This window comes from Parcubacteria group bacterium, assembly GCA_041657845.1.
GTDB lineage: Bacteria > Patescibacteriota > Minisyncoccia > Moranbacterales > JAKLHP01 > JAKLHP01.
In genome coordinates, this window is sequence record JBBABD010000004.1 from 1 (window position 1) to 52,498 (window position 52,498).

Consider the following 52,498-nt stretch of genomic DNA (forward strand, 5'->3'; position numbering starts at 1 on the left):
CTCCTCCGGAACTGGCGGCGGATGTGATTGATAAAGGAATGGTTCTTTCCGGCGGCGGGGCGCTCCTTCGAAATTTGGATCAACTTATCACAAAAACAATTGGCGTCCCATGTTATGTGGCTGACGATGCGCTATTTTGCGTGATAAAAGGAATCGGAATCGCTCTTGATAATCTGGAAGTGTACAAGAGGACAATAATGATGACTAAGTAACGCTAATTGTCGCGAATGTTAAACTAATGTATTCGAATTCATTCGTTTATAATTTGCGGATATTCGCGATATGACGAAAGTCATAGGCATTGATGCTTCGCGGGCTTTTCAAAAAAACCGCACCGGTATCGAAGAATATTCTTATCAAACAATCAAAAACCTGATGAATAAACTGGAAGGGCATCGGGTTGTTTTATATATCCGCAAGAATCAGCAAATAGATTTCAAGCTTCCTGAAGATTGGAGGACAAAAGTTATTAGATGGCCGTATTTATGGACGCAAATCGGATTATCGCTGGAATTGTTATTTCATCCGGCAGATGTTTTATTTATTCCGGCGCATACGATTCCGTTCATACATCCCGATAATACCGTGGTTACAATACACGGTTTGGAATATGAGTTTTGTCCCAAGGCCTATTCTTTTTGGGAAAGGATTTATATGCGATGCGTGATTAAAAATTCCTGCCGGTGGGCAAAGACTATCATAGCAGTGTCTAATAACACTAGGAATGATTTGATAAAGTTGTATAAAGTTTTGCCGGAAAAGATAAAAGTTATCTATGAGGGATATGATAGCAATTTTCAATTTTCAATTTTCAATTTTCAATCAAATTCCAATGATCAAATTTTCAATGACAAAAAAAATACAAGATATCTATTATTTATCGGACGTCTTGAAGAGCGAAAAAATGTTGTCGGTATTGTTGAAGCTTTTGAGATTTTAAAGGAAAAATATCATATTTCGCATAAGCTGATTTTGGCAGGAGGAAAGGGTTATGGCTTTAAAAAAATAAAATCTGAAATTCAAGATACAAAATACAAAAGTGATATTATTTTAAAGGGATTTGTGCGCAACGAGGAAAAATATGAATTAATTAGAAATGCAGATGTGTTTCTGTTCCCCAGTTTTTATGAAGGATTCGGTTTGCCAATTTTGGAGGCGCAAAGCGTAGGAACTCCGGTCGTGACTTCTAATATTTCCTCGATGCCAGAGATTGTTTGTCATTCTGAGCGCCTCGCGAAGAATCCCAGAGTTAGCAATAAAAGTTTTTTTTGCAATCATTCGGGATCCTTCGCCGAGGCGGCTCAGGATGACAAATGCTCAGCGATTTTAGTGGATCCTAACAGTCCGCAAGAAATTGCGGAAGCAACATACGAGCTAATTTCGGAGGAAAAATTGAAAAATGATATAATAAATAAAGGACTGGAAAATGTGAAGAGGTTCAGTTGGGAAAAATGCGGGGAGGAAATTGCTGATTTAATTTTATGTTAAAGAAAGATTTAAAAGTAGCCATTGTCCATGACTTTCTGATCCAGTATGGCGGGGCGGAGAGGGTTTTGGAAGTGATAGCGGAGATTTTTCCGGAAGCGCCGATCTATACTTTGCTTTATGACCAGGAGAAAATGGGTGATAAGTTTGCCAAGAAAGAAATCAGGACTTCATATCTTCAAAAGTTTCCCAAGTTTTTGCGAAAAAGATACCAGTGGCTTTTGCCATCCTTCGTGGTTGTTCCGGAAACATTTGATCTGCGGGATTTTGATCTGGTTATTTCTTCAACCGGAGCTTGGAGCAAGGGAATTATAACTAGACTCAATACAGTTCATATTTCATATCTCCATTCTCCGATGAGATTTGTCTGGGAACTTTCGCACGGATATATCAGAGGATTTTTTTCCAGATTATTGCTTAGCTATGTTCGGATGTGGGATAAATTAGCCTCAGAAAGGCCGGATTATTTGATTGCCAATTCTCGCTATACGCAAGAGAGAATTAAAAAATATTATCGAAGAGAAAGTTTGGTGATTTATCCTCCGGCTTACAATTCTGTCATTCTGAACGAAATGAAGAATCCCAGTGTTAGCAATACAGGCTTTAATTTAAATTGTTCGGGATCCTTCGTCGCGGCGACTCAGGATGACAAGTTTTTTCTAATTGTTTCTCGTTTATCGCCATACAAGAAAGTCGATTTGGCGGTTGAAGCTTTTAATAAATTAGGGCTTCCACTGGTGATAATCGGCGAAGGAAAACAAAAAAAATATTTGGAAAAAATAGCCAAAAATAATATAAAGATATTGGGCTGGGCTTCCGATAAAAAATTATCTGAATATTATTCAAATGCCAGGGCTTTTATTTTTCCGTCGGATGATGATTTTGGAATGACGATGGTTGAAGCGATGAGCTATGACGTGCCGGTAATCGCTTATCGAAAAGGCGGGGCACTGGAAATCGTCGAGGAAGGGAAAACCGGAGAATTTTTCGATGCGCAGACTCCCGAAGTTTTGGCGGATGGAGTGAGAAGATTCATTGAAAAAGAAAATAGCTATGATAAAGCGGATATTATTAATAGGGCTAAAGAGTTTTCGAAAGAGAGATTTAAGAGAAAATTAGGTGAGTTTATAAATAAAGTTTTGTAATTTTCAATTTTCAATTTGCAATCAATTTTCAATGACTAAATTTTCAAGTTTTGAAAATTGATAATTGTAAATTTAATGAAAATTGATCATTGATCATTGAAAATTTATAATGAATTTTATCGGCAATGCTAAAGCAGTAAAATTATCAAATAAAGCCATAGAGAATAGAAAAATCTCTCAGGCTTATCTTTTTTCCGGTCCAGAGGGAGTGGGAAAATTTACTTTGGCAAAAATTTTTGCCAATTCTGTAATTTCTGAGAGAAACATATTTAAAAATGATGTATTATCACTTGCGGGAAAAGAAGAAGATGAGCTTGATTTGGCAACTATTGAACCGGAAATTGAAGAAAAAAAGGGAGTAAAAAAAGAAAAAGATATCAAAATAGAAAAAATTAGGGAAGCGCAAAAAGATTTAGCCCTGTATCCATATAGCGGAAAAAAGAAAGTCTTGATCATTAATAATGCCCATCGGATGACTGTTTCTGCTCAAAACGCTTTGCTAAAATCGCTGGAAGAGCCTAATGAAACTTCAATTATTATCCTGGTAACGCACAATGATTCGAAAATTATCTCTACAATAAAATCAAGGTGCCAGAAAATAAATTTTTCTTTAGCAGATTTGAAAGAAATTAAGAAAATGTTTGATGGCGACATAGATTCCAACGATTTAGTAACTTTTTCAATGGGTCGTCCGGGGCTGGCGCTAAAAATGAAAGAAAATAAGGAAGAATTTGATGCCAGAAAGAAAGAGTTGGAACATATCAAAAGATTTCCCGATATTGGGGTAAATGAAAGGTTCAAGCTGGCGGAAAAAATGTCTTCTGATACGATGAACGCTATAAAAAAATTTGAATTTTGGATGTGGATTATCAGACTGGAAGCTCTTAGAAGCAACAATGCTAAAGGATTTTTTAGCTTTGGAACAATAGAAAGAATAGAAAAAAGTTTAGAAATAATAAAAAGTACCAACGCTAATGCCAGATTGGTTTTGGAAAATTTATTTTTGGAAATATGATTGTTGTTGCAATCCGAGAAAATCAAATTTTAAAGATGCAAGCGCATAAGTCCTAAGAAAATAAACGAAAATGTTTTGGAGAAAAAAGAAAAACAAGAGATTGAATCTCGAACTCAGGGCTTCCAAAAAAAGAAAGAGTTTTTTTGAGAGAAAAGAAGATGTTTTGTCGAACGATGCTTTTTCAAAGATTATTTTTCGTTTTATTTTTCTTTTGTTTGCCGTATCACTGGCGTATATTCTTTTTCTCTCACCATTTCTGGAAATAAGAAAAGTTTATTTGGAAGGAACTATCGAATTAAATCGCGAAGACGTTAACAATAAGATTAATGAAGTGTTGGCGAAAAAAACTTTGAATCTTATTTCTAGGAATAATTTTATTCTTTTCCCATATAGCAAGATTAAATCAGAACTTCTCGGAGGTTTCAAGAAAATAAGCAATGTAAAAATAGAAAAGATTTTTCCTGATTCAATAAAAGTGAAAATTACCGAAAGAAAATCGCTTCTGATATGGTGCAGCGCCGGCCCATGCTTCATAATTGATGAAAATGGCTATGCTTATACTGGAGCCGATTTTGAATCGGAAGAGATAAAACAAAATAATCTTTTAAGCATCATTGACAATAGCGGTAAACCTGTAATAATGGGCGAAAAGATATTAAATGATAATTATATTAAATTCGCTATATCATTAAAAGACGAGCTTGATAGAGAAACTGGAATAAAAGTAAATAGCGAATATCATACAGGGTCAAAAATGGCAGATGAAGTTAAAGTCAAAACAGAAGAAGGATGGGAAATATATTTTTCTGCTGTTTTGCCAATAGAGGATAGTGTCAGGACGCTTAAGACATTTTTAGATAAAGAAATTGACCAGGGAGAAAGGAGCAAATTGGAATATGTTGATCTTCGGGCAGAGAATAGAGCATATTATAAATTTAAAGATGAAGAATCGCAGAATAGTACGGAAGCACAGCAACCGGCGCAACAAGATGGCGAAAATGAGGATAATAAAAAGAAGGAATAAACCGGAAATTTACAATTTTCAAATCTTGTAAATTAATCATTGATAATCGAAAATTATGAAAGTTGGCATCGTTGGATTGCCCAATGTTGGAAAGTCTACGCTTTTTAAGGCTTTGACGCGCAATCCCGTGGATATTAATAATTATCCCTTTTGCACGATTGAGCCGAATGTGGGAATCGTGAAAGTTCCTGATTTTCGTTTGGAAAAACTGGCGGAAATGTCGAAGAGCAAAAAAATTGTTCCGGCGATTGTTGAATTTGTCGATATTGCCGGTTTGGTAAAAGGCGCTTCAGTTGGAGAGGGACTGGGAAATAAATTTTTGTCGCATATTCGGGAAGTAGATGCGATTGTTCAAGTTGTTCGGATATTCGAAAGCTTTAACATAGCTCACGTTTATGATCGCGTTAATCCGATTGAAGACGTTGAGATAATTAACACAGAATTAATTTTGGCCGATCTGGAAACGGTTGAGAAAGGAGAGTTGAGATTTGAGAAAGAGAAAAAAGGAAATATTAAAGATTCAGGCAAAAAGCTAGAAATTATTGCAAAAATCAAGAAAGCTTTGGAAGACGGAAAATTGGCCATTGAATCAGAAATAGACTCGAAGGATGAAATAGCCAAAATAGTCGTTAGAGAACTCTCACTTTTAACAATGAAGCCATTCCTATATGTTTATAATGCTTGCCCCGTTAAATCCGACGAAGTCGGAGCGAAGCTATTTAACGGGGTTTCCTACAAAATTCCAGAAGAGCTAACTAAGAGGGAAAATTTTATTGTTTTGGATATCAAAATCGAAGAAGAGCTGAATAAAATGTCAAAAGAAGAAATTGAAGAGATGGAGCTAAAAAGTAACATTAACGAACTTATTTTAGAATCATATAAACTTTTAGGTCTCATTACCTTTCTGACGACCGGAGAAGATGAAAGCCGGGCTTGGACAATTAAAAATAGTTCGACGGCCCCGGAAGCCGGAGTGGCGATTCATAATGATTTCAAAGACAGATTTATTCGGGCAGATGTGATTTTTTGGGACAAGCTTTTGGAGGCTGGCTCCTGGAGCAAAGCTCGGGAACTAGGCTGGCTCCGGACGGAAGGAAAGGAATATATTGTAAAAGATGGGGATGTGATTGAGTTTAAAATATAGCCGGGTTGACACGAAACAAAATATTTTCTAGAATGTATTAGCAGTCAAGCGTTTTGATTGCTAATTTGTAATTATATAAATCCCTAAAACTATGGCGAAACAGATAGAATACAGCGCGGAAGCGCGAAAAAAGATTAAAATCGGCTTTGATAAAGTCGCCGACACGGTGAAAACCACACTTGGGCCAAAAGGCCGTAATGTTATTCTAGACAAAGGTTTCGGCTCTCCCGCTATTACCAATGACGGAGTGACCATTGCCAAAGAAATTGAATTGGAGGACAAGTTTGAAAATATCGGAGCTTCACTTATCAAAGAAGTAGCGGACAAAACCAATGAAGCTGCCGGAGACGGAACCACCACTTCCACTGTTATTGCCCAAGCCTTGCTTCGAGAGGGGCTAAAATTTGTGGAAATAGGAATAAGCCCGATTGGAATAAGGCAATCAATGGAAAAAGCCAAAGATGAAATTATAGAGATGCTTAAAAAAAATTCTAAGAAGATAACTTCCAAAGAAGAAATTGCTCAGGTGGCAACTATTTCTGCTGAGTCGGAAGAAATGGGGAAAATGATTGCCGGCGTGATGCAGGAAGTAGGAAATGATGGAGTAATCACTGTTGAAGAAAGCCAGACTTTCGGATTTTCCAAAGAAGTGGTTGAAGGAATGAATTTCGACAAGGGATACGTTTCTCCGTATATGATTACTAACATTGAAGACCAAACAGCGGAAATAAAAGAGCCATATATTTTGGTGACTGACAAAAAAATATCCGCTATTGCCGATATTTTGCCTATTTTGGAAAAAGTTGCCAAGCAAGGGAAGAAAGAGATGGTTATTGTCGCCGAGGAAGTTGAAGGAGAGGCACTGGCAACTTTGGTCGTGAATAAACTCAGAGGAGTGCTTAATGTTTTGGCTATCAAAGCTCCTGAGTTCGGAGATAATCGAAAACAAATGTTGGAAGATATTGCGATTTTGACTGGAGCACAGGTTATTTCTGAGGACAAAGGAATGAAATTGGATAAAATCGAGCTTAATATGCTGGGAAAAGCGCAAAAAATAATTTCCACTAAAGATGACACCACTATCATTGGAGGAAAAGGAAAGAAAAATGATATCGATGCCAGGGTTGAGCAAATTGAGAATCAAATTAAAAAATCCGATGGTGATTATGAAAAAGGAAAACTCAAAAAGAGAATGGCAAAACTTTCCGGAGGTGTAGCGGTAATAAAGGTAGGAGCAGCTAGTGAAACAGAGCTTAATTATATCAAAGCAAAAATGGAGGACGCCTTGTCAGCTACAAAAGCTGCTGTAGAAGAAGGAATAGTAGCAGGAGGAGGTGTGGCTCTAGCTAAAGCAGCTTGGCAATTGAGCGAAAAGATAAAAAAAACAGAACCGAAGACAGTTGAATTTAATGCCGGATACGGCGCTTTGATAGCAGCTTTGGCAGATCCGTTGAAACAAATATCAGAAAATACCGGGAAAAAAGAGTCGGCAGTTATAATTAATGAGATATTAAAGCAAAAAAGTGTAAATTATGGCTATAATGCCAAAGAAGATAGATATGAAGCTGATATGATTAAAGCTGGAATTATCGATCCGCTAAAAGTTACCAGAACAGCTCTTGAAAATGCAGTTTCGGTGGTAGCGATGCTGTTAACTACCGAAGCGGTAGTAACTGATATGGCGGAAAAGAAATGTGATTGCGGAAGCGGCGGTTCAGGAATGCCGGGGATGGGCGGAATGATGTGAAATAGCGAATTAAAACGAGTTAGAAAGGAATATTAACAAATCACAAATATATTTTTTTCAAAAAACAGAAAGCGCTTGAGTGTTTTCTGTTTTTTTATTTTGTGTTATAATTTAGTAGTAAAAAATCAATAAACCCAATGAAATTAAAAGATTTTGTAATTGAATTTAACATTAAAAAAGAAGCAAAAGATTTGGGTGTCTCTGTTTGGCAAGCTCCGAGTTTCTTATTCATGCTAATGGGAATATTTATAGTAATAGTAATGGCAGTTGTTTATTATATTTCTCGTTTTTATAATTCTCCTGAAGTTTTGGTTTTTAGTGAAAGTGCCGTAGTAATTGTTATTTTTTCAATAGGAAACATCATAATTAAAAGCGTTGAGCAGATAGCCAGAGCAAATAAAATAAAGTCAGAATTTGTTACCATAGCTTCGCATCAATTAAAAACCCCGCTCTCCCAAATGAACTGGGAGCTAGAGCTTCTTATTTCCAAACATAGAAATGGATTAAATGCCAAGCAGTTAAGCTTAATTAACAACATAGAGCAATCTCATGAAACAATGGCGAGGCTTGTTAATGATCTTTTAGATGTAGCCAGAATTGATCAAGGAAAACTTATTCTAAACAAGGAAAAGATAAATATAATTAATATAATAGCTGAAATTATTAAAAATAATAATATCTTGGCTAAAGCTAGCAATGTCGAAATTAATTTCATAAAACCGGATGAAATTCCTGAAATTATTGGCGATAAAAAAAGAATGGGAGTGGTTATTGATAATCTTATTTCCAATGCGGTAAAATATATTGAAAAAAAAGGATTTGTTGAGATAAAAGTTGAAGCGGATAATAAAAACATAAATGTTTATGTAAAAGATAACGGGGTTGGGATACCTGATAATCAACAGGATAAAGTGTTTCAAAAATTTTTTCGGAGCAATAACGCAGTTCGTTATCAAACCGAAGGAACTGGATTGGGCTTGTATATAAGCAAGAACATAGTTGAACAATCGGGAGGAAAAATATGGTTTAAATCTATTGAAGGGATTGGATCTGATTTTTGGTTTTCGTTGCCGATAAATAATTTAACAAAATAAAAATTATATGGAAAAGAAAAAAATATTAATTGTTGAAGATGACTGTATTCTTCAAAAAGCTCTTCAAGAATTCCTGGTCGAGGAAGGATTTGAAATTTTTTGTGCTTTAGATGGAGAAGAAGGCGTTAAGATGGGAAAAGAAAAAACCCCCGATCTGATATTGCTCGATATTATTCTTCCCAGGAAAGATGGATTTGAAGTCCTTAAGGAGTTGAAATCTTATGAAAAAACAAAAAAAATTCCAGTAGTTCTTTTGACTAACCTAGGAAGCTTAAATGATATAGAAAAAGCTATCGCATTGGGAGCAACTACATATTTGATAAAAGCTGATTATAAACTTGAAGAAGTTTCCAGGAAAATAAAAGAAATACTCGGAATTCATTGAATAAAAAATATTTTAAAATAAACACAAAAAATGAGAATTGGGAATGAGCGTCTGAAGGATTTCATTCTAGACGCAAATATTGTTGACAAAAATAAACTCAGTGAGGCCTACGAAGAGGCAGCTAGAGAAGGAAAGCAATTAGGTAATTTTCTGTTAGAAAAGAATCTTGTTAGTGATATGGAGCTCCGAAAGTTGTATGCCTATATCTTGGGGATCCCCTATGTTGATCTAAAGAAGAATATTATTTCTCCAGATATTCTTCAAGTCGTCCCTGAATTAATCGCGAAAAAATATAACATTGTCGCTTTTGAGAAAACCGGCAAGGATTTGAAAGTAGCAATGCTTAATCCGGAAGATCTTCAAACGATAGATTTTATAAAAAAGAAAACTGGTCTCAAAATAACGCCATGCCTTGCTACTCTTGAGAGTATCCAATCAGTGATAAGGCAATACGAAAAAAGCCTTAAAGCCGAGTTTGGAGATATCATAGAGAAAAGCTCTGAAGAAATAGCGGGAAAGCAAGATAAAGAAAAGGATGAGGATTTGGAAGAAATAGCCCAAGGGCTTCCTGTAATAAGAATCATAGATACGCTTCTTAAGCACGCCATTCTTCAATCGGCTAGCGATATTCACATTGAACCGGAAGAAAAAGATGTAGTAGTTCGTTATAGAATAGACGGAGTTCTTCACGATGCGATGACTCTTCCTCGAGAGGTTCTTTCTGGTCTAGTAGCTAGAATAAAAGTTTTGTCTAATTTGAAGCTTGATGAACATCGCTTGCCTCAAGACGGAAGGTTTAAAATTGAAAATGAAAGTTACAAATTTTCTTTGCGTGTGAGCATATTGCCGGTCTTTGATGGGGAAAAGATAGTGATGCGCCTTTTGGACGAGACATCCAAGGGGTTGACTCTCGAAAAAATGGGGCTTTCCGGACTTTCTCTTGAAATAGTTCACAGAGAAATAAAGAAACCTAACGGAATGGTTTTAGTAACGGGTCCGACGGGTAGCGGGAAAACGACAACTCTTTATACGGTTATGGATATTATTAACACAGCTGAAGTTAACATCAGCACCGTCGAAGATCCTGTTGAATATAGAATGCCCAGAATAAATCAAACGCAAGTTAACACGAAAATAGGAATGACATTTGCTTCGGCGCTTCGGTCTTTGCTTCGCCAAGATCCAGATATAATAATGGTCGGAGAAATCAGAGACAAAGAAACTCTAGAGATAGCCATACAGGCGGCTATGACCGGGCATCTAGTTCTTTCTACGCTTCATACCAATAGCGCATCCGGAGCGCTTCCAAGAATGATAGATATGGGAGCAGAACCGTTTTTAATCGCATCTACTGTTAATGTTATCATTGCCCAGAGACTTGTTAGAAAACTTTGCCCTGAATGCAGAAGCGAGTATATCTTGACGGATAAAGAGATAAAAACATTAAAAAATGGCATTGATATGGATGGGATCTTAAAATATTTAAAAAACAGCAAGGAATTTGATAAAATAATAAAAGCTGATGACGATTGGTCAAATATAAAATTCTATAAATCGAAAGGTTGCGAACAGTGTGGAAATGAAGGATATCGCGGAAGAGTCGGAATTTTTGAAGTTCTTGGCATCAATGAAGAAATAGAAAAATTAATTGTCGAATCAGCTTCAACTGAGACAATAGAGAAAAAAGCGAAAGAAAAGGGAATGGCAACCATGATAGAAGACGGGTTCGCTAAAGCGGTTCAAGGAACAACTTCAATAGAAGAAGTTATCAGAGTAACAAAGGAGTAATTTTATTTTATGCCTAAATACAGCTACACAGCCAAAAATTTTGAAGGTGCCATTAAAAATGGAAAAGCAGAGACAAAAGACGAAAAGGCTTTAGCTCAGAGTCTTCGCAGTGAAGGTTTCTTGGTAACTTCCATAAAACTTATTGAAAAAGAAGAGAAAGGATCTAGGATTAGTTTTTTTGATCGTTTTGGAGGCGTTCCTTTGAAGGAGAAGATGGTTTTTGCCAGGAATCTTAGTGTTATGGTATCTTCCGGGCTTCCTATCTCTAAAGCGGTTAAAAATCTATCGATACAAACTAAAAGCAAAAAATTTAAAAAAATTCTTTTGGATATACACGAAGAGTTAGAGAGGGGGGAAACATTAAGCGAGAGTCTTAGGAAATACCCATTAGTTTTCAGTGATTTATTTGTAAATATGGTCAAAGTTGGAGAAGCCGGAGGAACACTGGAGGAATCTTTAAATATCGTCGCCACTCAGTTGGAAAAGGATCATGACTTAATTGGAAAGATAAGAGGCGCCATGATGTATCCAGCAGTTATTTTAATAGCTATGTTCGGAATAGGAATTATAATGATGACATTTATTTTGCCAAAACTGACCAGTGTTTTTAAGGATATGGATGTAGAGCTTCCTTCAACAACAAAAGCACTAATCGCAACGAGCGATTTTATGAGAAATCATAGCATTATAGTCGTTATTCTTTTTATTTCTTTTGCTGTATTTTTAAAATTATTTTGGAGTTCAAAGTTAGGAAAAAAGTTTTTTGGATTTTTGTCGATAAAAATGCCAGTTATTAAAAATCTCGTTATAAAAATAAATTGCGCTCGTTTTGCCAGAATTTACAGTTCACTTTTAAAAAGCGGAGTCTCGGTGGTAGAAGCGCTGAAAATTTCATCCGACACGTTGGAAAATTATTTCTATAAAGAGGCTATCAATGATGGAATAGAGAAAATACAGAAAGGCGTCAGTCTTAGCGCCATTATTTCTTCCTATCCAAAAATTTTCCCCTCCCTAGTTCCTCAAATGATTGAAGTGGGAGAGGAAACAGGAAAAATAGAGTCGGTTTTGCTAAAGCTAGCTGAGTTTTATGAGGAAGAAGTAAATCAAATTACCAAGAATATGTCTTCCATTATCGAGCCTGTGCTGATGTTGCTCATTGGGTCGGCGGTAGGTGTTTTTGCGGTTTCTATGCTTCAGCCGATGTATAGTATGATGGATAGCATAAAATAAAATATTGAAAAACAAAATCCAAAAAACAAAAAGTAATGGGTTCGCTCTAATTGAGGCCTTAGTCTTGCTTTTTATTTTTGTACTGGTAACATTATCTTTTTATTCCGTAATATCTGTTGGTACCAGATACATACAAGATGCTAAAAATCGCTTAGGCGCGATTGCTTTAGCCAATGAGAAGATGGAAACTGTAAGGAATTTAAAATATGATGATATTGGAACAACTGGAGGAGAAATAGAAGGAAACATTTCCCAAGATGAAAACGTTATTGAGAATACCAAGCAATATGCCGTCCATACATTAGTTGAATATGTGGATGATTCGCTCGATGGAATAGCTGAAAATGATTCTGTCTGGTGGGCTGATTATAAAAAAGTTACTATCACTGCCTCCTGGAGTAATAGCGGCTTGTCAAGTGGGAGCGTGATTCTTTCTTCTTTATTTCCTCCTCCTGGACGGGAAGTTGAACATCCCGGAGACGGCATACTTTCAGTAGATGTTTATAGCGACCAAGGAGAAGAAACGGGGGTTCCTGACTCTTATGTTCAGGTGCAGAATTCAGAGACTGGGCTGAATACCGCAAAAGATACAAACAATTCCGGTTACGCGGTTTTTATGGGAAGCAATATTAATGATTCAATTCAAAAATATGAAATTATAGTAAGCAAGCCAGGGTATGAGACGGTTAGCACGATGCCTCCGTATCCAATAACTTCATATATTCCTGATTTTCCTTATGCCTCTGTCGTTACTGGGGACGGAAAGGTTAATGTAGCTTATATTATTCAAAATAAATTGGCAGAAAATCTGACTGTTTCTACTGAAAATTATTTGGGAGAATCTTTGTCTAATATAGACTTTCATCTGATCGGAGGGAAAAAAATAGGAAAATATCCGGAAGATCCTTTTAACGTTGTTTATAATCTTGATTCTGATGAAAAAACTAACGAGGATGGAGAAAAAGATTTTGGCGCAACAAGTCCGGGAGACTATATTTTTTCTCTTGTTGGATCCGCACTCGCAAACTATGAAATAATATCAGTCGATCCTTCTTTGCAATTTAGCCTTTCCCCTGATCAATCGCTTAATTTTAAAGTCAAGCTGGCCAGTAGGAGCGATACCTCTATTTTGGTCAAAGTGATAGATATCAACGGTTCTCCGATTTCCGGAGCACAGGTAAAATTAAGTAATGCCAGCGGATATGACGCTACGCAATCATCGACAAGTGAAGGAAAGGCATTTTTCCCGACTGCAAGCGATTTATTTGCCAGCGGAACTTATGATCTTGAAATAACAGCTGATGGGTTTCAAAATAATAATTTCCAAGCAACAGTTAGCACAAGTCAGTTAAAAATAGAAACAGTAACTTTGTCAGCTTCATAGAAATGATTTTTGAAAAGAAAGCACAATTCAAAAAAGGACTTACTCTGGTCGAAATGTTGGTGGCCATAGCAATTTTTGGTATTGGAATGGAAGGATTTACTCTTCTTTTTTCCCGGGTTTGGAGAACTAACTCGTATGCATTGGAAATGGGGCAGTCATCTATGGCAGTTTCTCAGGGTCTAAGCAGAACAATGAATTATATTCGCGGGGCCAGACAAGCTGACAATGGTTCTTATCCAATAAAATCAGCCGATGACAACGATCTCGTCATTTATTCTGATTATGACAAAGATGGAATAACAGAAAGGGTGCATCTCTATAAAAGTAATCAAAATATTTTAATGGGAATAAGAGATCCTACTGGCACAATACCCAAAACATATCCTGCTGGAGATCAGACAACAGCCATTATCGCTAATTCTATTGTAAACGATGAGGATACGCCGATTTTTTATTATTACAATAAAGATTATCCTGGAGATTCTGAAGATAACCCAATGAGCACCCCGGCGGAAATTTCAAATGTCCGGCTAATGAAAATATATTTGGAAATAAACATAAACCCCGACAGGGCTCCGGATAATATTAAAATGCAGTCTTTTGTAGAAATTAGAAATCTTAATGATTATGACAAAATCGGAAATTAAAGAAAATAAAAGAGGTTCGGCTCTGGCTTATGCCTTGGTTATCATAACTGTTGTTATGATTATTTTGGTATCTATGCTGGGATACGTTGTTTCTCAATTGAAGTTTAGTTTTAACCGGGCAGAAAAAGAAGAAGCTTTTCAAATAGCTGAAGCCGGAGCTTACTACTACCGCTGGTATTTAGCCTATGAAACTTCCGGAAAGACGCCCTTGGACCTTGAAAATTTTTGGCAAGGAGGAACGGCTCTGGGAACTTCGGAACCTTATCCAGAAATAGATTATGAAGGAATAGGAAAATACAAGCTTGAAGTTACTGCTCCGGAGCCAGGATCAACTATTGTAACCGTTAAATCGGTTGGATGGACGTATAAAGAACCGAATATGAAAAGAATAGTCCAGGTGAGATTTCGAAGGCCTTCTTGGAGTGAATATGCAATGCTAAGCGAGAGTTTTATCAATGTAGGAGATCAAGCCGAGATTTATGGGAAAACGCATTCAAATACCGGGATACGTTTTGATGGCAAAGCCTATAATATCGTAAGTGCGCTTCCATGTTCTTTTGACGATCCTTCCCATGGGGGTCACAGCAAAGAGTTTGGCGTTCATACTCACAAAGTTCCGGCTGATCCCGATGCTCCCAGCGGATGCAATTGGCCAGAAGGAACTGTTCCGGATCGCAGCGATGTTTTTGTGGCCGGAAGGGAATTTCCGCTTTCAGGAATAACTTTTAGCGGCGTCTCCTCCAGTTTTACGACTATGGAAGAAGCTACTTCCAAGGGAAATGGAAAATATTTTGATTCAACTGGAGCTGGAAGAAGGATTATTTTAAAGACCAATGGCACCTATGACATTTGCACAGTTAACTTTTATTGGGAAAATTCCGGTTCAATTAACAATTATTTGAAAAACAGCGGGGAAGGAACATGCTCAACTTGTAGCGGAGAATGCCTGAGTAATTATGCTATTCCTGATAACGGAGTAATCTATGTGAATGATAATGTTTGGGTAGAAGGTACTATAAACAACAAAAGAGTCACTATAGCGGCAGGAGGAAGCCAATCCGATATTTACATCGGGATGAGCAATATCCGTTATACGAATTACGATGGAAGCGAGATAATAGGATTGGTGGCTAGGCGCAATATCACTGTTATCAAAGATTGTCCCGATAATTTTATTGCTGATGCAGCTTTAATTGCTACATCCGGACAGGTGGGAATATGCCAGAATTTTACCAGTAAAAATTCAATTACTTTTAATGGAGCCATGGCATCATATCTCCAGCCTTTTATGGTTCACGGAAGTAGCGGATTTGGAGAAAGGATATACAACTTTGATAATAATCTTCTCTATTTTCCTCCCCCGTATTTTCCAACGGGCACGGAATATTCCATAGATTTGTGGGAAGAGCTATGAATCAGTTTTTAGATTATAGTTTATATTTTTATATTTTTTTAATTTGTTGTTTAGTGGTAAAATGCTTGTATGAGTATTTGGGACAAAAAAATTTTTAATTTTTCTTATGGAGCATTCGGATTGGATTTAAGCGATCTTTCGGTTAAAGTTGTCCAAATGAAAGAAAGCGGAGGAAAAAAAGAAGTAATAAGTTTTGGGTCCGAAGATATATCGCAAGGAAGTATTGTTGATGGAGAGATCATAAAACAGGACAATGTCGTAAACGCTATCAAAAAAGCAGTGAATGGAGCGTGCCCTCATAAAATAAAAACCAAAAAAGTTATTTGTTCTTTGCCTGAAACCAAGGCATTTCTCAGAATAATCAATCTTCCTCAAATAAAAACTGAAGAAGTCCAGGAGGCTATAAAATGGGAAATAGAAGCCAATATCCCAATGTCAGTAGATCAGGTTTATTATGATTGGCAGGTTCTAGATAGAAATTTTATTTCTGAAAAAGGCAAGATGAGTGTTTTGGTAGTGGCATTTTCTAAAAAAGTTATTGATCAATTTTTGGAAACTATTGAACTAGCTGGTCTGGAGGTAGTAGGGATGGAAATAGAATCGATTGCTCAAGCCAGGAGCTTGCTCAGAGAAGACGACGAGAGAGCTTCCTTGGTTGTTGATTTAGGCGACAGAAGAACTAGCCTCTTGATTATCATTGCCAACATTCCGTGTTTTACTTCCAGCATCCCTATTTCTGGAAGCGGGATGACTGATGCGATTGCAAAAATGCTGAGTGTAAATTTTGAAGAAGCGGAGAAAACAAAAATAGCCTATGGAATAGGATCGATTTCCCAACAAGATGTAATCTTTAGATCAGTAAAATCGATCCTGGATGGTTTATCGTCAGAGATGGAAAAGACGATCGATTTTTATCTCAGCAGCTTAAATTACTCAACTTCTGTAGAAAGAATAATAATGTGCGGAGGCGGTTCTAATATGCAGGGAATTATTCCATATCTTTCAAAAAAACTTAATAGGGAAATAGAAATAGGCAATCCTTGGGTCAACTTTTTATATTCAGAAAAGATTCCCATAATAGACAAAAATAAATCGGTTCAATATTCAACGGCTATCGGGTTGGCATTAAAGGGGTTATATTTATGAGAATTTATCTCAATCTCCTTCCTGAATATAAGAAGGAAGAAATCAAAAAAAAGGTAGCTTTTTTAAAAATCATAAGAAATGAAGTTCTTTTCGCCGTTCCCATATTAGCATTTTTTGTAATTCTTGCGACAGTTAATTTTTCTTTAAAATTAAGGATGCAGGAGATAGGAGATAGCTTTAGGATAGATGATTCTCCGAAAGAATACGAAGAATTGGAAAAATATGAGGAAAAATTCAAAGATATTAATTCCAAAGCGATGTATAAATATAAAATACAGAAAAATAATTTAAATTGGTCGGGGATATTTTACAAAATCAATGATATCATTGCCGATGATGTGTATCTTAGTGATTTGGTTACTGCGGACTACGGCATGTCTTTAGCTGGAAAGGCGAAAACAAGAGATGATTTTCTTAAGTTTCAAGAAAATATTAAGGCAGAAGAATGCTTTTCCGATGTAGAAACGCCTCTTTCGAGCTTGGTGTCGAAAGAGAATGTCGGATTTCAAATTAATTTTAAGATAAAAGAAGATTGTTTAAAAAAATAACATAGTTGAGTTTATTTTTAAATCAAGGAGTTTTGGCGGATTCATTTAACAGAGAAAAAATGAAAGAGATTTTAAAAAAATACAAAATTTTTTTATCGGTAGCTATCTATTTTATCGCTTTCGGAGCAGCCTATTTTCTTATTGCTCGGCCGATGATAGGAAAAATAGAAGATGAAAACAATAAAATTCAAGAGAAGCTAACCGATCAAGAAATTAGAAAAGATAAACTCTCCGAGCTTCCTTCTATTCGAGAGCAGTTTGATATGATTAATGATCAGAAGATTTCGGATGTCATTTCTATTTCTCTTAATAATGAAAATATAGTAAATCTCATAGAAGAACTCGAAAAAATATCAGACGAAACTGGCAATAAGATAAAAATAAATTTGCCAGAAGATAAAAATGATAATAAAACTCAAGATAAAAAAGGAAAAGGCGAAAATTCCAAAACTATGCTTGAAAGCCTTGCGTCTGATAACTATATAAAAGTTAGTATAGATTTATCAGGAAGTTATTCCAGCTTTCTTGAATTTATAAAAAAGATAGAAAATATGAAATACTATTCCGATGCGGTTTATTTTAAGATTTCTAACATTGAGAAAGGCTCTGCGAATTTTGCCAGTAATCCATTTGCAAATAATTCCATACTCAATGAAATTGCTATCGATGAAAATAAAGATAAAATTTATTCAACAATTGAATGCGTGTTTTATTTAGAAGAAAAATAACGTGAATTTTCAAAAATTCAAAAAAGAATATCTAAATTTTAAGAAGATTTTTTCTAATTTTTCCGTCTTTTTAGATTCTTATTTAAAACTTTTGTTTGTGGTTTTTTCCTCCGGCATTATTTTTTTTGGAATATATTTTTGGTATGGCATTCTTTATAAATCCGAATGGGGAGACGAAGAAAAAAATCAATACAAAAATATCCAAGATAAAAGAATTCAATTAAAAGAAAAAGAACTAAAAAGTGTTATGGAAGAGAGCGAAAGAAGGAAAAGCAAGTACGAAGAGCCTATTCGGATAACGAGAAATATTTTTGTTCCATATGCAGACGAGGGGAAAAACTCCCTGAATGATACGGAAAATTCAAGCGGGCTCAGTTCAAACTCTGATGCTTCCTCTGAAAGTGGCGCTACTTCAACATTCCCCTGGTAGGCAAGTAGTCTTTTCAATTGATAAAATCCTCAATGCGAGGCTTTTATTTTTGTGCACCCTGAGGGACTCGAACCCCCAACCTTCTGGTCCGAAGCCAGACGCTCTATCCATTGAGCCAAGGGTGCATTTTTTATAAAATTTTAAAAGGGGGTGGGTAGAGAGAATCGGACTCTCGTCCCAGGTGCCACAAACCCGTGTTCTACCATTGAACTATACCCACCATCTTGTACGCCCAGGGGGAATCGAACCCTCATATCCAGCTTAGAAGGCTGGTGTTCTATCCGTTGAACTATGGGCGCATGACTTTGTGATGCTATCAATATTTATTTTTGGTGCGCTGTGAGGGATTCGAACCCACGACCGTTTGCTTAAGAGGCAACTGCTCTACCAACTGAGCTAACAGCGCATTTTGCAAACAACAGAAGAAATGATAACAAAGTAAAAGGCGTTAGTCAATAAACTTTAAGTTTATATGTCGTTAGTTTGCTTATATTTCTTCCATTCCTTGCTTGACCAGCCACTAGGCTTGGTAGTAAGTTTTTCTTCTCCCGGATGAGGATATTTACTTGGAGAATCATAGCTGCTGTTAAAAACATCATCAATTATTGAGTTTCCGTCTTTATCGTATACTTTTTGAGTGAAGGTAGTTTTCATTGATCCGTCAGGATTTCTTTCTAAAATTTTTGGTCCGATAATTTCCACTTTTCTCTCATCGCTGGTGCCAAAAAACTGGAATTTTAAAACAGTGCCTTCAATTTTGGTTTGAATTAAAATATTATTAGGAGTGTTGTTGATAAATCTTAAATCAGGCCAAGGGATATAAACAGTAGCGTCCATTCCTTGAGGATTGTAGTAGGCGACAGGGTAAGCATGATTTCTTCGAAGAGTTATTTTCAGTCCGCTATTGATGGCAGCCCTGAAGGCTGTTGTGGAAACTTGGCAGATTCCTCCTCCAAATTCCGGTTCAGTCTTGTCTTTTTTAATTACCAATTCAGGAGCATATCCGTGTTCTCCGTCTACTTCTCCTAGCGTTTTTACAAACGAGAATTCTTCATCGGGCTTAATAAGAATTCCATTGAATTTTTCCGTAGCAACATTAATATTGAAAATTCTATTCTTCGGAGAACCTCTGAAGTTTGATGACCCTTCGCCGATAATGGTGTTAATTCCTAGATTATTAGCCTCGGAAGATTTTATTTTTGGTTCAGTTATATCATAAGGCAGTGAAATTTCTTTAGTTTCCTCAGATGCTTCATCACTGGTCAAATTAGCAGATAAAACCTCGATACTTTTAGGTATATCGATCGCAATTCCTTCTTGACTATTGGCAAAATCAATAATACCATTTTCTCCGATTTGGAATTTTGCATCAATCGGATCCTTATCAAATTTCTCAGACAAAGCGTCTAAAAAATCTTTAATCTCTTCTTCGTTAGCTGAGGTTCTCGTCTCTTTTCTCAGCATCAGCATTTGTCTCTGATTGGACAAAAGACTGCATAGTACTAAGCTAGAGGGGCAATAATGGATATTCTCTATTTCTGATTTTTCTTTTAGGCTGATCTTTAGCGTAGGCTCAATTGAAACGAAATTTCTTAGTTGTTCCTCGGGGATTGTTTCCTTCTGGTCCTTTACTGATAGGATTAATTTTTTAAAGCTAAAAAGAGAAGTGGCTGGAACGCTTGCGGTTGGCGTTTGAACAGCCAAAACTTTAGGCACCAAGGCCGAAAATAACAGTAAAACAAAAATATAGAAGAAATTGATCTTTTTCATAGGCTTATATCTTAAGAATAACTTAATTTTCACTTAAAGAAAAGAGCCGGCCAATCTAGCGGCCGGCTCTTTGAAGTAGGATCAAATAACAAACTAGAATCCTCTAACCTGAATTCTTTTAATCTTATTGATGTCAGCTTTAGGAAGTCTTATGGTGAGAATCCCGTTTTTGAGCGAAGCCTCGGCTTTTTCGGAAATAATGTCTACCGGGAGAACAACTGATCTGGAAAATGATCCCCAATAGCATTCCTGATAATAATAATTTTCGCTGCCGACCATTTCTTCATTTTTTCTTTCTCCTCGAATAGTAACCATGTCATTGTTAATAGCCACGTCTAGATCTTCCGGTTTTACTCCGGCAATAGTGGATTTTATCACAATATCGGTTTCTGTCTGATATACATCAATTGTGAGTTGTCCTTCGACATCGCTTGCGCTTGTCCAGGAGTTTGAACTGGGTGATCTTTCTGGCTGAGCCATGAGGTCGGGCCGATTATTCATTATCATTTCCGTTTCTTCTTCAGCATAAATAGGCATCGAGGTGTTTTCTTCCTCATCTATTTTTTTTGCTCCGGTTAGGATTTCCAAAAAAGATTTTTTTACTTTAGTCATATCTTTATTTTATTATTTATTTAACTTATTTTAGTATAAAATAGGAATCCTTAAAAAGCAAGGTTTGATTAAATTGACTCGATATTATAGGCAATTTTTGATTTGACCAAAAGGAAAATATCCAGAAAAATTAATGATGCTAACAATATGATTGTAATTTCCTTTTGGCGCGCAATTTCGCTTATTTTGAGAATATTATAGGCTGAATGAATTAGAAAAGCGGGGATAAAACCGAAGAATAGCCCAGAAATGAAATTAACGGTATTTTTGCTTATGAAATAGCCCATCAGTGTTGCGGTTGAGATGTGAATTATTACTATTCCAGAAAGTCCGATCAAGTCCAAGGGAGATCCATTTTGGCAGCTCCAGTATATAAGAAACATCTCCAGCATAGAAAAACCAAAACCAAAAAATAAAGAGTTTAAGACAATATTTTTCCCTGCGTTTGTTTTGGCGATAGCTTTGTAAACTAATAAATATTTTAAAAATTCTTCAATTATGATGGCAAGGAAAAAAAAGTAGCCGAAAGATGTGATCTCCCTGGAGATTGTCTCTGTGTCAGTAAGCATTGAAGTAGGGGAGCTCAGGGTTATTATTTCCAAAACTAACGCTCCTAGTGCTCCCAGAATTCCAAGAAAAAATGATTTTAGAATATTCATGAAATTATTTTTTGATTTCTATTTTTAATTTTTTCGATTTGGTAAATTCTATTTTTTCCGCATGGGAAAGATTTCGAAGATCTCCTTTTATTTTCTCCGCAAAATCGCTGTCTGATTCAATGGCCAACTGTTTGAAAGATTCGCTAAGCTTCAAGCCTTTTTCCGCTTTGAGTTTCCGGATTTCAGCGATAATTTCTAGCAGCTTCTTCCCATTTTCAGAAACGCTCTCAGCTTTTAGTTCAGAATTAGTTGCTGGCCATTGTTCTAGATGAATCGATGTTGCAGATTTGAAAAATTGCTGGTAAATCTCCTCGGAAATGTGAGGAAGAATAGGAGCAAAAAGCTTGATCAGGTTGGAAATTATTTGATACAAGGAAAACTGAGCCGATAACTTTTTGTCAGGATTTTCTCCATAAAGCCTTCCTTTTACCAGCTCGATATAATTATCCGCAAACTTGATCCAGAAGAAGTGCTCTAGCAGATTTCTGGCTTTGAAAAATTCATAATTTTCAAACTGGTTTGTGACATTCTCAATCAGCTCTTGAAATTCGGCCAGGATCCATCGGTCGGATTCCTCAAGATCTTTTTCTGATAACTCTGTGTTTTGATTGTAATCTTCTAAGTTCATCATCACAAAGCGGGTGGCGTTCCAAAGCTTGGTCAAAAGTTTCTGTCCAGCGCGCATATCATCCTCGCTGAAGCGCAGGTTCATTCCGAGGGTGGCTCCGCAGGACCAGAAGCGCAAAGCGTCGGCGCCGTATTTTTCCAGCATGCTTTCTGTGGTAACAAAATTATTGAGCGATTTGCTCATTTTTTCTCCGTTTTTGGCCAGTCCCCAGCCGGAAATCATCACATCTTTCCAAGGAATGGAATCAGTGTTGAGATGCGCTTTGACCAAAGTATAAAAAAGCCAAGTGCGGATTATTTCAAATCCCTGCACCCGAACGCTCATCGGATAGATATTTCTTTCATCATTTTCTTTCCAATGATTATTAATGAGGGGAGTAGTGGAAGAAGTCATCCAAGTATCCATCACTTGCATCTCGCCTTTGATGTTCCGGCTTTGGCACTTGGGACAGGTTGGATTTTTCGGGAGGTTTTCCTTCGGGTCGACGGGAAGCTCTGAATTCTTGGCCAAAATTATTTCTCCGCAATCCTGGCAATGCCAAAGAGGAAATGGCACTCCGTAAAAACGATCGCGGGAAATGCACCAATCCCATTTGAGCCCGTCAATCCAATTATCCAAATGAGCTTTCATAAATTTCGGATACCAATTTAATTCTTCGCCACGTTTTTTGAGTTCTTTTTTAAGGTCTATTATTTTAACGAACCATTGTTTAGTCCTAATATATTCGACATCGGTTTTGCATCGCTCATGGACAAAAACAGCATGTTTAGTCGGCTCTAATTTTACTAAAGCGCCAGATTCCTTCAGATCTTCAATTATTTCTTTTCTCACTTCAAGAGATTTTTTGCCTTCATACTTTCCGGCCAATTCTGAAAATCTTCCGTTGGGAAGAAGAAGCTTTATTGGTTTAGCTTCTGGGTGTCGAGAGAGCCATTCAATACACTCGTTTCCTCCAAAACTGCAGTAGTAAACCACACCGCTTCCAAAATCCATATCCGTAGCTTCGTCGGCTGTCAAGATTATTTCTGCTTTAGTAAGAGGCATTTTTATCTTTTTTCCGATAAGATGATTGTATCTTTTATCTTCGGGATGAACTGAAATCCCCATGCAAGCCGGAAGAAGTTCAGGACGCGTGGTGGCGAATACCAATTCTTCGCCGGTTTCTGCTAGAGCCTTAATATAGACTAGCTGGCTGTCTTTTTCTTCGGCTTCAAGATCGGCTTGAGCGAGCGCTGTTTGGCAAGTAGTGCACCAAAGCGTTGGCCGATCAGCTCGATAGATTCTTCCTTTTTGATATAAATCTAAAAAAGATCTTTGGGAAATCTTCTGTGCTAAAGGACTGATGGTGGAATAGAGAAGCGACCAATCAACGCTAAGCCCCAATCTTCTCCAAAGTTCTTCATATTTCTTTCCGCCTTCTCGAGTTTCTTTGAGGCAGAGTTCGACAAATTCTTGGCGGGTGATTTTTGATTTATCCACTTTGTATTTTTTCTCCACAAATCTTTCTGTTGGAAGGCCGTTATCGTCAAAGCCCATCGGATAGAAAATATTTTCTCCTTTCATCCGGTGGTAGCGGACAATAATTTCCGCCTGAGTATAGCTCATGGCGTGTCCGGTGTGGAGAGAATCAGAACTAATGTACGGCGGAGGAGTATCAATGGAAAAAACAGGACTTTTTGAATTCTTGTCGAATTTGTAAATCCCTTCTTTTTCCCAGAAATCCTGCCATTTTTTTTCAGAGTCTTTCGCATTATAATTTTTTGGAAGTTCTTTTATCATAATAGTTCAATATTAACAGGGAAAAGAGTATTTTTCAAGGACTGAATCTATTTCTTAGAAACAGAGAAATTTCTTGAGTTTTTCGAGGTATTATATTATGAGAGTAAGGCAAATTGAAAGGAGGTGAAATGATATGAAAAACCTAAATTCTTTGGATTGGGTTGCCATAATAATCCTTATTATCGGGGGTTTGAATTGGGGGTTGGTTGGAATTTTTGGTTTCGATTTGGTTAAGGCTATTTTCGGGGATATGTCAATTTTGTCTAGGATTGTTTATTTAATCGTAGGAATTTCTTCTGTTTACGCCATAGTGTTGTCTTTTCAATTGGCTAAAGTTAAAGGAGAACAAGTCGGCCAACACGCCTAACCGCAAACTAATTTTTTTTGTTTGAACGAATATTCTTTTGGATAAAAAGCGCTTGGTTTGGTTTGGGGTTGACAAGATTTTTAAAATAGCCCAAAAACACTAGCGTTTATTTTGAGGGTGTGCTACAATCTTATATCATAGGGGAGTTAATTAATTTAATATAAAAAAACTATGGCGAAGATGACCAAGTCACAGCTTATGGCAGCACTGGCCGAAAAGACCGGTCTTGCGAAGAAAGACGTGACAACGCTGATGGAAGAACTCGTAAACATGGCTTACTCTGAAGTCAAAAAGAGCGGTCTGTTTATTCTTCCAGGATTCGGAAAAATGGTTAAAGCAAACAGGAAGGCAAGAGCTGGAATCAATCCGGCTACTGGAGCAAAAATTCAAATTGCTGCCAAAACTGTTGTAAAATTCCGATTAGCCAAAGCTGCCAAAGAAGCAGTATTATAGTCAAAACGAAAATTTAGTTCTTTCTGCTGGCCTCGCATTTTGCGGGGCCAGTTTTTTGTACAATGTATTGAAACAAACGGAAAAGGAGAGTAATCTGGAAATATAATAAGTTAGGACTTACGCATTTGCCTCTGCTAATCCCGCTACTTCAGCGCGATAACGGACAAATTTAGAATCGCGCCTCCGAAAAGCGGATTATCATAGCCAAACGCGTAAGTCTTGTAAGTAATAATAGAGTAAATGTTTGGAATAGAAAAAAAGGAACTAAAAATTTTGAAAAAATTGAATACTCCCAAGAAGATTCAGGATTTTTTGAATAAGATGCCGATGAATTTTGAGGAAGACGGCAAGGACACCAGTTTGTCTCCAATGACAGTTTTGGAAAAAGGAATCTGCCACTGCGTGGAGGGAGCGACGCTGGCAGCTTTGGCTCTACGCCTCAATGGCTATCCTCCGCTTCTTGTGGATCTCAAGGCGGATAATAAATATGATTTTGACCATGTGATAGCGGTTTTCCAGCAATATGGTAAATGGGGCGCTATTTCCAAAACTAACCACGTGGTTCTTCGCTATCGGGAACCAGTCTACAATTCCATCCGAGAGTTGGCGATGAGTTTTTTTCATGAATATTATGATCGAAAAGGGAGAAAGAATTTGCGCAGTTATTCGGTCCCTCTTAGCCTTAAGAGATTTGATAAATTGGGCTGGATGACAACTAAAGAAGAAATTGACTATGTTCCCGAAACTTTGGACGAGATAAGGCATTATCCGATTGTGAACCAAAAACAGATCAGAAATTTTCGCCGAGCCGACAAAATAGAACTTGAAACCGACAAGATTCTGGAATGGAAACCAAAAGGAAAAGCAGACAAGAGCTGGTATTAGAACTGGAATAATAAAAAATACGGCAAAAAAGAAGGTAGGAGATTCGTAGCGCGGATTTCCTCCTTTTTCTTTTTCTTGAAATAAGGCGGAAATAAGAATAGAATTGAAGTACAGGCAGATTGTCACAGGATAATTTAAATAATAACAAAATTATGCGATTTGTCTTACGTTCGAAAATTCATAAAGCCAATGTTACCGAAGCCAATCTGGGCTATATAGGCAGTGTTACCATTGATGGCGATCTGGTGGAAAAATCCGGACTTTGGCCGGGCGAGAAAGTGTTGATCGTGAGTAATACCAGCGGAGCGTGGCTGGAAACGTATATAATTTCCGGCAAAAAGAAGTCGGGAATCATCTGCATGAACGGTGCCACAGCGCACCTCATCAAAAAAGGGGAAGAAGTCATCATTATGGGCTTCGAACTTACCGGCAAGCCTCTCAAGGTTAAAAAAATCTTAGTGGATAAGAAAAATAAATTCGTGAAGTATTTGTAAATAATTTGATTGCTTGCTTTTCAATATTTTAAAAACGGGCTCAAGGTCTGTTTTTTGTAGCAAATAATAAATGGGGTTATGCACAGCTGGCGATAGACAAATGATTAAAATAGTGATATAGTATCATTATAACAACCTAAAATAAAAAAATGGAAAAAGAAGTTATTATCTACCAAGGAAAATCAGGTGCCATCGAACTCAAGGGCGATTTTAAACGTGAAACGATCTGGGCCAATTTGCAACAAATTGCGGATCTTTTTGAAGCTGATAAATCCGGTATTTCTAGGCATATAAAGAATATTTTTAGTAATGGAGAATTAGCAAAAAAATCAACTGTTGCAAAAATTGCAACAGTTCGAAAAGAAGGCAATAGGGAAATAAAACGAGAAATCGAATTTTATAATTTAGACATGATTCTTTCCGTCGGATATCGGGTGAATTCTAAGAAGGCGACGGAATTCAGAAAATGGGCGACCAAAACCCTGCGCCAGCACATCTTGGAAGGCTATACGTTGAACAAAAAACAATTGGCCAAAAATTATGAAGCTTTTCTCAAAGCCGTCGAAGACGTCAAAAAGCTTTTGCCTTCTGGCGGAAAAGTCAGAGCGGAGGATGCCCTGGAACTTATGAAGATATTCGCTTCAACCTGGCTTTCACTGGATGCCTATGATAAAGAAACTTTACCGAAGATTGGCGCGACAAAAAAGCAAGTCAGAATAACTGCAGACAATATCTCTGAAATATTATTAAAATTTAGGGAAGAATTGATTTCCCAAAAAGAGGCAAGTGAATTATTTGGGACTGAAAGGACAAAAGGCGATGCAGCCGGAATTGTGGGAAATGTTTTCCAGGCCTTCGGCGGAAAAGATTTATATCCGACTTTGGAAGAAAAGGCGGCACATCTTTTGTATTTTATGGTCAAAGACCATCCTTTTGTCGATGGAAACAAGCGAAGCGGAGCATTTGCTTTCGTTTGGTTTTTGCGCAAGGCCAAAATTTTAGATACTCGCCGATTAACTCCGGAAGCTTTGACAGCCCTGACTCTTTTGGTGGCGGAAAGTAGACCAAAAGATAAAGAGCGTATGGTCGGGCTAATCTTGATCCTGCTTAAATAACCAGGAAATTATGAAAACCCCGATACTTATCGGGGTTTTTTCGTGGCTTGAATAATAGGGGGGATGGGGGTAAAATTGAAGAGTAATTAAATTGTTACGTAACAAGGTAAGTAGCAAAACAAAACTATGGAAAAAGATAAGGAAATACGCAAATTAACCCGGATCGGGAAACGAAGCATCGGCCTCACCTTGCCGATAGAACTTGTCCGCGATCTCGGCTGGCGGGAAAGGCAGAAAGTTGTAGTCAAGAAAGTAAAAGGTGGCTTAATGATTAAAGATTATTATTCTAAAAAATAAAAAATGGCAAAAATAAAAGACCTTCCAAAACATGAAATGCCAAGGGAAAAACTGATTGAAAAAGGAGTGAAAAATCTTCGGGATAGTGAACTTATGGCAATTTTACTCAGAACAGGGATTGAGGGTAAGGATGTCATGAATGTTTCCAGAGAAATATTGCAAAAATTTCCTACTAAGAAATTGTTGTCACTTGATTTTGAAAATTTATCAAAAATTAAAGGCATCGGTCAGAGTAAGGCGTGTTTATTGCTGGCGGCTTTTGAATTAACCAAAAGAGCTTTGGAAGTCGAGGATAATAATTTACCAACTATCAATTCAGCTAAAGATGCAGTCGCACAGCTTCAGGAATTAAGAACAGCTAAGAAAGAACATTTTATCGCTTTATTTCTCAACGCCAGAAATCAATTGATCCACAAAGAAACAATTTCTATCGGAACGCTGAATGCTAGCTTGATTCATCCGCGGGAAGTTTTTGAGCCGGCAGTGAAAAATTTAGCAGCGCAAATCATTGTGGCTCATAATCATCCTTCGAATAATCCTGAGCCATCTGAAGATGATCTGGAAATAACCATGCGCCTCAAGGAAGCGGGGAAGATATTGGGGATAGAAATCGTCGATCATATTATTGTGACAAAAAATAGTTTTATTAGCTTAAAAGAAGAAAAATTAGTCTAAACTTATGGCGAAAAATAAGGAAAATGGGATGTTTAATTATATCGAGCTAGATAAGTTACCATTTTTTACAGTTTATAAGAAATAAAGTTATCCACAAAGGAACGTTGTAAAGGATGAAATTAAGTGTTATAATATCACTGTGAAATAATTATCATTAAATTTAAGTTTATGAAAACACAAGAAATTATAAAAAAAATTGAGGAAAAAAGAAAATCAAAGGTTATAACTTACATAACTAGCGACAGGCAAGGACCGGTTAATGCTCGGGTGGCGATGGATATTATACCGATTATTAGCAGTCAGCTTCGAAAAATTGGAAAACAGGAAAAAATTGATTTGGTTCTGTATAGTTCTGGAGGCGATACTCTTGTTCCTTGGCGTTTGGTTTCTTTGATTCGCGAATATTGCGATCATTTTTCAGTGATTATTCCATATAAGGCACATAGCGCTGCGACAATGATTTCTTTGGGAGCGGATGAAATAGTAATGAGCGATATGAGCGAGCTTTCGCCGATTGATCCTTCAACGGCTAATGTTTTTAACCCTCAAGATCCGCAAAATCCGCAAAACAAAATTCCGATTTCTGTAGAAGAGGTAATGAGTTATTTTGATTTGGCAAAAAATAAGTTTGGAATAAAAAGCGATGAAGAACTGACGAAAATATTCAATAAATTTGTGGAAAGCACTCCGTCAATTCATCCTTTGGCATTGGGGAATGTTAATCGAACGCACAATTTGATTAAGATTTTGGCTAAAAGATTGCTCAAAAGTCAAAAGGAACCGATGAAAGAAGATGAAATTGAAAAAGTGATTGAATTTTTGACGGAAAAACTTTATTCGCATCAATACTACATTGGACGAAAAGAAGCCAAGGAAGATCTTGGCATAAAATCGGTTGTTTTTGCTGATAAAGAACTTTCAGATTTGATGACGGAAATTTATGAAGAGTACAATAGTGAAATGAATATGACAACAATCTGGAATCCGGAAATGGAAATTGGAGAGGGAAATCAGGAAAGTAGGAAGGAATATAAGATTGCTTATGTTGAAAGCGAGGAAATCAGCAATCATTTTGGAATTAATATGGAATTTAAAAGAATGCAACAAACCATTGCTCAGCAAACTCCGCAAGGGATGATCAATATTCCGCAGATGCAGATTGTTTGGAGAGTGATTGGGCAAGGTTGGAAATAAAGTATGAAATACAGTTGGCTCAATAGAAAAGTTATTGCTGGAGGGATAATTTTAATTTTGGTTTTAAGTTATTTGATTGGCAAATTTAATTGGGAACCATTTTTAATAAAATTTTTAAATTCAAATTTTTTTATAGCATTAATAACTTTATCTGCTGGTTATGTTGCATATTATATTTATAAAGAGCAGAAAAAGGAATATAAAGCAGATGCAGCAATGTTAATCGTGCAAGAAATTAGATTTGCCGAAGGTCAAATAAAAAAGGCGAGAGAAAGAGACCATGTATATCCCTTGTCTATAAGAAATCTTCCTACAAACAGTTGGCACAAAAATATACATTTGTTTATAAATGATCTCGCCGAAACGGAATTAGATACTATTAGTAAATTTTATTCTTCTGCGGAATATCTTGATATTGTGATTCAGAAAATTTCGGATAAAAAGAATGATCAGGTTTTAGCAAAACCAATTTCAAAAGGAGAAGAACGCTCATCACAGATAATTCAGCAACAGGAAGAAATTCAAATAGAAATGAAGTTTGTATCAGAAATTATTCTTAGGAAAGTTTCGTCTGAATTTGAATTTATATACAACACTCCAGCTGTGGATAAATTAAGAGCTATTGCTGAGGGTAAGCTATAAAAATTAAAAATAAATTTATGGAAAATGTTAAATTAAATTTTTTACATGTTTGTGAGAATGCTTCTATATCTCGTGAAGGCAAACTAAGTGTCATTGGAATTTTTAATCAAATAAGGTTTAATCGTCTGCCTGCGGTTTATCCTATTTTTTTTATTGTTGTTGGTTTGACTGGCGATGAAGGTGTTTATTCGGAAGAGATTCAAATAATTTCTCCTGACGGGGAAATAGCAGCTAGTGTTAAGAATGATAATGTCGAGATCAAAGAAAACGGTGGTTCGACAAATTTTCTATCTAGCTTTGCGGGTTTTGTTTTTTCGAAACAAGGAAAATATTCAATCAGGGTGTTAGTGGATGGCAATCCCAAGGATGAAATAACCATTGAAATTGTTTCAAAATAAAATGATTGACAAAATGGAAAAGGAAACACCTAACGAAGTTGATACTAAAAGTACCGTAGTCTATTCTCCTCCTGGGGGTGGAGTTGGCGGATCGCCAAATTTGGATGCGCTTTTTGATTATTATGAAAAGAAATTTCAAAAGCAGGATGATAAGATTGAAAATCAAAAGTTAACTATAATTGAAACACTTGGAATTTTTGTAGCATTGTTTACTTTTATCTCGATTGATTTTCAGGTTTTTAAATCATACAGGAATCCTTTTGCTATTTCAGGTCTAACTCTCATATTACTAGGCTCAATTACATTTTTAGTTTCTTCTCTTGATTTTTTTATATTAAAGGCACGTTCAATAAGGAATGGTTTAAATTTTAAACCAAATAAGAGAAACTTTTTGGATGACATATGGATTTGTTTTAAAAATAATAAATCTCGTATTTTCTTTATTTTTATTGAGTCATGCTTAATCTTGGGTGGAATTTATTTATTTTCTAAGACAAAAATTGAGGAGTTTGGCGATCAAAAAGAACAAATAAAAAAAGAGGTTTTTGAATACACAAAAAATAATTTAGAAAACAAAATCAATGATTTTGAAAAGGCAAAAGAAAAAAGTAGTGATGTTGAGGATATTGATAAAAAAATTGAATCAATGAAAAAATGTATCAGAGATTTTGGTTTTACATATAAATGTTTCAATAAAGATGAATAAATACGAAAAATTATCCAAAGAAGAGCTTTTGAAGCTTGTTGAAAAACAGGAGGAGGAGTTGAAGTCCAAGAAATATGGGCTGGTTTGGGATAGTGAAAGAGAACCGGAGCAGGTGGTTTTGGATTGCGAAAATAATTTACCGGTTTTGAAAAGAGTTAAGGGGAAAGAAATAAGGACTTGCGACGGGGAAGATAACATTTTGATTGAAGGTGACAATTATCACGCTTTGACGGTTTTAAATTATACTCATAAAGAAAAAATTGATGTAATTTACATTGATCCGCCATACAATACTGGAAACAAGGATTTTATTTATAATGATAGATATGTTGATCGTGAAGACGGATATAGACATAGTAAATGGCTAAATTTCATGGAAAAGCGTTTAAATTTGGCTAAAGATTTGTTGAAAGAAACCGGAGTTATTTTTATTTCGATTGATGATAATGAAGCAAGTCAACTGAAACTTCTGTGTGATAAAATTTTTGGAGAAGAAAATTTTATTTCTAAGATGGTGATACAAAGTAATCCCAGAGGTTCTCAATCCAGCAAACATATCGCAGAAGTTCATGAGTATGTTCTTGTATATGCGAAATTGGAAAGAAATCTTTTTATTAAAGGTTTTAATAAAACAGAAGAAAACATATCGGAATATTCAAATGTAGATGATAGTGGAAGAAAATATAGATTATTAGGTTTAAGGCAAAGAGGTGGAGAGTGGAAACGAGAGCAAAGACCAAAAATGTTTTACCCTATTTATATTAATCCGAAAGATAATTCTATAAGTTTAATAAAAACAGAGGATTATTTTATTGAAACTTTACCTAAAAGGCCTACTGGAGAAGAAGGAAGATGGACTTGGTCTAGAGAAAAATTAGAAGCCAATATAAACTTATTGATTGGCAAGAAAGTTAATAGAAAAGGATTAGATGTTTTCTATGATATATTCAGAAAGGATTATCTTTTAGATGAAATAGGTAATGAGTCAGTTTCTAAACCAAAAACGATTTGGCTAGACAAAGAATTAAACTATCAAAATGGAAGGAATGAAATAAAAAATATTTTAGGAGAAGATGCGTTTAATTATCCAAAGCCAACTTTTCTTATTAAAAAAATAATCGAAATGACCGAAAGCAAGGAAGGCATTGTTCTCGATTTTATGGCTGGTTCTGGAACAACTGGGCATGCGGTTTTAGATCTTAATAAAGAAGATGGCGGAAACAGGAAATTCATTCTTTGTACTAATAATGAACTGAATGGATTAGCAGATGAACTAAAAGAAAAAGGAATGAGTGAAAAAGAAATTAAAGAATACGGCATTTGTAGGCGAGTAACTTATCCAAGACTTGAAAGAGTTATCAATGGTTATAAAAATGCAAAAGATGAAAAAGTGGAAGGACTAGGTGAAAATTTGCAGTATTTCAGAACGGATTTTGTCAAGAAAACGAAAAATAAAGATCAAGTCAGGGTTAATTTGACGCAGAAATGTACGGAAATGCTTTGCGTGAAAGAGAATATTTTTAACCCAGAGATAGAAAAAGAAGATTACAAGATCTTTTCTTCCAATAAGAAAGATAAATTTTTGTGCGTTTACTATAATTTTCTCGATGACAGTTTTGATGAATTCCTCAAAGAAATAAAAAAACTAAAAGGCAAAAAAGTAGTTTATATGTTTTCAATGGATGGCACAGTTGATAGCAGTCTATTTTCAAATATTAATGATTTTGAAATAGAAGAAATACCACAGAAAATATTGGATATTTACAAGCAATTAGCAAAAATGAATATTCCTGTTAAATCAGACGCCATTTTTCCCGATTTCGAAAAAGCCAAAAACAAAATTTTTGATGAAGAAGATAAGGATGATGGAGCAAGAATTCTAAGAATTGTATTGGAAAAGGTAATTCAAAAAATATCGCAAAATAATGGATTAAATATTATAAAAGAAAATTCCAAGGAGGAAAAAGCCTCTATTTTGAACGACAAATTAAAAAGTGAAAATATTTTTTCCAAAGTTCAGTGGGAAGAAAATAAAACATATTTAGCGATTGGAAATCATGCTTCGCACGGAGAATATTCAGAATATGATTTGAAAAATGTCGAAAACTTCCATAAACATATTCAAAAATTAATAGATCAATTTAATATTCAATAATATGGCAACCAAACAATTAAAAAGATATCAAGAAAATGCAGTTGATGAGCTGATTCTAAAATCAAAGTTGCTTCTTGGGAAGAAATTGGACAAAAGAACGATTGTTTTTCAGGCTCCGACCGGAAGCGGAAAAACTTTTATGATGTCTCAATATGTCGAGCAGTTAATCTCCGAAATGAAAGAAGAAGATTTTTGTTTTTTATGGCTAAGTCCGGGAAAAGGAAGTTTGCATAAACAAAGCTACGAAGCTTTAAAAAAAGATTTTCGAGGATTCCCGGATGTTTATCTTTTGGAAGAGGAGTTTTTTGGTTCAAGGAGAACAATAGACAAAAACGAAGCTGTTGTTGGAAATTGGGAAAAATTGAGCAATAAAGACAGCAAAACCGGAGAATGGAAGAATGTTTTAATGAAAGATAAGGAGACAATAAATTTTAGAGAATTGGTACAGAAAACGAAAGAAGCTGGAATGAAAATAATTTTGATTATTGATGAAAGTCATTCAAGAGATAAAGCTGAAAGAGCCTTTGAGCTTCGAAATGAGATAATTAATCCAGATCTAACGATTGAAATGAGTGCTACTCCAATTCTGAGAGAAGGTGAGTATAATGAAAAAGTCACAGTGGAATCTAATGATGTTATAGAAGAGGGCATGATAAAAAAAGAGATTATTATCAATGAGAATGTCGACAAAATTGATGATGATGAGGTCACTTCGCAAGAACTGATAATGGAGGCTGCTTTCCAAAAGAGATTGGAAATTAAAAAACAATATGAAAAAGAAGGGATTAATATTAATCCTCTTGTTTTGGTGCAAATTCCAGATAGTGAAGCTGGAATTGACAAAAAAGAATTTGCGGAAAGTTTTTTGGCTAGCAAGGGCGTAACTTACGATAATCACAAACTTGCAGTTTGGCTCAGTGAAGAAAAAATAAATCAAGAAAAAGAATTTGTCACTCCAAACAATAGCGACGTAGATTTCTTGATATTCAAACAAGCAATTGATACGGGGTGGGATTGTCCCAGAGCTCAAATATTGGTTAGGTTTAGAGAAATTAAAAGTTTAGTTTTTGAAATTCAGACAGTAGGAAGAATTTTACGTATGCCCGAAGCGAAACACTATAAAAATGATAATCTGAATAGAGCTTACGTTTTTACTAATGTAAAAAGTTTAGAGGTTAAGAAAGAAGATTATAATCCAAACATTATTAAATCAGTTTTTGTTAAAAGAGAAAAAATCTACGAACCCTTGAAGTTGAAATCTTATTACAGGAGCAGAATTGACTTTGGTGATGTTACTTCTAGTTTTTATGGTGCATTGGAGGATGTTTTGTGTAATTTTTTTGAAATAAAAAAAGGAAAATTTGAATTTGGTTTTGCTGACAAGAACAAGAAACTAGTAGAGAAAAAAATAGATATCAAAAATTTAGACGGAAAAGATGAAATCATTTTGAATAAAAGATTGGGTCTAGAGCTATTTGATCATCTTGATCAAGAGAAGATTAAATCAGATAATAATTTTCAAGCTTATTTGTCAGAAGATGACAAAGGGAGAGCCTTTGAGAATTTAATAAAAATAAATTTAAATGGTTTTGCTCCCAAAAGATCTATCCCAATTGTAAAAAATTCTTTGTATAGATGGTTTAAAAAATATTTGGGAATAAATCTTTTTGGAAATGGAATAATCTATATTCAAAATATAGCCTTAAACAACTATGAAACTTTTGGAAAGTTATTCGATGAAGCAGTATCTGAATATAAACCGATAAAAGAAGAGGAAAAAAATAAAAAAATTGAAGAAGTTGAGCAGTGGAACGATAATTGGGAAATAATGGAGAGTAGGAATTATAATCCAAATACCTATAAAGCTTACGATGGAGAGTTGTCGGTTTATAAATCTCCAAATGATAAAAAAGCCTATTTGAACTTTGATAGCGATATTGAACAAGAATTCATTGATTATTTAGAAAAGAACAAAGGGAAAATTTTATGGTGGTGGCAAAATGGAAACGAACATATGGCTTTAAACTTTGGAATTAAATATGGAAATGGATCAACTTTTCAGCCGGATTTTCTGGTTATGTTTAAAGATAGGAAAATTGGAATCTTTGACACCAAGGCCAGTGGATTCAATGAGGATGACAATAAAACAAAAGCTGAAGCTTTGCAAAAATATTTAGTAGAGGAAAATAAAAGGAAAAAAATTAATTCTTTATTTGGCGGATTAGTGATTAAAATTGGCCAACACTTTTGGATTAATTCAGATAAAGAATATAAACCTTTCGAAACTCCAATTATGGTTAAAGAAAATATTTCTAAATATGGAGACGATAAAAAGATTAAAAATGGTTGGAAATATTTAGAATTTTAAATATAATCTTGGAAAAAATCAAGAAATTGGAGGAATATCAAAAATCCACCCAGTCTGATCTCATCGCTCTCGAACAATCCATCCTCCACAGAGCTTTCAATAAATAACATGAAAAAAGAAATAAACAAAAAAATTCCAAAATTTATGATCACATATCTCTGCAACAAGTGCGGGTTTGATTTTGCGATAACGGAATTACATAAACCCAAATGTTTTTATTGTGGCAGTTCTAAAGATTGGAAAATAGTAAAGAAGCAGAAAATAAACATGAAAGTTATGGCAGAAAGAATGAAATTGGTAAATGATAGATTGATGTCCTCACTCAAGGGAGCATATGAGGTCGGCAAGAAAGATGATGATTTTAATGAAGATGTGATGCTAGATGTGATGAGTAGGGCAAAGAAATTAGGCAAACAGACCAATAGCTTATTGAAATCTAAGAAAAAATAAATAGGCTCAATCTTATCCACAGCCTTGGAGTAGACGGCAGGTGACTATGATGATATAATATCACTGTAATCATTAATCCGAGTCTATGCTCAATAAAAAAAAGAAGAAAACAATGACAAAATAATAATTTATAGCACCGAAGACGGGAAGACAGAGATTGAGGTCAATCTTGAAGGCGAAACTGTTTGGTTAAGCCAGAGGCAGATGGCAGAATTATTCCAAACAACGGTAGCAAATATTAATCAGCATGTTGGAAACGTGCTAAAAGATGGAGAACTAGAGGAATTCCCAACTATTAAGAAATCCTTAATAGTTCAAAAAGAATGAAAAAGAAGCATAAATCGAGAAGTGGTGTTTTATAACTTAGACATGATAATCTCGGTAGGATACAGGATAAATTCCTTGCGAGGCACGCAATTCCGCATCTGGGCAACGCAGAAGCTCAGAGAATACATGGTGAAAGGTTTCGTGATGGATGACGAGAGGCTGGCTGAAGGAAGAGTGAAAAGGAGCTACTTCGAAGAGTGGGAGGAAAGGATCAGAAAAATCAGAACTTCTGAAGCGAATTTTTATCAAAAAGTTCGAGATGTTTTTGCGACTAGCGTGGATTATAACCTGAAGGCTGATTATGCCCATGAATTTTTTTCCACAGTTCAGAATAAATTCCATTTTGCCATCACCGGGCTCACGGCATCGGAAATAATTGCCAAAAGAATAGATAGTAAAAAAGAAAATCTTGGGCTTACTAATTGGAAAGGAGAAATTATCACGCGCGAGCAAGCACAGATTGCCAAAAATTATCTGGCGGAATTGGAACTCAAGAGATTAAATTTGCTAGTAGAGCAGTTTCTGTCATTTGCGGAACTACAAAGCGTGGAAAGAAGAGTGATGTATATGAAAAATTGGATCGAGAAACTGGATGGATTTTTGATTCTGAATGACAAGGAAATTTTGAAAAATGCCGGCAGTATTTCTCATAAGGATATGGAGAAAACAGTCAGAAGGGAATTGGGAAAATTTAATAGCAAGAGATTAAAATAGATTAAAAAATGGAAAAGTATTTTTTTAATCGCTTCGTTGCATTTTTTAAAAATGGGTAAGTAATTAATTACGTATATCAAAATATGGAAAATAAAAAATATTTATTAAAACTAAAAAAATTAATATTTGATTTCTCTTTTTTTATTATTTCTGCAATACTTGTTTTATTGAGCATCTCATCTATTAATAAATATTTAAATAAAATTGATAATGATCAAGAAAAATATAAGATTTATGTTGAATTTGGTATTTTCGCAGGAACGGCCGGATTAACTTTAATGGTTTTCTTTATGAATAGGTTAATGAAAAAAATGAATAAGTAAGTAATTACGTAACATGTTACGTAACAGGTATGATTTTAAAAGGCTCAAAAATTTATCTGCAAGAAGGGCTCCGAGAGGAAGATTATTCTTTGATCTTGAAAGGTTACACGGATTTAAGTGTGATTGGGTTTGTGTGTTTTGCGAAAGAAGCAATTAAACTCAAAACAAATCAAGAAGCAAAAAAGTTTTTCCATGAAATTGAGTCAGAAATTGTTTTTGGGATTTATGATTTGGAAGGTGAGTTTGTTGGATATACATCGCTTGAAAAAGATAAAAACGGGGGATATGAATTTGGAATTATTATTTTAGATAAAAATTATTGGAGTAGGGGAATTGGAGCGGAAGCAATAAGGTTGACTTTAGAGTATGCTTTTAATAATCTAGGATTAAGTCGAGTACTTTTGAATGTCAGTGAATATCATCAGAAAGCAATTGAGCTTTATGAAAAAATGGGTTTCAAAAAGACAAAACTGATTCCCAATGACCGGGAAATATATCTGGATGGAAAATGGCTTCGAAGTGGAACAGTGGAAATGGAGCTATATAATTAATTACGTAAATATGAAACTGGCGGAAAACAAAAAATTTATATTGCGGAGTGTTCAGAAGGGCGATGAGTTTGATATTGCCAAAAATATTAACGATAAGATTATTGCCCGAAATACGGCGACCATTCCGTACCCGTACAAGCTAAAAGACGCGAAAAAATGGATTGGGGAATATTTAAAAAAACAAAAGAAGAAAAATCCTGAAGAAACTTCGTTTGCCATCGTCATTGACGGTGAAGTGGTTGGTTCCATCGGAATCCACAAGATAGTAAAAAATCATAAATGTGAAATCGGATATTGGCTAGCTAGGAAACATTGGGGAAAGGGAATCATGCCTGAAGCGGTCAAAATAGTCACAGATTATGGATTCGAAAAATTAAAACTCAGAAGGATCGATGCGGGAGTTTATTCTTTTAATCCGCCTTCCATGCGAGTTCTCGAAAAAAACGGATATAAACTGGAGGGAATTTTGAAGAAAGATGTCAAAAAAGGAAACAAGCTTTTTGATAAGCATGTTTACGCTAAAATAAGTAATTAATTACTTACATAAAAATATGCAAAATTACAATTGGTATCAGCAGTTGGTAAAGCCTTCCTGGTCTCCGCCTGCTTGGATCTTCGGGCCGGTTTGGACATTTCTGTATGTTTTGATTGCTATTTCATTTGGGACGGTATTTTGGAAGACCGCGACGAAACAGCTTCCGTTTATTGTGGCTTTGCCTTTTGTTCTAAACATTATTTTTAATCTCATCTTTACGCCTATCCAATTCGGCCTTAAGAACAATTATCTGGCGGCGCTGGATATTCTTTTGGTTCTGATCACTCTTGTTTGGGCGATGGTGGCAATCTATCCGCATGCCAGATGGATCGCCTATATCCAGCTCCCGTATCTTCTCTGGGTCACTTTTGCAACAATCCTCCAACTCACGATTACTTATTTAAATAAGTAATTAATTACATACATACAATAATCATGAAAAAAGTTGCTATATTCGACATCGATGGAACGATTTTCCGGTCCAGTCTGCTTATTGAGATAACCGAAGCGTTAATTGATGCCGGCGCATTAAAGCCGTCTCTTCGGAAGTATTATGCCAAGCATCGCCAAAATTGGCTGGACAGGAAAGGCTCTTACGAAAAATATATTGGCGGAGTAGTCGAGGCGTTTGAAAACAATATTAAAGGGGTTAAGTATAAAGATTTTTTGAGGATCTCCCAAAAGGTTCTAGCAATCAAGCAGGATCGTACCTACCAATACACTCGAGATTTGATAGGGAAGCTCAAAAAGAAAAATTATTATTTGCTGGCCATTTCCAATTCACCCGAGGTAATCGTTGGCAATTTTTGCAAACAGCTTGGTTTCAACAAGGCGTATGGCCGGATATATGAAGTGAATGAAAAGGGAATATTTACCGGAAAAATTTTACACGAGAAGATTATCGGCGACAAGGCCAAGGTTATTAAAAGGGCGATTGAAAAAGAGAATTTGACCATTGTTGGTTCTATTGCCGTTGGCGATACGGAATCTGATATCCCGATGTTCAAGATGGTTGATAGCCCGATCTGTTTTAATCCCAACAAAAGGCTTTACAGCGCGGCTAAAAAATATGGGTGGAAGATGATTGTGGAGAGAAAGGATATGTTTTACGAAATAAAATGACGAATCTTAAAGGCGGGGAAATTAGATGTTTTTTAGTGGTATAATAACGATATGTATTATCTCTATATCTTGAAATGCGCGGATGGAACTTTGTATACTGGAATTACCACCGATTTGAAGCGGAGGATTGCTGAGCATAATGGCGCAAAGCTAGGTGCAAAATATACAGTAGCCCGCCGTCCGGTCAAGCTGGCCTATTCGCAAAAATTCGAAAATCGATCCTTGGCTTCCAAGGAAGAAGCTCGGGTCAAGAGACTAACAAAAAATCAAAAGTTAGCGTTGATTAAAAAATCTAATAAAATTTAATCAAAATAATATGAAGAAAAAAATTATTATCTCGCTGGTTATGATTGCTTTTGTTTTTATCATTGCTGGCTGCGGGGAAAATAATAGCAGGGAAATCAAAGAAACTGCCAAGGAAAGTGTTGAAGCTAAAGCTGATTCTTCCGGATCTTGTAAGGAAGAAAAAGTCAGCCTTCCTAATTATGGCGATCCGGGAAAACGCCTCAAAAATTGTTTTGTTGAATATCCCGGAGAGTCAAGCCGTCCGGACAAGAGTTATTATGTCGTCGAAGATATTTGCGGGCAATTTACCAAAGAATTTGTGGAAAATGCGCTTGGGAAAAAAATAACCAGGGTTGAACTTCCAAAGATTAGCACTATCAATAATTGCACCTATTATTTCGACGAAAAAGAATATGTGATGCTAAACCTTGAATATCTTTCAATTGAAAACCAGAAGAAAGGAAATGAAGCGATGGATAGAAAAGTGGAAAAGAGCTCTCAGATTCCCATGGACAATCTGGTTGTGTATGAAGAAAATAGCGCTATCAATGCAGTGTATTTAATATTAAATCCGGAAAAATTCCTTTCCATCCGTCCCAGCTCTTTGGCGGCGAAAAAAATGATGAATCTGGTTGATTTCGCTTCCAATATGGCCAAGGAAATCAAAGGTTATAAATAAGCCTTGAAAGTTATCCACAGGGAACATATTGACAGTGATAATACAGCACTGATATAATATCACTGTAAGGAGTTGCGCTTTCAAAATAATAATTAAAAATACGGCATTCGGATAACTTAGCTAGCAACTTATCCAAATGGCGCTAAGCGCAAACAGAAACAATATGGAATTTAACAAGCAAGAAAAAGTGCATTCCCAGATGCTTCGCGCCGGGAGCAAGAATTATTTCTTCGATGTGAAGAAAGCTAAAAGCGGAAATAATTATCTCACCATTGCCGAATCGTATAAAGGGAAAGATGGCGCAAGCGTGGTTAACAGGATTATGCTTTTCAAAGATCACTTGGCTGATTTTCAAAAAACATTGGAAGAAGCAGAAAGCTATTTATAGATAGGGACTCAGTAGGCGGACGGCTCGTTGTGGCAACGAACCGTCCGCTTTAAATGTTATGTTAAAACAAAATCTTCAGAAATATTTTAATTTTTCGCAGTTTCGTCCGGGGCAGGAAGAAATCGTGCAGAAAATTTTAGAAGGGAAGGATGTGGTTGCCTTGATGCCGACCGGGGGAGGAAAATCTTTGTGCTATCAACTTCCAGCTGTCATTAGTGATGGGATATCCATTATTATTTCTCCACTGATCGCGCTTATGAAAGATCAGGTCGACTCGCTCAATGCTCGAGGAATTACAGCGTCTTTCATTAACAGCACTTTGGATTCAAATGAAATTGACGAGAGGATGAGGGATATTTTCGAGGGAAAGATAAAAATTTTATATATTGCCCCGGAAAGATTTTCTAGTTATCAATTTAGGGATTTCTTTGCAAACTTGAATGTGGGTTTGTTTGCGGTTGATGAGGCGCATTGCGTTTCCGAATGGGGACATGATTTCCGTCCGGATTATTTGGCTATCAAAAAATATATCAAGTTGCTGAAAAAGCGTCCGGTGGTAGCAGCTTTTACGGCCACGGCTACGCCGGAAGTGAAAGACGATATTATCAAAAGATTGGAACTGGAAGATCCGGAAGTTTTTATTCGCGGATTCGATCGTCCTAATCTGAAATTTTTTGCGCAAAGCAATCTGAAGCCCGGGGAAAAATACGCGGAAATTTTAAGAATCATCAAAAATATTTCAGGCTCGGGGATAGTTTATGCTCTTACTAGAAAAGACGCTGAATTCATTGCCCAATTTTTGTGCCAGAATAAGATCAAGGCAGCGGCTTATCATGCCGGAATGGAAGGAAACAAGAGGGGGAAAATCCAGAATGAGTTCATGGAAAATAAATTTAAAGTGATTGTGGCGACAGTGGCCTTTGGAATGGGAGTGGACAAGGCTGATATTAGATTTGTGATTCACTCTGGAATGCCGGGAAGTTTGGAGGGGTATTATCAGGAAGCGGGAAGAGCCGGAAGGGATGGAGAGATGGCCTATTGCATGCTGCTTCACGGAAAAAAAGACGTCAATACTCATAAATTCTTCATCCGCCAAAGCCAAAGCGAGATGTTTGCGCAAGGGAAAAAATGGGAGGAAATAAAAAAAGTTATCAACAATAAATACGACCGTTTAGAAAAAATGATCGAATATTCCACAAAGCCGAGCTGTCGGAGAAAAATGATTTTGAAATATTTTGATGATCCCGACTACAAAAAGCACAGAGAAAATTGCCAAGGATGCGATGTTTGCCTTAATTGGAAAAAGTCCGAAGAAAATATCAAGAAAAGCAGATCTTTTATGGAAGGAAGCAGAAGTTTTTTAAGTGCGACTGTCCAAGCAACAGTTGATGTTTATAAAAGGGGGTTTGATATTATAGATATTGCTAAGATGAGAAGTCTGGGGGTGGGAACTATTACGGAGCATCTGATTGATTGGTATTCAAGAGGCGGGAAATTTAGGATAGAAGAACATATTGATGCCGGCGATGAAGAGAAAATAATATCGGCCATAAAAAAAGTCGGAAGCAGTGAAAGGGTAGGTCCGATAAAAAATATTCTTCCGGAAGATGTTAGCTATGAAAAAATCCGCTTGGTGATTGCGAAGATGAAAAGAAATAAGGTGGATTAAAAAATTATTTCAGCTTCAAATTTGCGTCGGTGTCTAAATTTTTCCAGTTTTGGAGAGCTTTTTCTTTTTGCGCGGCTGTCATTTTATTCCATCGGAAGCAGGCGGCGGTAGCGATCATAGCGGCGTTGTCGCCGGTATATTCGATAGTCGGCAGCCGATAGATTGCAACGGGTAAATTATTTTCTATGGCTTCGCCTAGCTGTCTTCTTAGTTCTTGGTTGGCAGCGACTCCGCCGGCTAGCAGAATGGTTTTCGGGTTATATTCCTTGGCGGCTTTAATAGTTTTGGAAACTAGGACGTCAATGGAGGCTTGCTGAAATTCGCGGCACATCTCAGTGATGTAATTTTTATTCCCAATGAGTTCGGGATGTTTTTTTGTTTCATACAAAACTGCAGTTTTGAGCCCGGAGAAAGAAAAATCAAAAGTATTTCTATTTAGCATCGGCCTTGGCAAGTGAATCATGAATTTTGAATCATGAATCATGGAATTGTTTTTATTTTTTTTACTTAAGTCATAATTCATAATTCTTGATTCTGCGATTGCCGCTTTTTTAGCAATGGCTGGGCCACCCGGGTATCCAATATTCAAAATCCTGGCTACTTTGTCGAAAGCTTCACCGGCCGCATCATCCAAGGTCTGTCCGATAATTTCATATTGCAAATGATTGTTCATTAAAACCAATTGAGTATGGCCTCCGGAAACCACTAAGCATAAAACAGGAAAATCAATTTCTTTTTTGCTGGAAATTTCGCGGATCATATTTGCATAAATATGTCCTTCAATGTGATGAATTCCGATGAGGGGTTTCTCCCAAACATAGGAAAGAGTTTTGGCGACATTCGTTCCAATGAGCAGTGCAGGAATCAGTCCGGGACCGTTGGTGACAGCAATTAAGTCTAAATCAGTGGGCAAGATGCCAGCCTCTTTGAGCGCCATTTTCAGGACCGGAATTATGTTTTTGAGGTGTTCGCGCGCGGCCAGATTAGGAACGACCCCGCCCCATTTAGCATGGAGCTTAACTTGTGAAGAAACGATATTGGAAAGGATATTAATTTCTCCATTCTTACACTCAACTATTGATGATGCAGTTTCGTCGCATGATGTTTCGATTCCTAGCACTTTCATTGCTTTTTTGATTAATTAATGATATATATTGATAATAAGCCTTAGATTGAAAAAATCAATGGTCAATGAAAAAAAAGGCTTAAAAATAAGGTCTCGCGCCATAAATTTGGCGAAAGTAAAAAAAATGAGCGATAGCGAGCTTATCATCCTTTTGAAATGCAAAAATCCAATAGTGCATAACGAATTGGTTAACCGATACCAGAAAAAGCTTTTTATTTATCTCTATCGTTTTATTGGGAACAAAGAAGAGACTGAAGATCTTCTCCAAAATGTATTTTTGAAAGTTTACAAATACTGTGAAAATTTTGACACTGAAAGAAAATTTTCTTCCTGGATTTATCGAATTGCCCATAATGAGGCAGTTAATTGTATTAAGAGAAAAAGTATCAAGAAGTTTATTTCATTGGAAGATTTTGTTTCCAGCAAGGACAGAATAGAAACCAAATCCGATGCCAAATCTCCAATGGAAGTTTGGATAAGCAAGGAGCTTCGCAATGAGATGAAAGATGCGCTCAAAAAGTTGCCGGAAAAATACAAAGAGGTTTTGGAAATGAGATATTTTCAGGAAAAATCATATGAAGAAATAAGCAAAGCGCTTAAAAAACCGGTAAATACAATCGGAACACTTATCAACAGAGCAAAAGGAAAATTAGAAAGCGTTGTCGGCCTTTCCAGAGAAAAAAGAGAGAAGAATAAAAGAAAATGAACATATTCCCCATAAAAACCAGAATTTTTAAAGCTAAAGAATCTTTGGCTGATTTTATCACCTCAGAAATTCCCACGCTGAAAAACAGGAGCATCCTAGTAGTCACTTCAAAAATATTGGCGCTTTCACAGGGGAGAGTGGTGGATAAAATAAAAAACAGGAAAGAGAAAGACGAATGGATCAAAAGAGAAAGCGAAAAATTTTTTGAAACCAAGTGGTGTTTTCTTTGCCTCAAAAACGGGCATTGGTGCGCCAATGGCGGAATCGATGAATCAAATATGAAAAGCGGCGGGTTAATTTTGTGGCCGGAAAAGATTTATGAAGAGGCGGAAAAATTAAAGAAGATATTGCTCAAACATCATAAAATCAAGAAACTTGGAATTTTGATAACTGACAGCCGGATTTTTCCTTTGCGCAGCGGGGTGGTTGGAGTGGCTTTGGGATATTCAGGATTTTTTGGGATTAAAAGCTATGTCGGAAAAAAAGATATTTTTGGCAGAAAATTTAAATTTGAAAAAGTGAATATGCCCGATTCACTCTCTTCGGCTGCAATCTTGGTTATGGGAGAGGGAAAGGAAAAATGCCCTTTGGCCGTAATTGAAAATGCACCGGTAGAATTTACCGATAAAAAAATAAACAAAAAAGAACTTCAAATCAAGCCGGAAAATGACGTTTATCGGGTCTTGTTCGAGAATTTGAAATAAATTATTTTGGAAACAAAAATACTTGCTGAATTAGCAAGTATTTTTTTATGTAGCCCTAAGGGGAATCGGACCCCTGTTTACAGGATGAAAACCTGTTGTCCTAACCACTAGACGATAGGGCCATAAATTGAAAAAAGATCACTATATTAACAAGCGATCCAAAATCGTTTTTTGAATATAGTGCTCCGCGGGCAGGACTCGAACCTGCAACCAATTGATTACACTTATCTTACTGTTTCCAATAAGGGTGGACTATATCATCTCCTTAATTTAAGGTTTAAGGAGTGAGGCGCTTCCCCAATGAAGGGTACTCTCTTTCGAGATAGTCTCTGAACCTTTCTTAAAATTAATTAAGACTTGGCTGCTGATCACCATAGTTTAGCTGATAAACTTTAGGCTTCCAGCAATTCACCTCATTTTTCACTTCCAAATTTCTCTGGAAGGCTGCGTATCCCACTATGCAATTCTCTATGACAATTTGCGCAGACTAAAATGCATTTATCAATTTCATTTTTTACCCTATCCCAACTTCTTGTAAGTCCAGATTGGGAAACTCCAAATTCTTTTCCGTTTGAATTCAGATGATGAAATTGAAGCGCATCTTTGCACTTATTATATCCACAGAAAAAGCATTTTCCGCCTTTGTACTCGATTGCCATATCCTTAATCTTTTTCCTTCTCTTGGATACGGCTTTCTTTATATACTCGGCACGGTCAGCATATTTCCTTTTTTCTTTCATGCATATATTATACACGAAAAAATGTGTTCACAGTCAACTGCTCTACCATTGAGCTACCGCGGAATATTAAATTTTCAAAGCAATTTTGATTATATCAGAAAAATAAAATCAGGCAAGGGGCGCGGTTATAGTTACAGGGTTCTGCCCGCGGAGCCAATTAAAATAACCCTCACAAAGGGTTATTTTTTATACCCAAACAAAATATCAAAATTTGTGATATAATATGATGGTCTCAATAATTAACTTTAAAAATAATGAAAAACAAAACAAGTTTGTTGCTATTTTCAACAGTAGCAATCGTAGGGGCGTTAATTTCTTTCGTTTCAATTCAAGGAACCGCAGTGGCAAAGTCTGATAATGCTGCTGAAGCTCAGAGCAACAAGAGCAATCAAGAAAAAAACTCAAACGCGATTACAGCCAGCGATACCGCTCAAACTGCTGACACGACAGCAACTCAAGAAACAGAAAAAAAAGAAAAGAAAGAAAAAAAGGAAAACAAGGGACAATTCAACGCCGAATGGCACCGAAATACGGTGGCTACTTTCGTTCAGAGTTTATTGACCGTGGCTGACAGGGAGGGTGGCATTGGACAGGAAGTGAAAGTCATTGCTAATAAGCAAAATGATACCAAGGATCGGGCATCTGATTTGATGAATGCTATTGAAAATAGAAATAAAGTAAAAACATTTCTTATCGGTACGAGTTATAAAAACCTTGGAGAATTGCGAAGCCAGATGGTTGATTCGCGAAATCAGATTGAACAATTAAAACGATTGGCTGGAGAAGTGGCGAATGAAGGCGATAAGGCTGAGCTTCAAACCCAGATTCAAACATTGGAGCAGGAACAGACAAAAATTAATGATTTTATAACTCAAAACGAAAGTAGATTCAGCCTGTTTGGCTGGGCGGTGAAGTTATTTCGATAATTCTTTCCTAGTTAAATAGTAAAAGGAGCAATTTCTGGAATATGAATATGCTCCTTTTTTTATGCGCTAGCGGTTTTTATTCCAAGCGTTTATCCGATTTTTTTGAAAGTAATCTTGTAGGATGGTTCGTACTCTACGTTGTTTTTATCTTTAAGGTTGATGCTTTTTCCTTCCATTAGATTATTCATGGCGATGTCGGTGAGCATTTGCTCTGAGCTTTCTATTCCCGCTTTGAATCTTTCGAAATCTTCATAGCGCGATCCCATTTCCGATTGCACGCCGGATTCCAGCAGTTTCTTTTTTTCGCGCAGTTTTTTGAGTTCATTTTTCAGGTCTTCATATCCGCTGGATTGAGTCAGGGCGTCTCGATATTCTTTGCCGATTTCTTTGCGATTTTTTTTAAGCTCTTGAATTTCGTCAAACACTTTTTGCATATCTTGCATATTTTTGCTTTTGAATAAAAAATTAAAACAACGTTTTTAATTTTAACATAAAATGAAAAGAGTGGAAATCGTCAGAAATCATCAGAGGCCTTTTCAAATTAATAAAAGTACGGTATTATTTAAATTCAGTGCGTAACTCCAAAATTATGTCCAATAATGACGTTGCAGTTAGATTTAATAAGGTGTCCTTCGAATACGGACGCAATAAGCCCATTTTGATCGAGGCTTCTTTTTCGCTCCGGCGCGGATCGAAAATAACGCTGATGGGGCAGAATGGTGCGGGGAAAAGCACCATGCTGGAACTCATAACTGGCGCCTTGAAGCCGGATGACGGAACAATTTATGTCGATTCGGGACTCAAAATTGCCTATGCCAAGCAGGTTATTCCCCGAGAATTTATGCCGCTCTCCGTTCGGGAATTTTTTGCCAAATATTTTTCCGGAAAAGATTATGAAATTGACCGGAGGATCAAAGAGGTGCTGGAGGTAGTCAATTTAAAAGCTCCGCACGATAAAATAATCAAAACATTTTCTGGTGGACAGCAGGCAAGGCTGCTTTTAGCTTCGGCACTTATTCAAGATCCGGATCTGCTTATCCTGGATGAGCCGACTAATAATTTGGATAAAGCCGGAATCGAACACTTGACGCAATTTTTAATCGGGTGTGACAAGACATGCATTGTGATTTCTCATGATGCGGATTTTTTAAATATGTTCACAGATGGCGTGATTTATCTCGATATATTTACCCATAAAGTTGAACAATATCTCGGCGATTATTATGTGGTGGTAGCGGAAATCGCAGATCGTATTGAAAAAGAAAAAATGAAGAATGCACAATACGAAAAAGAGATTATTGCTAATAAAGAAAAAGCCAATTTCTTTGCCAATAAAGGAGGAAAAATGCGCTTGGTTGCAAGAAAAATGCGCGATAAAGCGGCAGAAATGGAAGCAGCTAAAGTTGACGTAAGAAGAGAAGATAAGGCGATTCGAAATTTTGAAATTCCGGTTCAAGAAGGATTAAGCGGCGAGATTATAAATATAGCATCTGTTGTTGTGATGAAAAACCATGAGGCAACTTCAAAGAAAATTCGAATATCACTCAAAAAAAATCAGCACTTGTTTCTTTGCGGACCCAATGGAATCGGAAAAACCACCCTCTTGGAAGCCCTGGCCAGCGGAAAAGCTGAAGGTGTCAAAATTGCCGATAAAGTTAGGGTTGGATATTACCGGCAAGATTTCTCAACACTGAATTTTGAAGATACGGTTCATGATTCATTAGCGGAAGTGATGCAGGAAAATGATGAAGAAAGATTGCGTTCGGTTGCCTCCGGATTTCTCATCGATAAGACAATTATTAATGCCAAAATCGGAACTCTTTCGGAAGGGCAGAAGGGGTTGGTGGCTTTTGCGCGATTGGTTCTTGAAGAGCCGGGACTTTTAATTTTAGACGAACCGACTAATCACATAAATTTTCGCCACCTGCCTGTTATCGCCAAAGCGTTAGATTCTTTTAAAGGTGCGATGATTTTGGTGAGCCACGTTCCTGAATTTGTCGCGCAGATTAGGATAGATGAAATATTGGATTTAGAAAAATAGTTTTAAATGGTATAATTGAAATGCCATAAAAAGTAAAAAAGCATAATCTTATGCTAAGTAGAATTGAATTTAAGAATAAATATTTTTTTGGAACAGTGGCTGTTGTATCGGCGATGATTTTATTCTCCATCGGTTTTTTTGTTGGAAAAAAAAATGATACTCGAGGCGGGGGAAATAACAATGAGCAAAGCAAGGAAATTCGACAGTCCGGATATAATTTCATTAATCCTCTTTTGGAATGCGAAATGGGAGGCGATTCGCCAATATTGAGATCTTCAGAATTAGAAATAAAAAAAACAATTCAAGATGAAGTGATTGAAAAAAATCCGGACGTCAACATCTCATTGTATTATAGAGATCTTAAAAATGGTCCCTGGTTTGGAATAAACGAGCAAGCTGGATATTCTCCAGCCAGCCTTTTGAAAGTTCCTCTATTAATTGCTTATTATAAATACGCAGAACAAGATCCGGAAATTTTTGAAAAAATAGTTTTGTTCGACAAGCCTTCTCCGGGTTTTTTTCAACAAGTCAGACCCAAGGAGCATATTGAAGCGGGGAAGAGTTACGCAATTTCACAGTTGATTGAATCAATGATAAAATATTCCGACAATGAAGCAACTAATCTTTTGTTTCAAAATATGGATCCGCAAAACTTGAGTTTAGTTTTTAATGACTTGGGAATAAATATGCCTGACATTTATGATTCAAACAATTCAATGTCAGTCAAAGACTATGCTTCTTTTTTTAGAATTTTATACAACGCTTCTTACTTGAACAGAAGCATGTCGGAAAAAGCGTTGAATCTTTTTTCAACAATTGAATATAAAAACGGACTTGTAGCCGGAACCCCGGAAGACATACTAGTTTCTCATAAATTCGGAGAAAGAGAATCTTTTTCTGAAGACAAGCAAGTTGTGAGGCAACTGCATGATTGCGGGATAGTATATCATCCCTACAGGCCTTATCTGATTTGTATTATGACCAAAGGAAAAGATTTTGAAAACTTGTCAAAAATTGTCTCCAATATTTCTAATATTGTGTTTGAGCAGGTTGACAGAAGATGAAATTATTTTATTGGGAAAAAATTACGAAATTATTGACAAAATCCATTTTTTGCTGTATAATGAAAATATAGTAGTGAAATAAAGCGGTTCTTCTGTGCTTGAAATAGGGGATTTCCTTTATAGAGAGGGTGTTAAAACCTTTTTTTTGTTGTTTAGCGTTGAATATATCCAATATATTTAATCTATGCAATCTATTCAATATATTCGCGCGAAAAAATAATCTAATGAAAACAATTATTAATATTAAAATATTATGAATAATCTCAGAGTCAAGGACATTGAGAAAATTGTAGATCGCGATCGCAACACGATTCTTCGCTGGGAAAGGGAAGGAAAAATTCCTCATCCCCAGAAGGATTCACGCGGATGGCGCGTTTACACAAGCGAAGATGTGAAGACCATCGTTAGTTTTGTGTCTTCAAGAAGCTGGAGCAACAGTCTCTGATGTTTTTATTTTTTGCGTATGGCATAAATAAGCATCAGAGCCAAGCTCCGGAGGTTTCTGATTGATCAAAAACAAAATAAAAGAAGAAATGAAAACAGAAAATAAAATATTCAAAAAAAGAAAAATAGAAAATCCCGACTTCCAGGGAAAATTTTTGTTTAGAAATTTGGATGATGTTTTCAGAAGTCCTATATGGGGGGAAAATGTTCTTGGAAAAACATATCAAAGAATTTTACTGTGGGAAAAAATATTAAGAAATTCTTTAAAAATAATTCGAAAATCAATTACGGTAGCCGGAAAAATTTCTGTCTATTCAATTGTTTTTGGAATTGCGCTGGCTCTTGTTTATTCGTTAATTCCCGGAGTGCTTTCTGCGCCTAAATTTATTTCTATTTCAAATAAAGCGGAGTTCGATCTGGGACAATTTTCTGGAGTAACTTCAGAAAATTCAACTGATTCAATTCAACTTAAGCCGGCCGGAAGTTGGAACGCGCGAGTTTGGACTCCGCCGGAAGATATTATTGCTTATGGGCATACTTCAGCAATGGTTGGAAATTACCTTTATGTCTTTCGCGGATACTCCGGAAACTCTTTTTGGAGATACGATACAGTCAACAATGCTTGGAGCAACTTGGCAGATCTTCCCCAGCCTTCATACTACGGAGCTGATATGGTTTACAATTCAAATTCCGGAAAAATTTATGCAATGTTCGGAGGATACTCGCAAAAATTTTACAGTTATGATATTGAGAACAACGAGTGGACGCAACTCAACGATCTTTTAGACACTCCATATTCGGGAGCATCATTGGCGTCTGACGGTAATAGCATATTTGCCATGAGAGGAAACGCGACAACTGATTTTTGGGAATATCAAATTGGAACGGGAAAGTGGAGGGGACGTGCGCCAATAACTTTAACAATCAGCACCGGAGGAAATTTGGTAAATGGGCGCGATGGAAATCTTTACGCTGTTCGAGGAGGCAACTCGATAAACTTTTATCGCTATAACATTTCAGCTAATCATTGGTATACGATAGCAGATGCCTCCTACGGCGGAGGAACTCTATCTTTAATTCCATCAAGCGGGTGCAGTAATGGTTCTTGCACAATGTACGGAGAACAAAAGGGAGTTTATTGGAATGGGTATTTATATTTTATGAGGTCGTACGGCTATATGGATTTTCTTAGATATCAGCTTTCAACCAATACTTGGGAAGTTTTAACTTCTGATCCGACTCCCCAAGCAGTTAATTATGGGTCGTTAACTTTTAATGAAACCGAAAATCTTATTTACGCTTTCAGAGGAAACGGAACGACGGATTTTTGGAAATTTGATCCGGCGGCAACTGCTGGACAAAGATGGATTGGACCGAAACAGGTTTCCAATACAGCCGGCACTCTCCAAGCTTTGTATTTGGGAAGCGATGTCATTTGGAACAAACAAACAGGAGTAAATAGCAAGCTCTATGCCTTCCAGGGAAATAATACGGCTAACTTTTTTGTCTACGATACAACTGGCAATTCATGGACAACCGGCGCTCCTAATCCGGGTTTTACAATTAGAAATGATATGAAAGGTGAAGCTAATAGTTCCGGAAACATATATATGCCCAGATACAGCAATGCCAGTATCATTCAAATATTTAATGGAACAGCATGGTCGGCAATGACAGCTCAGCCGACTGGGGCTACGGCTACTGATGGAGCCGGACTGACATTTGTCGGAAATGATATTTATTATATCCGCGGAGGAGCGAATCCTTGCATGTACAGGTACAACTCAGGGTTATCTACGCCCGCTTGGGGAAGTTGTATTGCAACGGCCATTAACACTTCCGGCCAAATAACCACTTACTATCCTTATATCGGAGCCAGAATTACTTCAGATGGAACGGATGTCTATATGTTTCCGGGAGATGGAGAGACGGCTTTCCTGAAATACACAGTGTCTTCCGGTACCTGGTCGAATTTAACCAAGACCCCTTTTTCTCAGTATTATGGATCGGATATTACTTATGATTCGGAAAACTCAAAGATATACGCCTTAGCTGGCATGTACAAAGATGAAACTTGGGAATATGATATTCCAGCTAATACGTGGAGACGTCTTCCGAATAGCCAGAAATTTACTTTTGGAAGAGTTCCAGAA

56 protein-coding genes and 5 tRNA genes are annotated in these 52,498 nt (G+C 36.4%); 49 read left to right on the forward strand and 12 right to left on the reverse strand.

All coding sequences use genetic code 11. From position 1 onward, the window contains the following. From WC906_01135 to WC906_01220, 18 genes are all read left to right on the forward strand, one after another. Nucleotides 1-212, forward strand: a 212-nt coding sequence (locus WC906_01135; GenBank protein ID MFA5777028.1) for a rod shape-determining protein, incomplete at its 5' end; no start/stop codon positions are given. Nucleotides 213-282: 70 nt separating this feature from the next. Further along, nucleotides 283-1,488, forward strand: coding sequence for a glycosyltransferase family 1 protein (locus WC906_01140; GenBank protein ID MFA5777029.1), 1,206 nt, complete (start codon nucleotides 283-285; stop codon nucleotides 1,486-1,488). Further along, on the forward strand, nucleotides 1,482-2,630 hold the full coding sequence (locus tag WC906_01145) for a glycosyltransferase (protein ID MFA5777030.1): 1,149 nt from the start codon (nucleotides 1,482-1,484) through the stop codon (nucleotides 2,628-2,630). The genes WC906_01140 and WC906_01145 overlap by 7 nt, the downstream gene beginning before the upstream one ends. A gap of 109 nt (nucleotides 2,631-2,739) precedes the next feature. Continuing rightward, nucleotides 2,740-3,645, forward strand: a complete 906-nt coding sequence (locus WC906_01150; protein MFA5777031.1) for an AAA family ATPase — start codon at nucleotides 2,740-2,742, stop codon at nucleotides 3,643-3,645. Nucleotides 3,646-3,715: 70 nt separating this feature from the next. Next, the gene (locus WC906_01155) at nucleotides 3,716-4,669 is read left to right on the forward strand and encodes an FtsQ-type POTRA domain-containing protein (GenBank protein MFA5777032.1); all 954 of its coding nucleotides are present in this window, start codon (nucleotides 3,716-3,718) and stop codon (nucleotides 4,667-4,669) included. Between the two features lie 55 nt (nucleotides 4,670-4,724). Continuing rightward, the gene (gene ychF, locus WC906_01160; protein ID MFA5777033.1) at nucleotides 4,725-5,813 is read left to right on the forward strand and encodes a redox-regulated ATPase YchF; all 1,089 of its coding nucleotides are present in this window, start codon (nucleotides 4,725-4,727) and stop codon (nucleotides 5,811-5,813) included. A 91-nt stretch (nucleotides 5,814-5,904) separates the two neighbouring features. Continuing rightward, nucleotides 5,905-7,560: a chaperonin GroEL gene (groL, locus tag WC906_01165; GenBank protein ID MFA5777034.1), complete on the forward strand. Its 1,656-nt coding sequence runs from the start codon at nucleotides 5,905-5,907 to the stop codon at nucleotides 7,558-7,560. A gap of 137 nt (nucleotides 7,561-7,697) precedes the next feature. Further along, complete coding sequence (locus tag WC906_01170; GenBank protein MFA5777035.1) at nucleotides 7,698-8,654, forward strand: HAMP domain-containing sensor histidine kinase; 957 nt, start codon at nucleotides 7,698-7,700, stop codon at nucleotides 8,652-8,654. Between the two features lie 7 nt (nucleotides 8,655-8,661). After that, a complete protein-coding gene (locus WC906_01175) occupies nucleotides 8,662-9,039 on the forward strand; it encodes a response regulator (GenBank protein MFA5777036.1) in 378 nt (125 codons plus the stop codon). A 30-nt stretch (nucleotides 9,040-9,069) separates the two neighbouring features. Continuing rightward, nucleotides 9,070-10,827: an ATPase, T2SS/T4P/T4SS family gene (locus WC906_01180; protein MFA5777037.1), complete on the forward strand. Its 1,758-nt coding sequence runs from the start codon at nucleotides 9,070-9,072 to the stop codon at nucleotides 10,825-10,827. A 9-nt stretch (nucleotides 10,828-10,836) separates the two neighbouring features. Next, nucleotides 10,837-12,057, forward strand: coding sequence for a type II secretion system F family protein (locus WC906_01185; GenBank protein MFA5777038.1), 1,221 nt, complete (start codon nucleotides 10,837-10,839; stop codon nucleotides 12,055-12,057). Nucleotides 12,058-12,061: 4 nt separating this feature from the next. Continuing rightward, complete coding sequence (locus tag WC906_01190; protein ID MFA5777039.1) at nucleotides 12,062-13,441, forward strand: carboxypeptidase-like regulatory domain-containing protein; 1,380 nt, start codon at nucleotides 12,062-12,064, stop codon at nucleotides 13,439-13,441. 2 nt (nucleotides 13,442-13,443) lie between these two features. Next, nucleotides 13,444-14,088, forward strand: a complete 645-nt coding sequence (locus tag WC906_01195) for a prepilin-type N-terminal cleavage/methylation domain-containing protein (GenBank protein MFA5777040.1) — start codon at nucleotides 13,444-13,446, stop codon at nucleotides 14,086-14,088. After that, a complete protein-coding gene (locus WC906_01200) occupies nucleotides 14,069-15,502 on the forward strand; it encodes a pilus assembly PilX N-terminal domain-containing protein (GenBank protein MFA5777041.1) in 1,434 nt (477 codons plus the stop codon). The genes WC906_01195 and WC906_01200 overlap by 20 nt, the downstream gene beginning before the upstream one ends. 69 nt (nucleotides 15,503-15,571) lie before the next feature. After that, complete coding sequence (gene pilM, locus WC906_01205; protein MFA5777042.1) at nucleotides 15,572-16,648, forward strand: type IV pilus assembly protein PilM; 1,077 nt, start codon at nucleotides 15,572-15,574, stop codon at nucleotides 16,646-16,648. Next, the gene (locus WC906_01210) at nucleotides 16,645-17,196 is read left to right on the forward strand and encodes a PilN domain-containing protein (GenBank protein MFA5777043.1); all 552 of its coding nucleotides are present in this window, start codon (nucleotides 16,645-16,647) and stop codon (nucleotides 17,194-17,196) included. The genes pilM and WC906_01210 overlap by 4 nt, the downstream gene beginning before the upstream one ends. A 59-nt stretch (nucleotides 17,197-17,255) precedes the next feature. Next, entirely contained in the window at nucleotides 17,256-17,924 is a 669-nt protein-coding gene (locus tag WC906_01215; protein MFA5777044.1) for a hypothetical protein, read from the forward strand. A gap of 1 nt (nucleotide 17,925) precedes the next feature. Beyond that, entirely contained in the window at nucleotides 17,926-18,354 is a 429-nt protein-coding gene (locus WC906_01220; protein MFA5777045.1) for a hypothetical protein, read from the forward strand. A gap of 52 nt (nucleotides 18,355-18,406) precedes the next feature. On the opposite strand, the gene WC906_01225 is transcribed toward WC906_01220, so the two are convergent. The 8 genes from WC906_01225 to WC906_01260 form a co-directional block, all read right to left on the reverse strand. Beyond that, nucleotides 18,407-18,479, reverse strand: a tRNA-Arg gene (locus WC906_01225). Nucleotides 18,480-18,503: 24 nt separating this feature from the next. Beyond that, nucleotides 18,504-18,574, reverse strand: a tRNA-His gene (locus WC906_01230). Between the two features lie 7 nt (nucleotides 18,575-18,581). Continuing rightward, nucleotides 18,582-18,653, reverse strand: a tRNA-Arg gene (locus tag WC906_01235). A 31-nt stretch (nucleotides 18,654-18,684) separates the two neighbouring features. Continuing rightward, nucleotides 18,685-18,760: transfer RNA gene (locus WC906_01240), tRNA-Lys, on the reverse strand. Nucleotides 18,761-18,822: 62 nt separating this feature from the next. Next, on the reverse strand, nucleotides 18,823-20,124 hold the full coding sequence (locus tag WC906_01245; GenBank protein ID MFA5777046.1) for a VanW family protein: 1,302 nt from the start codon (nucleotides 20,122-20,124) through the stop codon (nucleotides 18,823-18,825). Between the two features lie 93 nt (nucleotides 20,125-20,217). Further along, nucleotides 20,218-20,736, reverse strand: a complete 519-nt coding sequence (locus WC906_01250; protein MFA5777047.1) for an Hsp20/alpha crystallin family protein — start codon at nucleotides 20,734-20,736, stop codon at nucleotides 20,218-20,220. A gap of 68 nt (nucleotides 20,737-20,804) precedes the next feature. After that, the gene (locus WC906_01255) at nucleotides 20,805-21,395 is read right to left on the reverse strand and encodes a PrsW family glutamic-type intramembrane protease (GenBank protein ID MFA5777048.1); all 591 of its coding nucleotides are present in this window, start codon (nucleotides 21,393-21,395) and stop codon (nucleotides 20,805-20,807) included. 4 nt (nucleotides 21,396-21,399) lie between these two features. Further along, entirely contained in the window at nucleotides 21,400-23,802 is a 2,403-nt protein-coding gene (locus tag WC906_01260) for a valine--tRNA ligase (protein ID MFA5777049.1), read from the reverse strand. A gap of 133 nt (nucleotides 23,803-23,935) precedes the next feature. Here WC906_01260 and WC906_01265 point away from each other — a divergent pair, with 133 nt between their 5' ends. The 24 genes from WC906_01265 to WC906_01380 all read left to right on the forward strand — a co-directional run bounded on the left by WC906_01265 (nucleotide 23,936) and on the right by WC906_01380 (nucleotide 42,594). Beyond that, on the forward strand, nucleotides 23,936-24,169 hold the full coding sequence (locus tag WC906_01265) for a DUF378 domain-containing protein (protein ID MFA5777050.1): 234 nt from the start codon (nucleotides 23,936-23,938) through the stop codon (nucleotides 24,167-24,169). Between the two features lie 171 nt (nucleotides 24,170-24,340). Beyond that, nucleotides 24,341-24,622, forward strand: a complete 282-nt coding sequence (locus tag WC906_01270) for an HU family DNA-binding protein (GenBank protein MFA5777051.1) — start codon at nucleotides 24,341-24,343, stop codon at nucleotides 24,620-24,622. 240 nt (nucleotides 24,623-24,862) lie between these two features. Further along, nucleotides 24,863-25,507, forward strand: a complete 645-nt coding sequence (locus WC906_01275; protein MFA5777052.1) for a hypothetical protein — start codon at nucleotides 24,863-24,865, stop codon at nucleotides 25,505-25,507. A gap of 152 nt (nucleotides 25,508-25,659) precedes the next feature. Continuing rightward, nucleotides 25,660-26,001, forward strand: a complete 342-nt coding sequence (gene panD / locus WC906_01280; protein MFA5777053.1) for an aspartate 1-decarboxylase — start codon at nucleotides 25,660-25,662, stop codon at nucleotides 25,999-26,001. Nucleotides 26,002-26,150: 149 nt separating this feature from the next. Further along, nucleotides 26,151-27,116, forward strand: coding sequence for a virulence protein RhuM/Fic/DOC family protein (locus WC906_01285; protein ID MFA5777054.1), 966 nt, complete (start codon nucleotides 26,151-26,153; stop codon nucleotides 27,114-27,116). Between the two features lie 126 nt (nucleotides 27,117-27,242). Then, nucleotides 27,243-27,413 (forward strand): hypothetical protein, encoded by a 171-nt coding sequence (locus WC906_01290; protein MFA5777055.1) that lies wholly within the window; start codon nucleotides 27,243-27,245, stop codon nucleotides 27,411-27,413. Nucleotides 27,414-27,416: 3 nt separating this feature from the next. Further along, complete coding sequence (radC, locus tag WC906_01295) at nucleotides 27,417-28,088, forward strand: DNA repair protein RadC (GenBank protein ID MFA5777056.1); 672 nt, start codon at nucleotides 27,417-27,419, stop codon at nucleotides 28,086-28,088. A gap of 168 nt (nucleotides 28,089-28,256) precedes the next feature. After that, a complete protein-coding gene (locus tag WC906_01300; GenBank protein MFA5777057.1) occupies nucleotides 28,257-29,282 on the forward strand; it encodes a hypothetical protein in 1,026 nt (341 codons plus the stop codon). 3 nt (nucleotides 29,283-29,285) lie between these two features. Continuing rightward, nucleotides 29,286-29,924, forward strand: a complete 639-nt coding sequence (locus tag WC906_01305; GenBank protein ID MFA5777058.1) for a hypothetical protein — start codon at nucleotides 29,286-29,288, stop codon at nucleotides 29,922-29,924. A 17-nt stretch (nucleotides 29,925-29,941) separates the two neighbouring features. Beyond that, nucleotides 29,942-30,322 (forward strand): hypothetical protein, encoded by a 381-nt coding sequence (locus WC906_01310; GenBank protein MFA5777059.1) that lies wholly within the window; start codon nucleotides 29,942-29,944, stop codon nucleotides 30,320-30,322. Nucleotide 30,323: 1 nt separating this feature from the next. After that, the gene (locus tag WC906_01315) at nucleotides 30,324-31,028 is read left to right on the forward strand and encodes a hypothetical protein (protein MFA5777060.1); all 705 of its coding nucleotides are present in this window, start codon (nucleotides 30,324-30,326) and stop codon (nucleotides 31,026-31,028) included. Beyond that, a complete protein-coding gene (locus WC906_01320; protein MFA5777061.1) occupies nucleotides 31,021-33,183 on the forward strand; it encodes a site-specific DNA-methyltransferase in 2,163 nt (720 codons plus the stop codon). Before WC906_01315 ends, WC906_01320 begins: the two co-directional genes overlap by 8 nt. A 1-nt stretch (nucleotide 33,184) precedes the next feature. Continuing rightward, entirely contained in the window at nucleotides 33,185-35,551 is a 2,367-nt protein-coding gene (locus WC906_01325; protein ID MFA5777062.1) for a DEAD/DEAH box helicase family protein, read from the forward strand. A 108-nt stretch (nucleotides 35,552-35,659) separates the two neighbouring features. Beyond that, the gene (locus tag WC906_01330; protein MFA5777063.1) at nucleotides 35,660-36,001 is read left to right on the forward strand and encodes a hypothetical protein; all 342 of its coding nucleotides are present in this window, start codon (nucleotides 35,660-35,662) and stop codon (nucleotides 35,999-36,001) included. 336 nt (nucleotides 36,002-36,337) lie between these two features. Next, nucleotides 36,338-37,042: a RhuM family protein gene (gene rhuM, locus WC906_01335; protein ID MFA5777064.1), complete on the forward strand. Its 705-nt coding sequence runs from the start codon at nucleotides 36,338-36,340 to the stop codon at nucleotides 37,040-37,042. Between the two features lie 83 nt (nucleotides 37,043-37,125). Then, entirely contained in the window at nucleotides 37,126-37,365 is a 240-nt protein-coding gene (locus tag WC906_01340; GenBank protein ID MFA5777065.1) for a hypothetical protein, read from the forward strand. A gap of 29 nt (nucleotides 37,366-37,394) precedes the next feature. After that, nucleotides 37,395-37,916 (forward strand): GNAT family protein, encoded by a 522-nt coding sequence (locus WC906_01345; protein MFA5777066.1) that lies wholly within the window; start codon nucleotides 37,395-37,397, stop codon nucleotides 37,914-37,916. Continuing rightward, nucleotides 37,846-38,451 (forward strand): GNAT family protein, encoded by a 606-nt coding sequence (locus WC906_01350; protein ID MFA5777067.1) that lies wholly within the window; start codon nucleotides 37,846-37,848, stop codon nucleotides 38,449-38,451. The genes WC906_01345 and WC906_01350 overlap by 71 nt, the downstream gene beginning before the upstream one ends. 16 nt (nucleotides 38,452-38,467) lie before the next feature. Beyond that, nucleotides 38,468-38,863 (forward strand): TspO/MBR family protein, encoded by a 396-nt coding sequence (locus WC906_01355; protein MFA5777068.1) that lies wholly within the window; start codon nucleotides 38,468-38,470, stop codon nucleotides 38,861-38,863. A 23-nt stretch (nucleotides 38,864-38,886) separates the two neighbouring features. Next, complete coding sequence (locus WC906_01360; protein MFA5777069.1) at nucleotides 38,887-39,573, forward strand: HAD family phosphatase; 687 nt, start codon at nucleotides 38,887-38,889, stop codon at nucleotides 39,571-39,573. Between the two features lie 51 nt (nucleotides 39,574-39,624). Further along, nucleotides 39,625-39,879 carry a GIY-YIG nuclease family protein gene (locus tag WC906_01365; GenBank protein ID MFA5777070.1) on the forward strand — a complete coding sequence of 85 codons (255 nt, stop codon included), beginning with the start codon at nucleotides 39,625-39,627 and terminating at the stop codon, nucleotides 39,877-39,879. A gap of 10 nt (nucleotides 39,880-39,889) precedes the next feature. Then, the gene (locus WC906_01370) at nucleotides 39,890-40,537 is read left to right on the forward strand and encodes a hypothetical protein (protein ID MFA5777071.1); all 648 of its coding nucleotides are present in this window, start codon (nucleotides 39,890-39,892) and stop codon (nucleotides 40,535-40,537) included. A gap of 136 nt (nucleotides 40,538-40,673) precedes the next feature. Then, complete coding sequence (locus tag WC906_01375; GenBank protein MFA5777072.1) at nucleotides 40,674-40,925, forward strand: DUF3276 family protein; 252 nt, start codon at nucleotides 40,674-40,676, stop codon at nucleotides 40,923-40,925. A 58-nt stretch (nucleotides 40,926-40,983) separates the two neighbouring features. Then, the gene (locus tag WC906_01380; GenBank protein MFA5777073.1) at nucleotides 40,984-42,594 is read left to right on the forward strand and encodes a RecQ family ATP-dependent DNA helicase; all 1,611 of its coding nucleotides are present in this window, start codon (nucleotides 40,984-40,986) and stop codon (nucleotides 42,592-42,594) included. Between the two features lie 4 nt (nucleotides 42,595-42,598). Here the strand turns inward: WC906_01380 and tsaD are convergent, their stop codons facing one another. Continuing rightward, nucleotides 42,599-43,720, reverse strand: a complete 1,122-nt coding sequence (gene tsaD / locus WC906_01385) for a tRNA (adenosine(37)-N6)-threonylcarbamoyltransferase complex transferase subunit TsaD (protein ID MFA5777074.1) — start codon at nucleotides 43,718-43,720, stop codon at nucleotides 42,599-42,601. A gap of 58 nt (nucleotides 43,721-43,778) precedes the next feature. Here tsaD and WC906_01390 point away from each other — a divergent pair, with 58 nt between their 5' ends. After that, on the forward strand, nucleotides 43,779-44,426 hold the full coding sequence (locus WC906_01390) for an RNA polymerase sigma factor (GenBank protein MFA5777075.1): 648 nt from the start codon (nucleotides 43,779-43,781) through the stop codon (nucleotides 44,424-44,426). After that, nucleotides 44,423-45,130: a coenzyme F420-0:L-glutamate ligase gene (locus WC906_01395; GenBank protein ID MFA5777076.1), complete on the forward strand. Its 708-nt coding sequence runs from the start codon at nucleotides 44,423-44,425 to the stop codon at nucleotides 45,128-45,130. The genes WC906_01390 and WC906_01395 overlap by 4 nt, the downstream gene beginning before the upstream one ends. A 50-nt stretch (nucleotides 45,131-45,180) precedes the next feature. Here the strand turns inward: WC906_01395 and WC906_01400 are convergent. Then, a tRNA-Glu gene (locus WC906_01400) sits at nucleotides 45,181-45,252 on the reverse strand. 291 nt (nucleotides 45,253-45,543) lie between these two features. Further along, complete coding sequence (locus WC906_01405) at nucleotides 45,544-45,870, reverse strand: hypothetical protein (GenBank protein MFA5777077.1); 327 nt, start codon at nucleotides 45,868-45,870, stop codon at nucleotides 45,544-45,546. 254 nt (nucleotides 45,871-46,124) lie between these two features. On the opposite strand from WC906_01405, the gene WC906_01410 reads away from it, so the two are divergent. Continuing rightward, nucleotides 46,125-46,796, forward strand: a complete 672-nt coding sequence (locus WC906_01410) for a hypothetical protein (GenBank protein MFA5777078.1) — start codon at nucleotides 46,125-46,127, stop codon at nucleotides 46,794-46,796. 89 nt (nucleotides 46,797-46,885) lie between these two features. Here the strand turns inward: WC906_01410 and WC906_01415 are convergent, their stop codons facing one another. Beyond that, nucleotides 46,886-47,239, reverse strand: coding sequence for a hypothetical protein (locus tag WC906_01415; GenBank protein ID MFA5777079.1), 354 nt, complete (start codon nucleotides 47,237-47,239; stop codon nucleotides 46,886-46,888). Nucleotides 47,240-47,385: 146 nt separating this feature from the next. Here WC906_01415 and WC906_01420 point away from each other — a divergent pair, with 146 nt between their 5' ends. The 4 genes from WC906_01420 to WC906_01435 all read left to right on the forward strand — a co-directional run. Further along, complete coding sequence (locus WC906_01420) at nucleotides 47,386-48,837, forward strand: ATP-binding cassette domain-containing protein (protein MFA5777080.1); 1,452 nt, start codon at nucleotides 47,386-47,388, stop codon at nucleotides 48,835-48,837. A gap of 50 nt (nucleotides 48,838-48,887) precedes the next feature. Beyond that, nucleotides 48,888-49,901, forward strand: coding sequence for a serine hydrolase (locus WC906_01425; GenBank protein ID MFA5777081.1), 1,014 nt, complete (start codon nucleotides 48,888-48,890; stop codon nucleotides 49,899-49,901). Between the two features lie 253 nt (nucleotides 49,902-50,154). Beyond that, complete coding sequence (locus WC906_01430) at nucleotides 50,155-50,346, forward strand: MerR family transcriptional regulator (protein ID MFA5777082.1); 192 nt, start codon at nucleotides 50,155-50,157, stop codon at nucleotides 50,344-50,346. 61 nt (nucleotides 50,347-50,407) lie between these two features. Further along, nucleotides 50,408-52,498, forward strand: a 2,091-nt coding sequence (locus tag WC906_01435) for a hypothetical protein (protein MFA5777083.1), incomplete at its 3' end; no start/stop codon positions are given.

Excerpts from the sequence above, each read along its gene's own strand:
- WC906_01140 (MFA5777029.1), top strand. The coding sequence starts at position 283 with ATGACGAAAGTCATAGGCATTGATGCTTCGCGGGCTTTTCAAAAAAAC.
- WC906_01145 (MFA5777030.1), top strand. The coding sequence starts at position 1,482 with ATGTTAAAGAAAGATTTAAAAGTAGCCATTGTCCATGACTTTCTGATC.
- WC906_01150 (MFA5777031.1), top strand. The coding sequence starts at position 2,740 with ATGAATTTTATCGGCAATGCTAAAGCAGTAAAATTATCAAATAAAGCC.
- WC906_01155 (MFA5777032.1), top strand. The coding sequence starts at position 3,716 with ATGTTTTGGAGAAAAAAGAAAAACAAGAGATTGAATCTCGAACTCAGG.
- ychF (MFA5777033.1), top strand. The coding sequence starts at position 4,725 with ATGAAAGTTGGCATCGTTGGATTGCCCAATGTTGGAAAGTCTACGCTT.
- groL (MFA5777034.1), top strand. The coding sequence starts at position 5,905 with ATGGCGAAACAGATAGAATACAGCGCGGAAGCGCGAAAAAAGATTAAA.
- WC906_01170 (MFA5777035.1), top strand. The coding sequence starts at position 7,698 with ATGAAATTAAAAGATTTTGTAATTGAATTTAACATTAAAAAAGAAGCA.
- WC906_01175 (MFA5777036.1), top strand. The coding sequence starts at position 8,662 with ATGGAAAAGAAAAAAATATTAATTGTTGAAGATGACTGTATTCTTCAA.
- WC906_01180 (MFA5777037.1), top strand. The coding sequence starts at position 9,070 with ATGAGAATTGGGAATGAGCGTCTGAAGGATTTCATTCTAGACGCAAAT.
- WC906_01185 (MFA5777038.1), top strand. The coding sequence starts at position 10,837 with ATGCCTAAATACAGCTACACAGCCAAAAATTTTGAAGGTGCCATTAAA.
- WC906_01195 (MFA5777040.1), top strand. The coding sequence starts at position 13,444 with ATGATTTTTGAAAAGAAAGCACAATTCAAAAAAGGACTTACTCTGGTC.
- WC906_01200 (MFA5777041.1), top strand. The coding sequence starts at position 14,069 with ATGACAAAATCGGAAATTAAAGAAAATAAAAGAGGTTCGGCTCTGGCT.
- pilM (MFA5777042.1), top strand. The coding sequence starts at position 15,572 with ATGAGTATTTGGGACAAAAAAATTTTTAATTTTTCTTATGGAGCATTC.
- WC906_01210 (MFA5777043.1), top strand. The coding sequence starts at position 16,645 with ATGAGAATTTATCTCAATCTCCTTCCTGAATATAAGAAGGAAGAAATC.
- WC906_01215 (MFA5777044.1), top strand. The coding sequence starts at position 17,256 with ATGAAAGAGATTTTAAAAAAATACAAAATTTTTTTATCGGTAGCTATC.
- WC906_01245 (MFA5777046.1), bottom strand. The coding sequence starts at position 20,124 with ATGAAAAAGATCAATTTCTTCTATATTTTTGTTTTACTGTTATTTTCG.
- WC906_01250 (MFA5777047.1), bottom strand. The coding sequence starts at position 20,736 with ATGACTAAAGTAAAAAAATCTTTTTTGGAAATCCTAACCGGAGCAAAA.
- WC906_01255 (MFA5777048.1), bottom strand. The coding sequence starts at position 21,395 with ATGAATATTCTAAAATCATTTTTTCTTGGAATTCTGGGAGCACTAGGA.
- WC906_01260 (MFA5777049.1), bottom strand. The coding sequence starts at position 23,802 with ATGATAAAAGAACTTCCAAAAAATTATAATGCGAAAGACTCTGAAAAA.
- WC906_01265 (MFA5777050.1), top strand. The coding sequence starts at position 23,936 with ATGAAAAACCTAAATTCTTTGGATTGGGTTGCCATAATAATCCTTATT.
- WC906_01270 (MFA5777051.1), top strand. The coding sequence starts at position 24,341 with ATGGCGAAGATGACCAAGTCACAGCTTATGGCAGCACTGGCCGAAAAG.
- WC906_01275 (MFA5777052.1), top strand. The coding sequence starts at position 24,863 with ATGTTTGGAATAGAAAAAAAGGAACTAAAAATTTTGAAAAAATTGAAT.
- panD (MFA5777053.1), top strand. The coding sequence starts at position 25,660 with ATGCGATTTGTCTTACGTTCGAAAATTCATAAAGCCAATGTTACCGAA.
- WC906_01285 (MFA5777054.1), top strand. The coding sequence starts at position 26,151 with ATGGAAAAAGAAGTTATTATCTACCAAGGAAAATCAGGTGCCATCGAA.
- WC906_01290 (MFA5777055.1), top strand. The coding sequence starts at position 27,243 with ATGGAAAAAGATAAGGAAATACGCAAATTAACCCGGATCGGGAAACGA.
- radC (MFA5777056.1), top strand. The coding sequence starts at position 27,417 with ATGGCAAAAATAAAAGACCTTCCAAAACATGAAATGCCAAGGGAAAAA.
- WC906_01300 (MFA5777057.1), top strand. The coding sequence starts at position 28,257 with ATGAAAACACAAGAAATTATAAAAAAAATTGAGGAAAAAAGAAAATCA.
- WC906_01305 (MFA5777058.1), top strand. The coding sequence starts at position 29,286 with ATGAAATACAGTTGGCTCAATAGAAAAGTTATTGCTGGAGGGATAATT.
- WC906_01310 (MFA5777059.1), top strand. The coding sequence starts at position 29,942 with ATGGAAAATGTTAAATTAAATTTTTTACATGTTTGTGAGAATGCTTCT.
- WC906_01315 (MFA5777060.1), top strand. The coding sequence starts at position 30,324 with ATGATTGACAAAATGGAAAAGGAAACACCTAACGAAGTTGATACTAAA.
- WC906_01320 (MFA5777061.1), top strand. The coding sequence starts at position 31,021 with ATGAATAAATACGAAAAATTATCCAAAGAAGAGCTTTTGAAGCTTGTT.
- WC906_01325 (MFA5777062.1), top strand. The coding sequence starts at position 33,185 with ATGGCAACCAAACAATTAAAAAGATATCAAGAAAATGCAGTTGATGAG.
- WC906_01330 (MFA5777063.1), top strand. The coding sequence starts at position 35,660 with ATGAAAAAAGAAATAAACAAAAAAATTCCAAAATTTATGATCACATAT.
- WC906_01340 (MFA5777065.1), top strand. The coding sequence starts at position 37,126 with ATGGAAAATAAAAAATATTTATTAAAACTAAAAAAATTAATATTTGAT.
- WC906_01345 (MFA5777066.1), top strand. The coding sequence starts at position 37,395 with ATGATTTTAAAAGGCTCAAAAATTTATCTGCAAGAAGGGCTCCGAGAG.
- WC906_01350 (MFA5777067.1), top strand. The coding sequence starts at position 37,846 with ATGACCGGGAAATATATCTGGATGGAAAATGGCTTCGAAGTGGAACAG.
- WC906_01355 (MFA5777068.1), top strand. The coding sequence starts at position 38,468 with ATGCAAAATTACAATTGGTATCAGCAGTTGGTAAAGCCTTCCTGGTCT.
- WC906_01360 (MFA5777069.1), top strand. The coding sequence starts at position 38,887 with ATGAAAAAAGTTGCTATATTCGACATCGATGGAACGATTTTCCGGTCC.
- WC906_01365 (MFA5777070.1), top strand. The coding sequence starts at position 39,625 with ATGTATTATCTCTATATCTTGAAATGCGCGGATGGAACTTTGTATACT.
- WC906_01370 (MFA5777071.1), top strand. The coding sequence starts at position 39,890 with ATGAAGAAAAAAATTATTATCTCGCTGGTTATGATTGCTTTTGTTTTT.
- WC906_01375 (MFA5777072.1), top strand. The coding sequence starts at position 40,674 with ATGGCGCTAAGCGCAAACAGAAACAATATGGAATTTAACAAGCAAGAA.
- WC906_01380 (MFA5777073.1), top strand. The coding sequence starts at position 40,984 with ATGTTAAAACAAAATCTTCAGAAATATTTTAATTTTTCGCAGTTTCGT.
- tsaD (MFA5777074.1), bottom strand. The coding sequence starts at position 43,720 with ATGAAAGTGCTAGGAATCGAAACATCATGCGACGAAACTGCATCATCA.
- WC906_01390 (MFA5777075.1), top strand. The coding sequence starts at position 43,779 with ATGGTCAATGAAAAAAAAGGCTTAAAAATAAGGTCTCGCGCCATAAAT.
- WC906_01395 (MFA5777076.1), top strand. The coding sequence starts at position 44,423 with ATGAACATATTCCCCATAAAAACCAGAATTTTTAAAGCTAAAGAATCT.
- WC906_01405 (MFA5777077.1), bottom strand. The coding sequence starts at position 45,870 with ATGAAAGAAAAAAGGAAATATGCTGACCGTGCCGAGTATATAAAGAAA.
- WC906_01410 (MFA5777078.1), top strand. The coding sequence starts at position 46,125 with ATGAAAAACAAAACAAGTTTGTTGCTATTTTCAACAGTAGCAATCGTA.
- WC906_01415 (MFA5777079.1), bottom strand. The coding sequence starts at position 47,239 with ATGCAAGATATGCAAAAAGTGTTTGACGAAATTCAAGAGCTTAAAAAA.
- WC906_01420 (MFA5777080.1), top strand. The coding sequence starts at position 47,386 with ATGTCCAATAATGACGTTGCAGTTAGATTTAATAAGGTGTCCTTCGAA.
- WC906_01425 (MFA5777081.1), top strand. The coding sequence starts at position 48,888 with ATGCTAAGTAGAATTGAATTTAAGAATAAATATTTTTTTGGAACAGTG.
- WC906_01430 (MFA5777082.1), top strand. The coding sequence starts at position 50,155 with ATGAATAATCTCAGAGTCAAGGACATTGAGAAAATTGTAGATCGCGAT.